This is a genomic window from Otoolea muris (assembly GCF_943193115.1).
In the GTDB taxonomy this organism is placed as follows: Bacteria; Bacillota; Clostridia; order Lachnospirales; family Lachnospiraceae; genus Otoolea; species Otoolea muris.
Genome location: NZ_CALPCY010000038.1, coordinates 1 through 48,019 on the forward strand (window position 1 = coordinate 1; position 48,019 = coordinate 48,019).

A 48,019-nucleotide genomic window follows, 5' to 3' on the forward strand; every position below is an offset into this window, starting at 1 on the left:
GGCGGATGGGAGTATATCAACGGCTACTGGTATTATTTCAACCTGGACGGCGTGATGCTCACAGGCTGGCAGCAGATTGGGGATCAGCGCTATTTCCTTCACGGGGGCGGGGCCATGGCCGTGGGATGGACGAAGCTGGATAATAAATGGTACTATTTCTATACGGCGGCGGATCAGGGCCACACGGAAGGGACGATGATGGGCCCGGGCTGGCAGGTCGTCGGCTCGTGGCATTACTATTTCAATGCGGACGGCTCCATGTATACAGGATGGCTGGAACAGAACGGAAAATGGTACTATTTAAATGAACTGGACAACAGCATGCAGGGCGCGATGTTTACGGGCTGGATGAAACGGGATAACGCGACTTATTACATGAATTCCAACGGGGAACGCCTGGAGGGCTGGTACGAGATAGACGGGAGCTGGTACTATTTCTATCCCGGCTCAGGAGAGATGGCGGTGAGTACAAATATCGACGGCTTCTATGTGGATGAGTACGGGGTGATGAGGCGGTAACCGCCACATGGGTACGTTCATGCGCCGCACACTCTGTTCTGACGCAGATCCGCAGTGAAAGACCGTATTATAAAGCAATATAGAAAGAAAGGATGAGGAAATTGAAAAGAAGAGGACTCAGGGCGTCTCTGCCCCGGCGCATCTGCGCCTGTCTTGCGCTGGCGGCCTGCCTTCTCACAGCGGGCGCTGCCAGCCGCCCGGTATATACGCACGCCGCCGAATCGAGCGTTATCGAGACGGTGAGCATTACCTTTAAAAGCGCCTACGGAGAGCCGGAGGAAATCATCGATCCGGTGATCACGGCGGGCAGCGGAAATTATTCTCTTGGGGATATCCAGTACCGCACGGAATATGAGAAATGGAAGCCCGGCAAAAAGGTCCGGGTGGAGATCACGCTCACCGCCGCGGATGGGAAATATTTTCCTGTATCGATAGGCCGCTCCAAATGCAAGATAAACGGCGCGGAGTATGTATCGGCCAAAGCGCTGGATAACACGACCCTGCAGGTCAAAGCCGACTACCGTCCGGTCACGGTGCTCGGAACCACAGAGAAGGCCGGCTGGAGCAGCCGGAGCAAGAAAAAGGCTTCCTGGAAGGCTGTAAGCGACGCGCCGGGCTATACCCTGACTCTTTATGGGGACGATAAGGTGGTAAAACGGCTGAATGTCGAGACAAACAGCGCGGATCTCTCGGAATATATGACAGATCTCGATAAAACCTGGTACTATGAGGTAAAGGCTGTGCCCCTTACGGCGGAACAGAAAAAATATTTAAAGGAAGGGGCCTATGTCACCTCCACGGATCAGGAATTTGACTGGGAGGATTATCAGAAAGAACAGGAACGCCTGGCAGGCCCCGGGGACGGGGGCGCCATAAAGGGAGACAGCTATGTGCTTCCGGACGGGAGCAGGGCCTCCAATACATGGAAAAAGATCAGCGATATCTGGTACTATTTCGATGCCGCGGGGAATAAGGCGAGAGGCTGGGTCCTGGACGGCCCGACCTGGTATTACATGGATGCAGACGGCGCTATGAAGACCGGATGGGTGAATCCGGGCAATGGCTCCTGGTTTTATCTCGGGCCGGACGGGGCTATGCAGACCGGATGGATCCAGCCCTCTCCCGGCGCCTGGTACTATATGAATCAGGACGGCTACATGCAGACCGGGCGGATCGAGGTCAACCAGAAGCACTATTATCTTCAGGCAAATGGGGCCATGGCATATAATACCTCCGTGGACGGGCGGTGGCTCGGGGCCGACGGGGCGGCTGTCAATTAGGTGACGGCCTCACAGCATAAACGGTTCCGTCAGGCCGGCGCTTGTATTTCTCCGGCCTGACGGAACCGTTTCTTGATAAAAAGTTTCCTGATAAAACACAGGATATAACTCTGCGTTTGAATTATTTCTTAATAGAACAGGCGGTTCACCGCGCTGAAAATGCCGCGGATGGATGCCCTTGTAATATTGGAACTGATACCCACGCCATAGGTAGCTTCGCCTGTTTCTACATTCATCAGATGGATATAGGAAGCGGCCTGCGCGCCGGAACCAGAGCGCAGGGCGTGCTCCGTGTAATCCAGGACGCGGATCTGGATGCCCAGCGCATCCTCGAGCCCTCTTTGAATCGCGTCAATGGGGCCGTTCCCGATCCCGTCCACCTTGCGCTCCGCGCCGTGATCCGTAAACGTAAGATGGGCCACAGTCGCAAATCCGCCGCCTTCGTACTCCGTATCCGTGATCTGGCATTTCCGGAAATGCATGGGCTCTTTTCTGTCCAGATAACTGGCGCGGAATTCGTCCATAATCTGTTCCGGGGCCACCTCGCCCTGCTGCTCCGCAATCTTCTGAATCACATCCGCAAACTCCTTGTGCATGCCCTTTGGCAGGCGGAAGCCATAGAAGCTGTCCATAACAAAGGCCACGCCGCCCTTGCCGGACTGGCTGTTGATGCGGACAACGGGCTCGTACTCGCGGCCGATATCGCCGGGATCAATGGGCAGGTACGGAACCTCCCATATCCCGTCCGTCCTCTTGGACAGGGCCTGCATGCCCTTGCTGATCGCGTCCTGATGGGAACCGGAAAAGGCGGTAAATACCAGCTTCCCGGCATACGGATGCCTTGGATCCACCTCCATCTTCGTACAGCGCTCGCACACCTCTGTGATGGCCTTGATATCTTCAATCTCCAGCTCCGGATTGATGCCCTGCGAGAACATGTTGTAGGCAATGTTCAGGATATCCACATTACCGGTGCGCTCTCCATTTCCCAGAAGCGTTCCCTCCACGCGCTCCGCGCCGGCCAGAAGCGCCAGCTCCGTAGCCGCAATCCCGGTTCCCCGGTCATTATGCGGGTGCACGCTTAAGATAATGCTCTCGCGGTTCCTGAAATGACGGTTCATCCACTCAATCTGATCCGCATACACATTCGGCGTGGTCATCTCCACCGTGGCCGGGAGATTGATGATGATCTTTTTATCCTTCGTCGCTCCCCATTCCTCCTGGACTGCCGTGCAGATATCCAGCGCAAAGTCGAGCTCCGTGCCGGTAAAGCTCTCCGGTGAATACTCTAAGATCACCTCGCCGTCGTACTCCTGCATATACTTCTTAACCAGCTTTGTCCCCTCAATGGCAATCTGCTTGATCTCCTCGCGATCCTTGTGGAACACCACCTCCCTCTGCAGGGTGGAGGTAGAGTTATAGATATGCACAATCGCCTTTTTAATTCCCCTGATAGATTCAAAGGTGCGTTTGATCAAATGCTCGCGGCACTGGGTCAGAACCTGAACCACCACGTCGTCCGGAATCAGCTTCCTCTCAACCAACTGGCGCAGAAAATCATACTCGATCTGAGATGCCGCCGGAAATCCAATCTCAATCTCTTTAAAGCCCATCCGGACCAGCATATTAAACATTTCGATTTTCTCTTCCACCACCATGGGCTCAACCAGAGCCTGGTTCCCGTCGCGCAGATCCACGCTGCACCAGATCGGCGCTTTCTCGATCTCCCGGTTCGGCCATCCGCGTTCCGGATAATCAACGACAGGTACTCTCTTATATTTCTTGTAATTCAGCATTTCTTTTCCCTCCAGATTATCATTTCATAGGTCGTAACCGTCCAAAGCCTGAATGGCTTTAACGATTGTCATGAGTCAGCTTTCCTTTTCTATGGGGCTGTATCATCAGACAGGAGGAGCGCCTGCCCCCTGCCCGCCGCGCGCGCCGCCTTTGGCAGCAGATTCCTCTGCGCGGGCCTGCGCAAAAAAAATCTCTGCAGCATTACGCTGCAGAGACGAAAACATTCGCGGTACCACCCTGCTTGCCGCATTCCCTGCGGCCTCTCGGCACAAAATCCCGGCGGATCCGTCCGGAATCTCATATCCCCTCTAACGGTGGGAAACCGTCTTCCCCTAGTTTGCATAGCCGGCCCAATGAAAAGAGCCCTGGTGCCTGTTCAGAGAAGATGCTCCAAGGTGAGATCTGACAGCCCCTCATGCCGTTTCACACCGCGCAACGGCTCTCTGAAATGAAATAAGCTGTCTGATATGTCCTCTTCCATGCATCTTACATGATTGGAATGACAGATGTTACTGTTGAGTACAGTTTTATCACGTTCCAGCTATAAAGTCAATTGTTTTTTTCTCTCATTTTCAGAGCTTTAAATCCCACGCCACAGAGCAGGGACCGTCCGGATCATTTCGCAGCCCGCGGCATAATTCCTCTCTGGCCTCTATATCCTTCTGTGCATCGCCGCCCTGCTCTGCTCTCCAGCCCCTGTAGCCCTTTACATAGCTGTCGTATAACTCCGCCCATGAATGGTAATATTTCTGCATGACACGGCCGACCTCTGCCGATTTCTGTACCATCTCCTGGCGATCGATGTAGCCGCCGACAAAGCCCATGCCCAAAATCTGGCAGGCGCGGCACAAATCCCATGCGCCGGAAGCGATATCCTCTGCTTCACAATCCGTTCCTTCGCGGTAAAGGGCGGTCAGGTAATCCACCATATCCAACAGAGCCGTCTTGTTGGAAACCTCCCAGTCACGGCGCAGCATTACACGCATGGAAGCGCCTTCCTGCTTGTTTTTCTCCGCTGATCCGGCGATATAATGCCAGTCCCCATCCGCATAGGCCGCCCACATAGCGTATGTACCTAAAATCCATTTTTCCACATCATTTTGAGGAATCGTCTCATTCCCGGTTTCCTTTTTTCCAAATAATCCAAATAATGCCATATGTATTCCTTTCTGCCGCGCCTGGTTTATAGCGCCTGCTGTTTTATTATATCATTTATTGGGGGATAAACAAGGTGTCAGCAGAATTTCTGTGATGAAATTTTCCATATGGCGAGCATGGACCGACAAGGCTATGATCAGTAACATTTCTACGGTTTCTGCTGTATAACTCCTGCAATTACACGACATGGAAACTCCGTCACATCAGCATAATTCATCGGGAATATATTGAGCGTTATTATTTCATTATCCGTTAATTCCTTTAGATGAATATGATCAACATATCTTTTACGATTTTTCCATATCTGGACTGTTGCGTTCTTATTTTATTTTTTACGTATCAATGCGTGTTTTTATTGATATACGTATTATTACGTGTTACAATAACAACATGGTAAGGGAAGGAGTAGAAAGATGCCAATGACCCCACGTGAGATGATGAAGCATCTCAAGAAAAATGGTTTTACAGAAATAAGTCAGAACGGCTCCCATGTAAAGCTGAAAAATGAATCCACCGGCCGGCAGACCATCGTTCCCTGCCACTCCAAATCCCTCAAAAAGGAGCTGGAGCAGGAAATCCTGAAACAGGCGGGGTTGGAATAATCTGCCCCCTTTCCCTGATTTTATGAGGAGGATTATTTTATGAAACAGTATTTTTATCCCGCAATTTTTCATACCGCGGAGGAAGGGGGGTTCTGGGTTTCGTTTCCGGATCTTCCCGAATGCCTGACTGAAGGCGACACGATAGATGAAGCTTATGAGATGGCTGTTGAAGCCCTAGGCCTCTCACTGACTGACCGAATCCGGAACAATGAACCGCTTCCCTCCCCGTCCCTCCCCGTCCAGATAACACCAATGAAAGAGGGCAGTGTTCCCGTTATCATCCATTTCGATATGGAAGCATATAAGAAAAAGCACAATTCCAGAGCGGTAAAAAAGACGTTATCCATCCCGGAATGGCTAAATGAGGAAGCCATAGCTATGGGCGTCAATTTCTCCCAGGTACTGCAGGAGGCGCTGCTTATGAAGATACAGTCCCGTTAAATACCGGACAAAACATTAAAAGACCTTGTAATTACAAGGTCTTTTCAAAACTGGAAGCAATGGGGCTCGAACCCATGACCTCTCGCGTGTGAGGCGAACGCTCATCCCGGCTGAGCTATGCTTCCCTGTCTTCTATTGTACCGCATTTTTCCAAAAATGCAAGATAAAATTATCGCAAATCACCAATTTTTAATTATTTATATCAGTTTCCTCTCGCCTCCCGCTCCGGATACTCCTTATCCTTCCAGTACCACCACTTCAGCTTTTCCGGATCATGCTGCTCATGCTCTGCAAAATACACGGCGCAGCGAAATACGTATAATACACAGCGGTCGTCCTGAAACCCCTTTTGCAGGCAGTCCATGCGGTACAGATCTTCCGGATCCTTTCCCCTTAAATCCTCAATACAGCGAATTCCGATGTTCTGCAGATGCTGTTCCATATTGGCCCCCACGCCCGGTATCTTTTTCAAATCGCTTTTAAAATTGCTTTCCATATCAGTCCCTTCCTGCGGATTTCCCGTAGCATGTTGTTACTTCCTCTCCCCATTTTTTCCAAAAATAAGGTTTCTGTATTCCTTTGGCGTCATCCCGGTCTGTCTTTTAAAATACTGGATAAAATGGCTGGCATCATTAAAGCCCGTCTCCTGCGCAATCTCCGTCACAGATTCCTCTGTACTGCCAAGAAGCTCAATCCCCCTGGATATACGGTACGCCACAAGATACTGGTTCGGACTTTTCCGGATCATATCACGGAAGCAGCGGCAGCACTCCCCCTCGCTGACGCTGGCTGCCGCCGCGATCTCCCTCAGCCGGATCGGATTCATATAATTATCATGAATAAACGAAAGCATAGCCTGAAGCCGCTCCTGTTTACGAATACTCCCCTTCGACGCGCCTTCTGCCCCATCCCCCAGATGTGAAATCACCTGATACCAGATCCCGGTAAGCAGCACCGCCACTCTGTACTTCGCCCGCGGGGCGCCCTGCCGCTCCTGCCCCTGACGGATTTCCCGGCAAATCTCCCCCCGGATCCCCGTCTCCGGACGCCGCTCCAAATTCCGGACGCCGTCCCCGCCGCATCCGCCAAAATCCTCTCCCCAGATCTCCTGCAAAAACAGCCCCCGCATCTCCTCCATGCTCTCCAGAATCTCCCTCTGCCAGCAAACCTCCGGCTTAAACACCATCGCCGGAAAAGCGTACTGGCTGGTATAGGGAAGCACATCCTCCCGCTCCATCCGGCTCCCCGGAAAAAAGCCCAGCAGCCTGTCCGGAAAATTATAGCTGACATACCGCCCTCCATCCGTCAGTCCGGTCGTGATATGGACAAAATTGCGGTTAATCAATATGCCCTCCCCTTTTTCCAGCCTGTATCCAGTTCCGTTGACCTGCAGCTCCAGCATACCGCTTGTCACATACGTAAGCTGCAGCTCCTCATGCCAGTGCAAATCCATATACCCCCGGCCGTGCGGGATAATCTGTTCCTTTGTGACAACATACATCCCTACCGGGAAGGCGCTGTCTTTATAACGGTTAATTTCCTGAAGGGATTTATTATGCTCTAAAACGCCATTTTCTTCCACTTTTGCTCCTTATCCGGCTCCCTGCTGTTGACTGTAGTAAGAAACATTTTCATGGCCTGCCTCTGACGTAGCCATAGCCAGCTTCTATATCCAAAAGAAACCTGTAGAAAACCGCCGCTTAGACAACCTCAAGCAAAACAGGAGCCGCCGCACATCCCCTGCCGGCAGCTCCCGCCCTGTTTTTAATTATCCTTCGTCTCTTATTCCTGCTTCATCCACTCCCGGATCTCCTTACAGATCCCCTCTGCATCCAGCCCGTACTTATGGAGAAGCTCCGCCGCCGGCCCTGACTCGCCAAAGGTATCCTTCATCCCAATCCGGTGAACCGGCGTGGGAACTGTCTCGGATAATACCTCGCAAACCGCGCTCCCCAAACCGCCGATCACCGAATGCTCTTCCACGGTAACGATCCGCTTCGTCTCCTTCGCCGCCTTCACCAGCAGCTCCGTATCGATCGGCTTGATGGTATGGATATTGATCACTCTGGCGTTCACGCCCTCTCTGGCCAGCTCCTCTGCCGCCTCCAGCGAAGCAGATACGCACAGGCCCGTGGCGACGATGGTCAGATCACCGCCTTCTCTCAAGGTAACGCCCTTCCCAATCTCAAAATGGTAATCCGGACGGTCATTGATCACCGGAACCGCCAGGCGCCCGAAGCGCAGATAGACCGGCCCCTGATGCTCGCAGGCCGCCGCGACGGCTGCCTTTGCCTCCACGTCATCGGACGGATTGAGCACGACCATCCCCGGAATGGACCGCATCAGGGCAATGTCTTCATTACACTGATGGGAAGCGCCGTCCTCTCCTACGGATATGCCGGCATGCGTCGCGCCAATCTTGACGTTCAGATGCGGATATCCGATGGCGTTGCGCACCTGCTCAAAGGCGCGTCCCGCCGCGAACATCGCAAATGAACTTGCAAAGGGGATCTTGCCTGTGGCCGCCAGTCCGGCCGCGATCCCGACCATGTTGCACTCTGCGATTCCGCAGTCGATATGGCGCTCCGGAAATGCTTTTTTAAAGGTTGACGTCTTGGTGGCCTCTGCCAGGTCGGCGTCCAGGACCACCAGATTTTCATATTTCTTTCCCAGTTCCGCCAGCGCGCTGCCGTAGCTTTCCCGGGTTGCGATCTTTTTCTTATTTTCCATCTGCGCCACCCGCCTTTTCCAGTTTTTCTCCGATTGCCTCCAGATCCTTCATGGCAATGCCGTATTCCTCTTCGTTCGGGGCCTTGCCGTGCCAGCCGGCCTTATTTTCCATAAAGGAAACGCCCTTGCCCTTTAAGGTCTTTGCAATGATGGCTGTGGGCGCGCCTTTGGTCTGGCGGGCCTCTTCAAAAGCTTTCTCAATCTGCTCCATGTCGTTTCCGTCCTCTACGCGGATCACATGGAAATTGAATGCCTCAAACTTCCTGTCAATCGGGTACGGGGAACACACCTCGTCCACCGCTCCGTCGATCTGTAAGTTGTTATTGTCAACAATGACAACCAGGTTGTCGAGCTTTCTGTGGCCCGCGAACATGGACGCCTCCCATACCTGGCCTTCCTGAATCTCTCCGTCTCCCAGAAGCGTGTATACACGATAGGAATCACCGCTCAGCTTAGCAGACAGGGCCATGCCCACGGCCGCGGAAATCCCCTGCCCCAGGGAGCCGCTCGACATGTCCACGCCCGGGATATGCTTCATATCCGGATGTCCCTGCAGATAGGAGCCGGTGTGGCGCAGCGTCAGCAGATCCTCTTTAGGGAAATAGCCGCGCTCCGCTAACACAGCGTACAGCCCCGGCGCGCTGTGTCCCTTGGAGAGCACAAAGCGATCGCGATCCGCCTTCTTCGGATCGGCCGGATCAATGTTCATCTCTTTAAAATACAGGTATGTAAAAATCTCAGCCGATGAGAGCGCGCCGCCGGGATGGCCGGCCTTCGCCGCATGTACGGCTGTAACGATATTCTTGCGAACCTCGTTGGCTTTCTTTTTAAGCTCTAAAATATCCATTTTCCGTCCCTTCCTTATTTCCCAAATACCGCCTCATAATCCGCCTTGAATTTCTCAATGCCGATATCGGTCAGGGGATGCTTTACCATCTGCATCAGCACCTTGAACGGAACCGTGGCGATATCGCCGCCGGCCTTGGCGCACTCGGTGATGTGGAGCGGATGCCTTGTGGAAGCGCAGATGATCTCTGTCGTGATCTCCGGATAGTTGTCAAAGATCTGGGCGATCTCGTAAATCAGGCCCGTCCCGTCTGTGGAGATATCATCCAGCCTGCCCAGGAACGGGGATACATAGGACGCGCCCGCCCTTGCGGCCAGCAGGGCCTGGTTGGCTGTGAAGATCAGTGTCACATTCGTCTTGATGCCCTCTGCGGCCAGAACCTTTACGGCCTTTAACCCCTCTGCCGTCATGGGGATCTTTACAACCATATTCGGATGGATCTTCGCAATCTCGCGGCCCTCTGCCACCATGTCCTCCGCCTTCTCTGTAGTGGCCTTCACCTCTCCGGAAATGGGGCCGTCCACAATACCTGTGATTTCCTTAATCACCTCATTAAAATCACGGCCTTCCTTGGCAATCAGGGACGGATTCGTCGTCACGCCGCAGATAATTCCCATGGCGTTTGCTTCTCTGATCTCATCTACATTCGCTGTGTCAATAAAAAATTTCATAATATCTCCTCCTTTATTTTCCCTGCCCATAATAGGCATTAGGCCCATGCTTTCTCATGTAATGTTTATCCTGCAGGCATTTCGGCGCTTCCCCTGCCCTGGGGTTGATCAGCTCGCACAGGGCGGCCATTTTGGCCACTTCCTCTAAAACCACGGCGTTATGCACCGCATTGTCAGCGTCCGTTCCCCATGTAAAGGGGCCGTGGTTCTTGCAGAGCACGCCCGGGACGGCCATGGGCTCAATCCCTCTGTCCTCAAACAGATCCGCGATCAGGACGCCTGTATTCTCCTCGTAATCCTGAAGCTCCTGGGCCGTTAAATTTCTGGCGCAGGGAATACTGCCGTAAATGTAATCGGCGTGCGTCGTGCCGTAGCAGGGGATATCCCGTCCGGCCTGAGCCCAGGATGTGGCCCATGTGCTGTGCGTATGCACCACGCCCCCGATCTGCGGAAATTTCCTGTACAGGATCATATGGGTTTTTGTGTCAGAGGACGGGTTTAAGCTGCCCTCCTCCTTGTTTCCCATGAGATCCATAACCACCATATCGTCCGGCGTCAGTTTGTCATACTCCACGCCGGAGGGCTTAATGACAAACAGGCCCAGCTCCCGGTCAATGCCCGAGACATTTCCCCAGGTGAAAGTGACAAGCCCGTGCTTTGGAAGCTGCATGTTGGCCTCATAAACCTGTTTTTTGAGCTCTTTTATTCTCTGATCCTTTTCCATGTCTTTACCTCTCTGCCTGCGGCGTCATGCAGGCCGTCCAAACGGGAGCCGCCTTGCGCCCGCTTAATTTGCCTCCTTCTGCCGCCCTACATCTTCAGTCCGTCCACAGCGCCTCTCTCCGCGGCCAGTCCTGATTTGTAACTCCCGATAAATGCGTCGAAGCCCTTTACGTCCTCCGGATCCGGAGCCATGATTTCGGCCTTCCCGCCTGCAAATACCTGACGGTTTAAGTAGTCGTCCAGCGTCTCTTTCTCCGCCTTATTCTTCATATAAGAAGCCAGCACGGCGATGCCCCACGCGCCGCCCTCTCCGGCCGTTTCCATCACGGAAACCGGAACCGCGGCCGCGGCCGCCATGATCCTCTGGCCCACGCCCTTTGTCTTAAACAGCCCGCCGTGGCCCATCAACTGGTCAAGCGTTACGCCCTCCTCCTTGAACAGGATGTCAAGGCCGATCTTTAAGGTCGCCAGGGAGCTGTACAAATGCGTCCTCATGAAATTGGCGAGGCTCATGCGGCTGTCCGGCATGCGGACAAAGAGCGGGCGGCCTTCCTCAAAGCCGGTGATCGGCTCGCCGGACAGATAGCAGTAGGACATAAGCCCGCCGCAGTCCGCATCGCCCTCCAGGGCTTTGTAATAAAGGGTGGCAAACAGTTCGTTCATATCAGCCTTCATGCCCATGGCCTCATAAAATTCCTTAAACAGGCCCACCCAGGCATTCAGATCCGAGGTGCAGTTATTGCAATGCACCATGCCCACCAGATGGCCGGTCGGAGTCGTCACAAGGTCGATCTCCGGGTAAACCTTAGAAAGCTTTTTCTCCAGCACCACCATGGCGAATACAGATGTCCCGGCCGATACATTTCCAGTGCGTACAGCCACGCTGTTCGTGGCCGTCATGCCGGTCCCGGCGTCCCCTTCCGGCGGACATAAAGCGATTCCCGGCTTTAAGGTCCCCGACGGATCCAGAAGCCTCGCGCCTTCCTCGGTCAGAACCCCGGCCGCCTCCCCGGCGGACAGGGATTTCGGCAGAATCTCCTTAAGCTTCCACGAATATCCTCTGGGAGCGATCAGCGCGTCGAACTTTTCCACCATCTCCTCGTCATAATCGCCGGTCTCTGTGTCGATCGGGAACATGCCGGACGCGTCGCCCACGCCCAGAACCTTCCCGCCCGTCAGCTTCCAGTGGATAAATCCGGCCAGCGTGGTCAGGAAACGGATCCTTCCCACATGCTCTTCGCCGTTTAAGATCGCCTGATACAGATGCGCAATGCTCCATCTCTGGGGGATATTATACGAAAACAGCGCGGTCAGCTCCTCGGAAGCCTTTGCCGTGATCGTATTTCTCCAGGTGCGGAAGGGAACCAAAAGCGTCCCTTCCCCGTCAAACGCCATATAACCGTGCATCATGGCGCTGATGCCCACGGAGCCGAACGTTGTAAGCTCTTCTCCGTACTTCTCCTTTACATCCTCTGCCAGGCTGCGGTAGCAGCTCTGTAAACCATTTATAATGTCGTCCATGGAATACGTCCAGATATTATTTTCCAGACGGTTCTCCCACTCATGGCTGCCCTGTGCGACGGGCGCTGTCGTCTCATCCGTCAGCACCGCCTTAATCCTCGTCGAGCCAAACTCGATCCCCAGGGCTGTGGCTCCGTTTTTAATACTTACTTTAATTTCTTCCGCGCTGCGGCTCATTTTTTCACCTCTATGAATTCTGAAGATACCGGTACGCCTCCGCATAAATCCCGGCAGGTTCAACAGCCGTCATTTACGAAACGCCGTACCGGCAATGGTTATCAGTGAAATCTGTAATACGCCTCATTCCATCTAAGCTCATTGCGGAACTGACGGATCGTGGTGTCCTTATCAATATATACCGCCTCAATTCCCATGCACGCCGCCCAGTCGCCCATCTGCTCCGCAGTCAAATCGTACGAGAACGCCGTGTGGTGCGCGCCGCCCGCGTAGATCCATGCCGCCGCGCCGACCTCCAGAGACGGCTCGGGCGTCCAGAACGCAGTTGCCACCGGAAGCTTGGGCATCGGCTTCTCAGCCTTTTTCACATCCACATCATTGATAATCAGGCGGAAACGATCGCCCAGATCGATCAGGGACGTCGCCACGCCGTGTCCCTCTTTTGCGGTAAATACAAGCCTTGCCGGATCCTCCCTGTCTCCCATGGAAAGCGGGCGCTCCTTAATGGAAATCTTCCCGTCCGCTATCGTGGGGCAGACCTCCAGCATGTGAGCCTGCAGGATCCCCTCGCGTCCCTTTACAAGGTTGTAGGTGTAATCCTCAAAGAAGGTGGTTCCCTTCGCATCCTTCGTGTTCGCGGCCATGATCTTCATCAGGCGCACCATGGCCGCCGTCTTCCAGTCTCCCTCAGCGCCAAAGCCATAGCCCTTTTCCATCAGGCGCTGGATCGCCAGTCCCGGAAGCTGCTTTAAGCCGCCCAGATCCCCGAAATGGGTAACAATCGCCTGATAATTCTTCTCCTCCAGGAAGCGCTCAAAGCCCAGCTCGATCTGCGCCTGCACCGCCGCATGAGCCCTGAACTCCTTCTCGTCCCTTCCCTCCAGAAGAATCTCATATTTATCATAATACTCCTCAACCAGAGCATTCGTGTCCGCCTCGGAAACCGCGTTCACCGCCTCCACAATCTCATTCACCGGATACGCGTCAATCTCCCAGCCAAACTTGATCTGCGCCTCAACCTTGTCCCCGTCCGTCACAGCCACATTTCTCATATTGTCCGCCACACGCATCACGCGGATATGAGAAGACTCCATCACACCCACAGCGGTGCGCATCCACGAAGCAAGCTGCCCCTGCACGCCCTCATCCGCCCAGTGGCCGACAATCACCTTTCTCTCAATTCCCATGCGGCTCACAATATGCCCATACTCCCTGCCGCCATGCGCAGACTGGTTCTCATTCATAAAATCCATGTCAATCGCGTCGTAGGGAATCTCACGGTTAAACTGCGTATGTAAATGGCACAGCGGCTTCCTGTACTCCTGAAGCCCCAGAATCCAGCTCTTGGCCGGTGAAAACGTATGCATCCATGTAATCACGCCCGCGCATTCCGGATCCTGGTTCGCCTCGTTGAACGTCCGGCGGATCACCTCGTTCGTAATCAGAGTCGGCTTCCATACTACCTCGAACGGAAAAGCGCCGCTCTTGTTCAGCTCCTCAACAATGATTCTGGAATGCTCCGCTACGTGCTCCAGGCACTCATCCCCATAGAGATCCTGAGAGCCGGTGCAGAACCAGAACTTGTAATTTTTTCCTGTCTGAAGCATAATATTTTCCTCCTTCACCTTAAAGGTATTATAGATCAAATGATAGTTGATTGCAAATGCGGGTGTGGTTGTCACGGCGTTTTTTTGTTGGCTGGGGGCTGTCGTGAAGGGGCCGCCCTGGCACAGTGTCTGTCGTGAGGGGGCCGCCCGGAACAGAGTATCTATCCAACGGAACCGCGCTTTCGCTCAGTGAAAAGCGCAGCGGACACTAAGCTCGAAAAGACCTCGCTAAGTGCCGGCGGTTTTCAATGGGTTCCTTATGGATAGATACTTTGTTCCGGGCTACGTTACTGACAGGCTGGAGGGGAGCGTGCTTTGCCATATTTTTACCAGAAAAGAGCCCCCTGTTAAACCGCCGGAAAACTCTAAGCCATTTGTCTGGCCCTCTCACGATCCCCGGCCATCACAGCCAATAACGTAAAACTATTTCTTCTTCTTGATCATAGCCAGCACCGACTGCAGCACAATAAAGAAGCAGAGCAGCGCCGCGATCGTAATCCGCGTCCACCAGGAGGACAGGGTTCCCTGGAAGGTGATAAACGCCTCAATGGTGGCCTTTATAAGCACCCCGAACAGGGTTCCTATCACATTCCCGACGCCGCCTGTCAGGAGCGTGCCGCCGATAACGGACGACGCGATGGCGTCCATCTCAAAGCCCTTGGCCTGCTCTACGAAGCCGCCCAGTGTGTTCAGGCAGAAGAGGATGCTTCCGACGCCGCACAGGAAACCGTCGAGTATGTATGCTTTGAGTTTTACTTTCCTGACGTTTAAGCCGAGCATCAGGGCGGACTGCTCGTTGCCGCCTACAGCGTAGATGCTGCGCCCGAATTTCGTGTATTTCAGCATGATGAAAACTGCGATCAGGATTAACAGGGCGATGATGACGGTTGGATAGATGTAGGGGTAAATCATCACGCCTTTTTTGTTTAAGCGGCCGCCGAAGGGAAGGTATACCTTGGCTTTGGCCCATGCCATGAAGGTTACGTTGGTGATGCTGATCATGTCCTTGGAGATGATGGCTGTCATGCCGCGGGCGAAGAACATGCCTGCCAGCGTTACGATAAAGGGCTGGATGTCCATATAGGCTACCAGGAAGCCCTGCACCAGGCCGAATATGATGCCTGTTGCGAGTACGATTAAGACTGCGGGAACTGCGCCCACGCCGCCTTTTTCCATCATCCAGGCAAGCATCATGCAGCCCATGGCCACGAAGGAGCCGACGCTGATGTCAATGCCGCCTGTGATCATGACTACCGTCATGCCTGCGCCGATCACGATGAGGCCGGCGTTGGATATGAACAGATTTAAGAAGTTCTGTGTCTTGGCAAACCCCTGATCATTAAACAGGATACAGCCGATCCCGTACATGGCGAAGAACAGCACAATGGTAATCAGGAGCAGAAAGCTGGTCTGGTTTAATTTCGTTTTACTTTTCATTTATGCCGCCTCCTTTACTTTCTTCTGTGCCAGGGATTTTCTCCATCTTGCGAATCCCGGAGACTGCAGCGCTACGATGATAACTACCACGACAGCCTTGTATACGGGCACCTGGTCAGAGGATACGTGCATCGCGTAGAGCGTGGTGGTCAGGGCCTGAATGGTGTAAGCGCCGATCACGGAGCCCGCGATGGAGAATTTGCCGCCGCCTAAGGAGTTGCCGCCGATGGCTACCGCGAGGATGGCGTCCAGCTCCATGTTGAGGCCGATGTTATTGGCATCCGCGGAGTAGATACGGCTGGATGCGATCAGGCCCGAAAGGCCGGAGCAGAAGCCGCAGTAGGCGTAGGTCAGGAAAATGATCATGATGGCCTTGATGCCCATGAGGCTCGATGACTTTTTGTTGATTCCGACGGACTGGATGTACATGCCCAGCGCCGTCTTTTTGAGCAGGAGCGCGGTCGCGGCGACCACGATCACAGCCACGATAAACGGGGTGGGAACCGGGATTCCCGGAATGGAAGCGCCCAGGGTGCGGTAGCTGTCCACGCGCACATAGGTAATCTGGCCGTCTGTAATAAGCTGTGCGATACCGCGTCCGGCGGTAAACATGATCAGTGTGGCAACCATTGGCTGGATATTCAGCTTTGCAACTAAAAATCCGTTGAAGCAGCCGATCAGGATACCGACGATGATCGCTGCGATAAAGCCCAGGATCAGCGGGCTTGCATAGACCGTGGCCGCCCGCTCGCCGCCGGTTAAGATGTTGCAGCAGACCGCGGCGCTGACCGCCATGATCGCGCCCACGGAGATGTCGGTTCCGGCCGAGGAGGAAACCACCAGCGTCATGCCGACCGCCAGGATCACCAGCTCAGAAGCGCGGTTGATAATATCAATAATGTAGCCGTAAAGCATTCCGTCTCTCACTTCAATGGCAAAGAAGTTCGGCGTCGTAACGATGTTTACTAAAAGCACCAGGGCGAGACAGAACACAGGCAGGAATAACCGCTGTGACGTTATATTTTTCAATGATTCATTCTTCATATTACTGTCCTCCTGCAATGGTTGACATGATCGTGGACTGGTTCATTTCCGCGCCGCTCAGCTCTCCGACCTTGGCCCCGTCGCGCATAACCACCATGCGGTCGCAGGTACGCAGCATTTCCTCTACCTCGGATGAAATGAACACAACCGCCATGCCCTCTTTGGCCAGCTTTACCACCAGCTTCTGGATCTCTGTCTTGGTTCCCACGTCGATACCGCGCGTCGGCTCGTCAAGAATCAGGAAATCCGGATTGGTAAGGAGCCATCTGCCGATGATCACCTTCTGCTGGTTGCCGCCGGATAAGGACTTGATGGGCGTTTCGCGGCTGGCTGTCTTAATCTGCAGCATCTCAATATATTTATCCGTAAATTCCTCCTGCTGCTTCCGGCTGAGCAGGTGGAACATGCCTCTCTTGGCCTGCAGCGCCATGATCAGGTTCTCCCTCACGGACAGGTCTGCGATGATGCCCTCATTCTTTCTGTCCTCAGGCAGGTAGGCCATGCCCTCATTCATGGAATTAATGGGGTGCTTGGGGGATAAGTGTTTTCCCTTTACATACAGCTCGCCCTCGTCGGTCTTTTCCGCGCCGTACAGCACCCGCACCGTCTCCGAACGGCCGGATCCCAGAAGGCCGGTAAAGCCGATGACCTCGCCCTTGTGAATCACCAGATCAAAGGGCTTTATATAGCCTTTCTTTCCGAGCCCCACGGCCTTGATCACGATATCCTCGTCGCTGTGGGCCGGCTGTTCCCCGCCGTCCTGCTTGATGGCGGCCAGATCGTCGAAATCCTTGCCCATCATCTTGGCCACAAGCTGTACCCGGGGAAGCTCTTCTGTGGTGAACTGTCCCACCAGCGTCCCGTTTCTGAGAACCGTGATCTTGTCGCATACTGCGTATACCTGCTCCAGGAAGTGCGTCACGAAGATGATGCCCACGCCCTGGGATTTGAGCCTTGTCATCAGCTTGAAAAGCTTCTCCACCTCGCTGTCGTCCAGGGAGGAGGTCGGTTCGTCGAGTATCAGCACCTTGGCTGACATATCAACCGCGCGGGCGATAGCAATCATCTGCTGAATCGCGATGGAGTAATTATCAATCGTCTTTGTCACATCTGCATTGATGTCAAGGTCGCCCAGCAAATCCGCGGCCCTTTTATTCATGGTCTTCCAGTCAATGAGACCTCCTTTTCTCGGCTCCCTGCCGATAAAGAGATTCTCCGCAACACTCAAGTTGGGGCAGAGGTTGATCTCCTGATACACGGTGCTGATGCCATGGTTCTGCGCATCCTGCGGGCTTCGGTTGATGATCGTCTGAGCGTATCCGTCGATGTGGATTTCTCCGGTCTCAAACTCCTCGACCCCTGTCAGGACCTTAATCAGCGTGGATTTGCCTGCGCCGTTTTCGCCCATCAGAGCGTGTATTTCCCCCTTTTTGAGAGTAAAATCAACATTCTGCAGAGCTTTTACACCCGGGAATGTTTTATAAATGTGCCTCATCTCCAGAACAGAATCCTTCTCCATAAAAGCTTTGCCTCCTTTTCATGGCACAAAAAGGAGACGCCAAGGGGGGAAACTAAAGCCTCCGGCCCTGCGCCTCCTGATTCATCAAATCACTATTGGCATTTTACCTTGCTTATGTAATATATATTAGTATGCTCTTTCTGCTAAAATGCTCTCCAGATCCATGCTTGTATCAAAGTATGCCTCGTCTACGTACTGAACCTTATCAACCGTCTCGCCAGCCTCAAGCTTCTGGATGATCTCAGCTACGCGCGGTCCGTGAAGCGGGTTGCACTCAAAGGTTGCGTTTAAGTCGCCGGCGATCATGGACTCAAATGCCGCCTTTACGGAGTCGAAGCTAACTACGATGATGTCGCCTTCCGGTCCGCAGGTCTTGCCGGCAGCCTTGATAGCGTCGATAGCGCCGAACGCCTCGTTGTCGTTCTCGCAGATAACCACGTCGATGTCGTCATAGCTCTTTAAGAAGGACTCCATAACCTCCTGGCCCTTTGCCTGTGTGAACTCACCGGACTGCATGTCAAGCATCTTCCAGTTGGGGTGCTCTGCCAGCTTGTTGGCCATGCCCTCTGTACGTCCTACCTGTGCGGAAGCGCCGATGGTTCCCTGGATGGTCACCATGTTGATCTCCTCTTCGCCGCGTCCCTGAGCCTCTAAATACTCAGCCAGCCAGTCGCCGCAGGTTTCGCCTTCCAGTACGAAGTTTCCGCCAACCCATGCCTCATATAAGCTGTCGTCGGATAACTGCATCTGACGGTCGGAAAGAATAACCGGGATACCGGCCTCCTTTGCCTCCTCCAGAACGGTCTCCCAGCCTGTCTCAACAACGGGAGCCACTACAATGTAGTCAACCTCCTGCTGGATAAAGGAACGGATTGCCTTGATCTGGTTCTCCTGCTTCTGCTGTGCATCATCAAAAATCAGCTTGTAGCCGTTTTCTTCTGTAAAGGTGGATTTGAAGGACTCTGTGTTCGCCGTTCTCCAGTCAGACTCTGCGCCAACCTGCGCATAGCCAACGGTGATAAGATCACCTGAAGCCGCATCTGCCGCTGCGGGCTCCTCTCCCTTCTCCTCTTCCTCTTCCGCTGCCGGAGCTGCTGTATCAGCCGGAGCCTCTTCCTTTGCCGCCTCTGTGGCCGGAGCCTCAGCCGGCGCGCTGGAACCGCCGCCGCATGCCGTCATGGATGCTGCCATTGCTGCTACGAGCGCTACGGATACTAATTTTTTTCTCATACTTTTCTCCTCCTTATGAAGTATGTTTGTTTTGTAAGGACATTATAACCGATCTTTGATGTTTTGGCTATGGAGCATCTTTGGAAAAAGGTATAATTTTTTTTACCCTTTTCCCCTGTTTTTGTCCTTTTTCGCCAATACAGGAGGAAAAATTTGTGATTTTTTTAGAAAAGTTTATGATTTTTTACGATCCGCATCCGGATCGCCTGCCAGGAAAACTCGGATGCAGGTTCCCACGCCTCTCTCGGACTCCGCCGTGATCTCAGAGCCGGGCCCATAATACATCCGGATCCGCTGGGCCACATTTTTTAAACCAAAGCCTCCCTTTTTCGGGGCTTCAACGCCGCCTCCCATGCCCACCAGCTTATTCTGCAGAGCCCTTAAAGCCCGGCCGTCCATCCCGATCCCGTTGTCCTGTATCTCAAATGCAACCCCTTCCCCGTCTTCATAGCCGCGGATAACAATGCGTCCTCCGCCCCGCTTATTTTTAATTCCGTGGTACAGCGCATTTTCCACAATGGGCTGGAGGATCATTTTCAGGACGATCCGTTCCCGGAGCGCGGGCTCTATGCTGATCTCGTAGTCCAGAATATCCTCATAGCGGATTTTCTGGATCTTTAAATAGCTGCGGATGTGCGTTTCTTCCTCTCCGATAGTGATAAAATCCTTGCCCCCGGACAGAACCGTGCGGAAAAAATCGCTCAGATCCGTGGTCATCTCCACCACCTGCCGGTTATTCCCTCCCTCTGCCATCCACACAATGGAATCCAGCGTATTGTACAGAAAATGAGGGTTGATCTGCTCCTGATGGAGCTTTAACTCCGCCTCGCGCAGGTTTTTCTGCTCCTGTCTTGTTTTCTCCATCAGATCCGTGATTTCATCGCTCATCTTATTAAAAGCCCTGGCCAGGTCGTTGATCTCCTCCAGGCTGCACAGGCCGGCCCTGGCCTCAAATTCCCCGCAGCCCAGACGCTGAGCCGTCCTCTGCAGGTCGTGAATCGGGTTGGTTACGGAACGGGTGATCGTGGCGGAAAGTACCGATCCCCCTAACAGCACAAATCCTAAGAGGGCCATGAACCAGCCTATCATCTGGCGGGTATGGATTTCCAGCTCCTTCTGGAGCTGTTCCATATTCATCATCTCATAATACGTATACTGTGTGATGTAATCCTGAATCATGGAGCACAGGCCCTGGATGTCATTCTCCCAGATAGACGCATTCTCCTCATATGTCCCGGGCTTGCTGGAATTCCCAATCATGCGGCTGACCGCCTTTTCCAGCGAATCGAGACAGGATAGAATACCCCTGATTTTGATGTCCCCGTCCGACCCGGGCTTGCGTTTAATAGCGCGGCCAAACGCATACCGCGCGGAATGGATCAGGCTCAAAGGGTTCTTCACCACCGTCGCATACTGTGTTTCTCCTTCCACGATATCCCCGCTGTCAAATTTCGATGCGTCAATCAGGCCGATCATTACACGGTACATAGAATATTCCATTTCTTCTTTAAAAGTAATGTTGTATTCATTGGCTGTCTTTAAGTTCTCCATAATCCCATTGTATGAAGCCGAATAATCCCGTATCATTACGATAATCATCAGTATCATGCCAATGAGGGGAATCGCCGTCGCAAAAAGGAGCAGGGACAGCCGCATCTTTAAGGTCAGGCGGCGGATCCCTTTGCGCTCCCCAAAATCCCTCTGTATCTGCGAATTCTGATTCATGTGTTCATCCATCCCTGTCTTAGCTCTCCCCGGCCTTATAATCCTTGGGCGACTGGCCCATGATTTTCTTGAAGGTGGCGCTGAAATAGTGCGGATCATTGTATCCCACGCTCTCCCCGATCTCCGCGGTCCGCAGGTTCGTGCATTTCAGAAGCTCGCAAGCCTTGTCAATCCTGACTTTTGTTAAATATTCCACAAACGACTGCCCCATCTCCTGTTTAAAAATCGAGCTGAAATAGCTGGGGCTGACTCCGATATGGGCGGAAATCATATTCAGCGAGAAATCACTCCTTGCAAAGTGCTCTGCAATATAAGCCCTGGCCTCCCGTATCAGATTGCCGTAACGGTCGTTTGAACATTTATCCCGCGCGCTCAGCGCGAAATGGAACAGCGCCTTTAAATAAGCCACCGTTGTCTCCACGCCCCCGATCACTTTGGGGATCTCCTTGATATCCCTCAGCGTCTCCGGAATCTCATCCGTCTCAACCTTCAGGGACTTGAGGAATTCCTGGACGCAGTAAAAGATATCGACGGTCATATACTGCCTGAGCAGAAGCGATTTGTAATTGTGCTCCCCCACCGCCGCGAAATATTCGTCAATGAACGGGCCGCATTCCTCCACAGATCCCAGCTTTAAAAAGTCCTCAATCAGCTTCCGGTCCACGCCGCTGTAATCCGTCTTGTCCAGAAACTCCGTATATTTTTCATAGCTGACAAAATACCGCTCCAGAAGCCTTGTCCGCTCCCGCTCCTCGCGGATCGTCTCCGCCACCCGTTTCAAGGCGTCCACCAGGCTGGCTGACGTGATGGGCTTTAGCAGATAATCACTGATCCCGATCTTGATGGCTTCCTTGGCATAATCAAATTCATTATAGCCGCTCAGAATTATAATTTTGATATTCGGAAGCGATTTCTTGACCAGCCGGCTCAGCTCCAGCCCGTCCATAAAGGGCATCTTGACGTCTGTCAGGAGAATATCCGGCTCTGTCTTTAATATCAGGGGATAAGCGTATTCACCGTCGCCGGCCTCGCCCACGAATTCCAGCCCGTTTGCCTCCCAGTCAATGCTGTCGCGTATTCCCCGCCGGATGATGGCCTCATCCTCTGCCAAAAATATTTTTATCACAGCGTATCCCTCCCCTTTTCCTCTGCGCAGATCTATGCATAAAAAACCGGAGCCTGGCCTCATCCGCCGAACTCCGGTTTTATGGTTCAATTGCTGTAACAGTTCAGGTTATCTGAACCGCTGCCAATCATTTGCGTTTCTCACAACGGCTTCCAGAACTTCTGACAGCCGCGTGATTGATTCTATCGCATCCTGATTCTCAGCCAACCGTCCCGTGCTCTCCGTTCCGGTTAGTTCATCAGCCTGCCTACATTAAGCTTTACGCCCGGCCCCATGGTGGAGGTCAGGGTCACGCTCTTTAAGTAAGCGCCCTTAACGGCGGCCGGCTTTGCTTTCAGGATTGCATCCATAAGCGTCTGGAAGTTGTCCGCTAACTGCTCCTCTGTGAAAGAAGCTTTACCCACTGGCACGTGAATAATATTTGTCTTATCAAGCCTGTACTCAATCTTACCGGCCTTGATATCGTTGATCGCCTTGGTTACATCCATGGTTACGGTGCCTGCCTTGGGGTTCGGCATTAAGCCTTTGGGTCCGAGGATACGGCCCAGACGTCCCACAACGCCCATCATGTCCGGCGTGGCTACCACAACATCGAAGTCCAGCCAGCCCTCATTCTGGATTCTCGGGATCAGCTCCTCAGCGCCTACATAGTCCGCGCCGGCAGCCTGAGCCTCGTCCGCCTTTGCCCCCTTGGCAAATACAAGGATACGAACCGTCTTACCTGTTCCGTGCGGCAGTACAACCGCGCCGCGGATCTGCTGATCCGCATGGCGTCCGTCGCATCCGGTTCTGATATGGGCCTCAACAGTCTCATCAAATTTAGCTACAGCGGCCTTCTTTACAATAGAGATGGCCTCCGCAGTGTCATAAAGATTCATGCGGTCTACTAACTTAGCAGCCTCTGCGTATCTTTTTCCTCTTTTCATTTCTAACATAACCTCCTAGTGGTATTGTCGGGAATTCCCTCCCACGTGATCGTCCTGATCCGAAGAACGTCTCTTACTCAACAGTGATACCCATACTTCTTGCCGTGCCTGCGATCATGCTCATGGCAGCCTCAAGGCTGGCGGCATTTAAGTCCGGCATCTTTAACTCAGCGATCTTCTGGAGCTCTTCTTTGGAAATAGAAGCTACCTTTGTCTTATTCGGAACCGCGGAGCCGGATTTAATCTTGCATGCCTTCTTTAACAGAACGGCGGCCGGAGGAGTCTTGGTGATAAAGCTGAAGCTTCTGTCCGCATATACGGTAATCACAACCGGGATAACCAGATCGCCCTGATCCGCTGTCCTCGCATTAAACTCCTTTGTAAACTGTACGATATTCACGCCGTGCTGGCCCAGAGCCGGGCCGACTGGCGGAGCCGGTGTTGCCTTGCCTGCAGGAATCTGTAATTTGATATAGCCTGTTACTTTCTTTGCCATCGTTTGGCACCTCCTAATAAAATGTGGTAATTGCGGGGATGTTTTGCCGCTGTCCGAACAAATCAGACTCACAGCAGCCTTTTTCCCTCCCACGGCCTTTATAAAAAGGCTGTCTTACATCTTCTTTACATCTGTGAAGTTTAATTCAACCGGCGTTTCGCGGCCGAACATTTCTACATTAATAGTCAGGGTCTGCCTGGGCTCATTGATGGAGGTAACGGCGCCGACCGTATCCTTCCACGCCCCTGCGGTAACGCTGATCATATCGCCGACCTCAAAGCTGGCTGCCGTTATGGCCGCCCTGAAACCGAGATTGTTCATCTCCTCTTCAGTCAGCGGAACCGGCTTGGAGCCCGGACCGACAAAGCCTGTTACACCTCGGGTGTTCCGCACGACATACCATGTATCGTCGTTCATGACCATGTTGATCAGCACATATCCGGGAAACATCTTTTTGGCAACCAGCTTGTTCGCCCCGTTTTTAAGCTCCTGGACATCCTGCATCGGCACAGACACCTCCAGTATCTGATCCTGAAGCTTACGGTTCTCGATGGTCTTCTCAATATCGACCTTGACCTTATTCTCATAGCCGGAATACGTATGCACTACATACCAATTTGCTTCTGACATATTCTCTCCCCTGCCCCTTTTTACATTACAAAGTGCAGCCCGAACACGATCACCGTGTCCAGCGCCGCAATGATCAGTCCCAGAGCAACGGAAACAGCGATTACGGCTCCCGTCTGCTTCATGACCGTCTCCCTGTCAGGCCAGATGATCTTTCTGTACTCAGCCTTTAAGCCTTTCCAAAAGCTCTGTTTCGGAGCTTTTTTGGTATTTTCTGTATCGCCCATTACTGTCCTCCAAAGTCTTTACGCGGATGCCCGGCTTTTCGTCCGATCCGTAACGTTACTTCGTCTCCTTGTGCAGCGTGTGTGTTCTGCAGAACTTGCAGTATTTTTTGGTTTCCATTCTGTCAGGATGAGTCTTCTTATCCTTGGTCATGTTGTAATTGCGCTGTTTGCATTCCGTACATGCCAGTGTGATTCTTGTGCGCACGACTTCCACCTCCATCTGATTCTTTGTTCATTTGCAGTCTTTTCTCATGGCTATGAAAACGGCTGTTGGGGGCTGTTTTTGAGCATAAAAAAAAGACCTTTCTTCTTCCATTCGCCCGTATACTATACCATAGATTGGGGGATTCGTCAATGTTTTTTTCGTGAGGCGGGTGGGATAATGCTGGCCGGAGAGAGTTGTGAGCGGGCCGCCAGCGTCAGGTTCCATATCCAACGGAACCCCGCTCCCGCTCGGAGAAAAGCGCAGCGGACGCTAAGCTCGAAAAGACCTCGCTAAGCGCCGGCGGTTTTCTACGGGTTCCTTATGGATATGGAACCTGACGCTGGCTACGTTACTGGAAGGCTGTGAATTATATGTATTCAGATGTGTCTTCATCAAAATTATATTGTCGAATTATGGAACATATTTTATAGTAAATTTATGGGAAACCAAAGAGCCTCAAGGCGGCTTACCCTCCAGATGAAAGAACGGAGAGATTGCGAATGTATATTACATATCAGGATCTGATCCAGACTGGAATATTCATTTGCGCCCTCATGGTTGTGCTACACAATCTTTAAGGGCGGAAAACAGCCGCCACTACCAATCGTGACGGATTGCGGATGGATATATAATCCGTAATGCAACCAATATTGAGGGTAGGCCAATAGATTTTTTATAAAAAAATATGCCGTAACAATTCAGGATTATCTGAACTGTTACTGTATATATTTTAACGAAATTTCATATGAATCAGCTAAAAAGCTAATTAATATGTTATAGAAACGTTCTCGTAATCTGATAACCATGTGCAAATTTCGGAATAATTCATTATCCGGACAATTTCACCATTTTCTATAAATACAATGCCGGGAAATGAGGCGGTTTGAAAGGTATTTACAAGTTCCCTGGCAGGCATTTCATCACTGAACATGTAGTATACTTTTGTTTGTTCGGAATATGCATAATTTCTGACAAGTGAAAAAGCATGTTCCTTCTCTTCCCATCCGCCCGCATAGATATATACAGCCGCAGACGCGCCGTCTTCTAAAAAGCGCCTGTAATCCCCCATATCGATATTTTCTGCATAACGTTTATTCAATATCCTGATTTCCTCTGAATAATAAATATAATTTTTAATCGCCGTAATTGTAACAAAACTAAGCGTCAATACAAATAGGATCAAGCTTCTTTTGAGAATTTTTTGTTTCCTGTTATAGTCAATTAGTATGAATAAAAACGCAAAAATTATTATAATAAAACAGTTAAATGTGTTCATAAACGAAAAGGGCATGTCTCTTAAAAATCTATGCGCATCCCGTATGTCAAATTCGCGGTTCCAGCCAATCATGCAAAAAATAAACATGATTACCAGACTGGCTGTTAAGGATAAAAATAAACGAAATTCTTTTTTCAATTTTGTCCCTTTCTGTATGATGTACTCCCAGAGTCTCTCCGCGCCTGCCTTTGCGGCTGATTTCACTTAACAATGGAAGACATTTTTATCTTCTCAACAGTATATATTATACAATAATTATACCATCATTTCAATCCTGATATTAAACTATATCGTTTTTTGTCAGGTATACCACTCTTTGAAACTATACATCCTTAAAATCTGCTCCTTATTCTGTTATTGGATTACTAAAGCTCCCAAAATCCCGCTCTGACTTTTTTATCAGCGCATCTTTGAATCTGTAAAAATACCCTATTACACAGACCAGACATATATTATGTGATACACTGTGCAGATTCAAAGCCTGCCAGTAACGTAGCCAGGGCCGCTACCGCGCCCTTCATGTCGCTGGTTCCCCGGCCGTAGATCTTTCCGTCGTGGATTTCGGCGGCAAAGGGCGGATACTGCCACTCCTTTTCCTCTGTCACCGGAACCGTATCGATATGTCCGTCAAACAGAAGCTTTTTTCCCGGCCTTTTTCCTTTTATGCAGCCGATGATATTTCCGTACGTATCCACTGTCACCTCGTCAAACCCCATCTTCTCCATATGGGCGGACAGCACCTTTACCACCCCGGCCTCTTCCCCGGAATAGCTCCTCTGCTGAATCATTTCCCGGCACAATGCCACTACCTGTTCCTCACGCGCTTTATTCATATTCATACCTCCTGATTATATTTTTTTCTTAAACTTAAGCCCAATCCGGAGCGCATTTGAAACATGCCCCGGCGGGCGCATCAGCCCTGCGTTAAACTGGCCTTCCGTAGATCCCGTCCCAGACGATGGAACGGTAATTTTCCCTGTCCGTGTCTCCTTCTGTGTTAAAGAAAAGCGCTCTGGATGTTTTATTAAGCTTCAGTCGTTCTTTGATTTGTGCATACCGCGGATTTCTGAGAATCTCACTCACGCAGCCAAACGCCGCCGCGCCGCTCTCCCCGGCAATCACCCGGCTGTCACCCGCCGCGGGATTGCCCAGAATCCGCATCCCCTGCGCCGCCATATAATCCGGGCAGGAGATAAAATAATCCGCATAATCCTTGAGGACATTCCAGCCGATGCTACAGGGCTCTCCGCATGCAAGCCCGGCCATGATCGTATCCATATCCCCGGTGACAAAATGGAGCCTGCCATCGGCCGCTTTAGCGGTGCGGAAGATGCAGTCCGCCTTGTCAGGCTCTACAATCGTGATGATCGGCCTGTCTTTCCCGTATACTCCGGCAAAGAAGCCCGCGACAGCGCCCGCCATGGAACCCACTCCTGCCTGAAGGAAGATGTGCGTGGGTTTCTCAGGAAGCTGGGTATATGCCTCATACCCCATGGTTCCGTATCCCTGCATGATCCACTGCGGAATGTCCTCATACCCCTCCCACGCCGTATCCTGCACCATGACCCAGCCCTTTTCCTGCGCCTGCCGATTGGCCAGGCGGACCGCCCCGTCGTAGTTTAAATCTGTGATGGAAGCTTCCGCCCCCTCTGCCCGGATATTTTCCAGTCTCTCTGCGGCGCTTCCCTTTGGCATATACACAACCGCTCTCTGCCTGAGCCGGCCGGCCGTCCAGGCGACGCCCCGCCCGTGATTTCCGTCTGTGGCTGTCACAAAGGTGATGTCTCCCAGTTCCTTCCTCACCTCTTCTGACACCAGGCGTTCATACGGCATCTCTGAGATCGTCTTTCCCAGCTTCTGCGCCAGATAATTGCCAATCGCATAGCTTCCGCCCAAAACCTTAAAGGCATTCAGGCCAAAGCGGTACGACTCATCCTTTACATAGATGTTATCTATTCCCAGAAGTCCTGCCGTTTCCCTTAAGACTGCCAGCGGAGTCTCCTTATAGACAGGAAAGCTTGCGTGGAAAGCCTGAACCTTCTTTGCATTCTCCAGACTCATAAAATCCAGGTTGTACTTCTCATCGGAATTCTCCGGATACTGAATCAACTGTAATTCATCTTTCATAGCTGTTCCTCCTTGTTGTTATACTCTTAGTATAAAGCATGATCGATGCCAAACCGCGTTTTTTTGAGCTTGAAAAAAAATATTTTGTGTAATTTATATGTTTTAAACTTTTATTTTTGTGCAATTTGTATAAAAACTAAAAGGAGAGACAGCAAAAAACGATCGCTGTCTCCTCTTTTCTTTTTGACTCAATTCTTATAACGAGAAAGGGGCATATCCCCAATCTCATCGAGAAAAATCACCCCTTTGTCGGCCAGCTCGAATTTTCCCATCCTGCCGTTCGGATCCGCCCCGGTAAACGCCTCTTTCACATAGCCGAACAGCTCCGACTCCAGGAGAGGCTCCGGGATCGCGCCGCAGTTAATAGCCACAAAACGGTTTTCCTTCCGGTCGCCGGCCGTCCAGATAGCTCTGGCCACCATTCCCTTACCCGTTCCGCTCTACGTGGTTGATCACACAGTCCGGCGTATTCAGGGGCGAGGTGCGTTTTTTCAGCTCAGCCGCTTCCGCGGCTTTCACGGATATGAAATCAGCGATCTGATCCAGAAGCTCCAGATACATTTCCTCATTGTCCAGAATCCGTTCTCTCTGCTCCCGGCCACCCGGAACAGGTTTTCATCCGCCGCCTCGACCTCAACCTGAGCTACCTTTGACATGATATCCGCATACTTTTCCACTGTCTCCTGAATTTCCAGAAGCATGCCGGGCATAACCTTCCCCTCCTGTTACATCATAACGGCCATTTAGAATCACTCCGCAGCGGGGCCGTCCGGCGAACCGGCGTCCGGCGTTTCCTCCCTGCCGCTTTCGTACTTCTCCGGATGCGCCTTTGCATCCTCAATGCGCTCTTCCATAAAGGCGTAAAACTCCTGCATCTTTTCCTGGCTCTCAAACGCTGATTTGGCGACAAACTGCCATGTCTTGTCCTTTGTCTCCAGGAGAAACAGCCGCTCTATTTCCAGAATCCCCAGAATATCCTTAAAGCTGTACTCATTCCTCACGCCCTCGGCCGCCACCTCTATCGTAATGCCCTTCTCAAAAATCGTCAGCTTCACCTCCGGAAAACGGCCCGCCTTCTCCAGGCGGCCAAGCCCGCTCCTTTTCCAGATCACCCTTTCCTGGTTCTGAGGGGATATGGTATAGTACATCGCCGCGCCTACCATCATCAGCACGAGAACCGGACCGATATTGGCTTTAAAGTTTCCCGCCAGGGCAAAGCTCCTGCCCAGAAACAAAAAAGCGAAGATCACAAAAAATATGGCTGATGCGATCTTCAGCTTTTTCGAGTCATGCCGCGCCACATTCCAGCGGATCCAGTTCTTATAGTCCTCCTTTATCAGGCGGTAATTTAATTCTTTCATCGATTATACTCCTTCTCTGCAGGCGCTCAGGCAGCCTGATATCTGAATATCTGCGACACTCCGGCGCGCCCGGATAACTGCCTCTTTTCCTATTCCCCCTGTCCGATACAAAGCGCAAAAAAATACACCCTCTCCATCCCGGCCTTTTTCAGGGCCCGGGCGCATGCCTCTATCGTGGATCCTGTCGTATAAATGTCGTCAATCAGGATCGCGCTGTGCGGAAGTTCACACTCCCCTCTCACGCAAAACGCCTTTTCAAGGTTCCGCAGGCGCTCCGAAGCGCGTAGCTCTTTCTGCGGCTCTGTGTTCCGGCTCCGCTCAAGAATCCCGGCGCAGACCGGGAGCGAGAGAGCCTCCCCGAGTTTCCGGGCCAATACCTCCGCCTGGTTAAATCCCCGGGTTCTGAGGCGTTTCGGGTGGATCGGCACAGGGATCAGCGCCCCGGCCTTCATGGAGCGCAGAAGCGGCCCGCAGCGCCTTACGCTCTCCTGTGCATAGTAATCCAGGTATTCCCTTTTGTTTTTATATTTCACAGCCGCCATGGAGCGCGACGCCGTCTCGTTATAGTTCAGGAGGGCCGCGCCGTATTCAAAGGAACGCTTCCGGCGCGCGCAGTCCGCGCAGTATTCCTGCGTGTCGCTCATGATCTCCTTGCCGCATCTCTGGCAGACAGGCCCTTTTACGAATGAGAGCCGCGGGACACACGGCGGGCAGATCAGGCTGCCCTTTGGCATCACGATATCCCCGCAGACCGGACAGCGCCTTGGAAACAGGGCGTCTATTAGCATGTATTCTCCTCTCCCTGAAGCGTGTTTGTAAATGCCGCATCAGCCAAGCCCCAGCCCGTCCGCGTCGCCGCTTTCCGCGATCTCCCGGATCCGATCCTTTAAACCGCAGTAGCGCTTCTGCTCCAGGGCGTTGTCAACCATCTGCTGAAATACGCCGGGCAGGCCGACCAGGCAGACACAGGCGCGGGCGCGGGTTACCGCCGTGTAGATCAGGTTTCTGGTCATGAGCATACGCGGGCCGCTGTAGGTTGGAATCACCACAGCCGGATACTCGCTTCCCTGCGATTTATGGATGGTGATTGCATAGGCAAGCTCCAGCTCCTCGAGCTGCTTAAAGCTGTATTCCACCCGTTTTCCCTCATCAAATTCCACGGTCAGAAGCTCTGCGAACAGATTCAGCTCACGGATCACGCCCATATCCCCGTTAAATACGCCTGCGCCCTTGTCAGCCGGGATATTATTTTTATACATCGTCCACTCGATCTGATAGTTGTTCTTGATCTGCATCACCTTGTCCCCCAGCCGGAACACGCAGCCGGCGGCTTCCTTTTCCGGTTTTTCCGGGGAAGGCGGGTTTAGGAATTCCTGCAGGATGGAGTTCAGCCGCTCCACGCCCAGCGCTCCTTTGCGCATGGGAGTCATGATCTGGATGTCAAATACGTCTGCATGTACATATCTGGGAAGCTTTTCCCGCACCAGCGTGATCATGGCGTTTATGATCGCGTTCGGCTCATCGCGCCTGATAAAAAGGAAGTCTTTACTCGGTTTCCCAAGGGGAATGCGCTCTCCGCCGTTGATCCGGTGGGCGTTGACGATGATATCGCTCTCCGCCGCCTGGCGGAAGATACGGGTCAGCTTTACCACCGGAAAGCTGCCTGATTCGATCAGGTCGCGCAGCACATTTCCGGGGCCCACGCTGGGGAGCTGATCCACATCGCCCACCAGAATCAGGCGCGTTCCCACATTGACCGCCTGCAAAAGGGCGTTCATGAGGTGGATATCCACCATAGACATCTCGTCTATAATCAGCACATCCGCATCGAGGGGATGCTCTGCGTTCCGCTCAAAATGCATATGGCCGCCCCGGGCCTTATCATTCTCCTCCGGCATTCCGCTGATCTCCAGAAGACGGTGGATCGTTTTGGCCTCATAGCCTGTGGCCTCGGTCATCCGCTTGGCCGCGCGGCCGGTGGGGGCCGCCAGAAGTATCTCCATATCCCCCAGCTCAAAATAGCGGATAATGGTATTGATCGTGGTGGTCTTTCCCGTGCCGGGGCCTCCGGTCAGCACCAGAAGGCCGCTGTTCACAGCCTTTATCACAGCCTGAACCTGCAGCTCGTCCAGCTCAATCTTCTCCTGCGCCTGGATGCGCGCCAGGTTCCTTCGGATCTCTTCCTCCGGCTCGGCGCCGGAAATATTCAGATCATACAGCATGCGGGCAATGTTGAGCTCCATGTAGTAATACTGGGCGGCATAGACATTGGCCCTCTCCCCGTCCGCGCCCGTCCGTCTGACCACCAGGCGTTTGTCAATCTGCATGTCCATCAGACAGCCGCCGATGGAGTCCGGGCTGACCTGCAAAAGCTCTGCCGCCTGCTGTGCGAGCTCCTCCTGCGGCAGGTATGTATGACCATTCGCCGAAGCCTGCAAAAGCGTATACAGGATACCGCTTTTGATGCGGAAATCAGAGTCAGGGACAATGCCGATCTTCGCGGCAATCTCGTCCGCCATCTTAAAGCCCACGCCCGGAATATCATCCGCGAGCTTGTACGGGTTCGCCTCCAGCACGGTGTAAAGGGCCGGCCCGTACTCCTGATAAATCTTTACGGCCAGATTGATCGAAACGCCGTAATTCTGCAGATACATCATGGCCTGGCGCATATCCCGCTTGGCATCGACCTGCTCGCCGATCGCCATGGCCATCTTCTCGCTGATTCCCTTAATCTCTGCCAGCCGTTCCGGTTCCTCCTCCATGATGCGGAAGGTGTCTGCCTTGAATTTCTTAACGATGCGGGCCGCCAGGGCCGCTCCCACGCCTTTTATGGCCCCGGATCCTAAGTAGCGCTCCATGGAAACCGTGTCCTCCGGCGCTTTGAGCTCGTACGCCTCAACCGTAAGCTGTTCCCCGTAAACCGGATGCTCGGTCATGCGCCCCTCTGCCTCGATCAGCTCGCCCTCGGTGATATAGGAAAACGTGCCGACCAGGATATACTCCTCCCCGTCCTCTGCCCCCGAAACGCTTAAAACCGTATAGCCATTGTCCTGGTTGCGGTATTTTATCTTTTCTACGTATCCTTTAACTGTCGCCATAAACTTTCATACGCCTAATCGAAATTCTTCATTCCCTCTCCGTGGGCAAATTCGATGAATTTTCCGGTCCCAATCGCCACGGCAGTCAGCGGATCCTCTGCTATCATCGTGGTAATGCCTGTCTTCTCCTCGATCAGCGCGTCCAGGCCGCTCAAAAGGGAGCCGCCTCCTGTGAGCACGATACCCCTGTCAAATATATCGGCGGCCAGCTCCGGCGGCGTGCGCTCCAGCACATTGTGTACGGCGTCCACTATCTGAAGCGCCGGTTCGCGCAGCGCCTCCAGCGTCTCGTCTGACGTTACCATGATGGTCTTCGGAAGACCTGTCACCAGGTTCCGTCCGCGCACCTCCATTGTAACCGGCTCCGGACGGCGGTACGCGGCCCCGATATTGATCTTCATCTCCTCAGCCGTCCGCTCCCCGATCAGGAGATTGTGTTTTTTCCTCATATACCGTACCAGCGCCTCGTCAAAATCATCTCCGGCCACCTTGATCGAAGCGCTCACCACCGTGCCCCCTAAGGAAATCACCGCAATATCCGCCGTGCCGCCCCCGATATCCACAATCATATTCCCGCATGCCTTTGCGATATCGATCCCGGCCCCGATCGCCGCCGCCACCGGCTCCTCAATGATCGTGACCTCCCTCGCGCCGGCCAGGTACGTCGCATCCTCCACGGCCTTCCGCTCCACCTCCGTGGCCCCGCTCGGAATGCAGACGCTGATCCGCGGCTTGCGCAGCGTCTTCTTGCCCACGGCTTTATTGATAAAGTATTTCAGCATCTTCTCTGTCACCGTATAATCTGAAATCACACCCTGGCGCAGAGGGCGCACGGCGACGATATTGCCCGGCGTCCTGCCGATCATCAGGCGCGCCTCCTCGCCGATCGCCTTGATCTGATTGCTGTCGCGGTCAATGGCCACTACGGACGGTTCCTTTAAAACAACGCCCTTGCCTTTGATATATACAAGAATGCTGGCTGTTCCCAGATCAATCCCAATGTCATTAGACATCATCATACTTGTTCATCCTCCTGCTTGTATTCTCTATCATTATTATCCCATTAACATATCCTGTTTAAACGAAAAAAACTGTAACAGTTTATTTATACCCGCCGCCGATGAAATCGGCAGTGAGTATCGTGCCAGCCGCAGCCGCGAAGCGGCATATTTCCTTATGCGGCTGCGTGCATCATGTTATACTGGATAGCAGATTCATCCGGTGTCCAGTATAACCTTACCGTTACAGGCAGACTATACCATTTACTATTATATACAATTTCAACCCCTTTTCAAAGGGTTTTTTGTTTTTTTATTATCTTTAGATTTTTTTAATTCCCGGTACACATTTTTGTCACAATTTTCCCCTATAATGCAGATATGTTACTCGAAAGGGTAACAGGCCTTTGTTTCAAGGAACACTTGAAATAATAAAGCTTTTTCATACTCATACCTGCTAAGGATAAAACCTTAGCAGGCCCCCCTAGATTATAACCGCTTTGGCGCTTGGCCGGAGCGGTTTTTTCGGTTGAATAGCATAAAAACTAAGCAGGGACAGAACAACCTGATCCGCAAATCATCACGAAAAGTTTATCAAATCGAAATTAACTTTAGTTTTATTTTATAGAATATCCACATTTTCAACACAATTTACTGGCATAATAAAAGCACAAACATAAATAAAGTATTTTTATACTACCTGCCAGAGAGGAAACTCCTGGCAGGCCCCCCCTAAATAAGCCAGTTTCTTTTTTATATACCTACCATTCCCAATAATAAGCAACGGACAAGCCCCCATCGGACTCTCAGCCGATGGGGGCTTGTTGTTTACTGCCCTCTTATTTACTGCCCGTTTATTTTAAAATCTGTTCCCTGACATAATCCACGCTCCCGGCGGACATGCTGAATTCGTCCAGTCCCAGATCAAGCAGGAGCTTTGCGGCGTCCGGATCGCCTGCCATCTCGCCGCACATCCCGACCTTGATTCCCTTTTTGTGGCCCGCGGCGATGATATGCCCCACGGCTTTTACGACAGCCGGGTGGAAGTAATCGTATTTTTCCGCGATCCGCTTATTCCCCCGGTCCACAGCCAGGAGATACTGGGTGAGATCATTGGTGCCAATGCTGAAGAAGTCCGCTTCCTCTGCAAATTCCTCTGCGAGAAGGACACTGGCCGGCGTTTCCATCATCATACCCATGGGAATTGCCCCGTCAAAGGCGATACCTTCCGCGGCCAGCTCTCTTTTACACTCCTCTGCCAGAGCTTTGGCCTCACGCAGCTCTTCAGGGGAAATGATCATGGGGAACATGATGCGCACATGGCCGAACGCGCTTGCGCGCAGGATTGCCCTGAGCTGTGTTTTAAACATATCCTTCATATCGAGCGAGACGCGGATGGCGCGCCAGCCAAGGAATGGGTTTTCCTCCTCGTCGAAGCTGAAGTAGGGAAGTCCCTTATCCCCGCCGATATCCAGCGTGCGGATCGTCAATTCCTGCGGGATCAGTTCCGCCGCCTCCTTATAGACCGCAAACTGTTCCTCCTCGGTGGGGAAATGGTCGTTTTCCATATAGAGAAGCTCGCTCCGGAACAGTCCCACGCCGTCGATATTCATCTCCAGGGCGCGCCGGATGTCCTCTGCGTTTCCCACATTGGCGCACAGGGCGATCCGTTTTCCGTCCTTTGTGACGGCCGGCTGCTGCCGCAGGGCCTTTAAGCGCGTGCGCTCTCCCTCATACGCCTCTTTTTTCTGCTGATACCCGGCCAGTGTCTCCCTGTCCGGATCCACCACGATCACGCCGTCCCCGGCATCCATGCAGACCAGAGAGCCATCCGTAAGTTTTCGCAGGATCCCGCTCACGCCGACCAGGGTGGGAATATTCAGGCTTTTGGCGATAATGGACACATGGCTCGTCACGCCGCCCTCTTCGGTGATGATTCCTTTTACGACCTCCGGGCGCAGCTTTACCGTGTCCGACGGGTAGAGATCCCTTGCGGCTACGATAACCTCTTCTTTTATACTCCCCAGATCAGGCCGCTGTATGCCCTTTAACACAGCCATCAGGCGCTTTCCGATGTCGCGCACATCAGCGGCGCGCTCTCTCATATACTCATCGTCCATCATTTCAAAAATCGCGGCAAACTCCTCGATGGTATTGTGTAGGGCAAGCTGGGCATTCATGAGCTCTTCCGTTATCTTTGTCTCCACGCCCTCCTGCAGGGTAAAATCTCCTGCGATTTCTAAATGGGCCGCGAAGATCGGGTTTTCTTCTGCCAGAAGCTCCAGTTCCTTCTGAACATCCTCTTTGGCCCTGATAAATTTTTCACATTCCATTCCTGCCTGATCGGCGGCGATCAGGCCGCCGTCAGGGCTGAAATCCGGTTCCAGATATTTGTATACCGGGGCGACCGCGACTCCTCTTGAGGCGGTCTTCTCAACATCGATCCGCTCCATTCCTATTCTCCCAATCCACTCTCAATCAGAGCCGCTACGGTCTGTAAATCTTCCTCTTCCGTTTCCCCGCTGCACTCCAGGACAATCTCGCTGCCGTTCTTGATGGCTGCCGCCATGATGTTTAACACGCTTTTTGCCTGGATTCTCTTTTCCCCATATACCAGTATAACGTCTGATTTACACTTTCCTGCCGCCTGGGCCAGAAGGGCTGCGGGTCTCGCATGAAGGCCGGACGGATTGGAAATCACCATGTTCTTTGATACCATACTGCTTCTCTCCTCTATAATAAATGAATGATCGTTTATGCTTTTACCCCGAATGGTCTTATGCCTCTACCCCAAAATGCTCAAACAGGATCCGTTCTGCCTCCGCGTTCCAGAGCCCGCGGTTCTTTTTACACGCCTCGTCAAGCTTTTTGAACAGAGGATCCGTCTTCCCAAGCTCCTCAAAATCCTCAATCGCAGTCAGCGGCATGTCAAACTGGGTATAGGTCAGCTTCTTTCCGCCCGGAATATTCGGAAGGTTTAAGGTCGCGTCTGCGATGCTGTCGATTCCGCCCACATGCGTTACCATAACCGCCGGCTCAATCTTTCCTTTGGCTGCCAGCTCGTTTGCCTCAATTAAGTCGTCGTTGTTTCCGCCCGTGGTTCCTAAAATGTGGGCGCTGGTGTAGTGGACATTATATAAATTGATCTCGCCCTTAAACTGATTATCCGTCGGCCCTGCAAAGAAGTTTAAACAGCCGTCGAACGCCAGGAGCTGATCGCCCATCTCCGCCACCTTGCGATTGGGGATGTAGACAAACACGTCATCATATCCCTTTCCGCCTGTGATATCCTTGAGCTCCTTAACCGGATCCGCCATTTTGGCCGTATTGACATAGAGAAGCTCAACCCCGTTCTCCGCGGCCTTTGACTCCGGTATCACCTCGCGGGCCCGGGCCAGCTTGGCGTCGTCGATGTCTGTCACCACGATGCGCTTCGGCTTGTTCTCAAACTGGATGCCGTAGCTGACCGCGCCCAGCCCCATGGGGCCGCAGCCGCCCAGAATGATGATGTCGCCGCCTTCTTTTGTGCCGCCCGCCAGATCATGATTCCTCTTATTTGTGTGGTAATTGCCGTGATAGCCGCCGATGATGCAGCTCATCGGCTCGCCTAAGGACGCCTCAAAGAAGCTCTCGCCTTCATACGGCATCAGGCAGCCCAGCTCCATTACCTCATGAGGGATAATGCAGTACGTACATGCCCCGCCGAAATACTCGTAAGAATAACCGGGGGACGCCAGGCTTCCCTTGTAGTTGAGCGCCGGCTGCTGCGCGAATTTCATGCCCGGCTTAAACTGATCCTTCCATTTCTCCCCTGCTTCAACAATCACGCCTGCAAATTCATGACCGATGATAACTGGGTTGGTGTCGATATTTTTCGGTGCTCTCTTATGGTTCTTGCCCTGCTCCGCCAGCTTATACGTTGACATGCAGATACTGTCGCTCATCACTTTGACAAGGATCTCGTCGTCCTTTATCGGCGGAAGCTCAAACTCCTCCAGGCGCAAATCTCTGGTTCCATACATTCTGACTGCCTTTGTCTTCATTTCCTCTATTCTCCTATCTCTTCCATAATAACCTGTTTCTTCAGTTCCTCAACGGTTTCGCGGGACGGCGGCTTTGTGCCGATCGTGGTCACAGCCCCTGCGGAAGCGGCCATGCACAGGCGGGCTGTCTCCACGCTGTCAAGCCCCATTTCCCAGGAATACGCCAGTGCCGCCACCATCGCATCCCCGGCCCCCACGGTCGAATGGGCCTTCACCGAAAGCGCCGGGCACCGGACCGAACGGCCCGGAAGCAGAAGCACCGCGCCGCTTCCCCCCATGGATACCGCGACCGTCCCGATCCCCTTATCCATCAGACCTTTCGCGATATCATAAAGCTCCCGGTCAGACGCGCGGTAATCAATCCCCGCATACCCCTCCAGCTCCACGCGGTTCGGCTTGATAATATCCGGCGCGGCCTCCAGGGCATATTTAAACAAATCCCCGTCCGCGTCCAGAAGCGCTTTAGCTCCCTTTTCGTGCACCAGACAGATGATATCGCGGTAAATCGTCCTCTCCACACCGCTGGGGATGCTGCCCGAAAGGACGAACAGCACGCCGGGCTTCGCATATTCCAGAAGCCGCGTCTTCAGCTCCTCCATCTTTCCTTCCCCAATCACCGGGCCGGGTTCATTTAACTCCGTCACCTCGCCGTTCTGCTCAAACACCTTCGTATTCGTCCTCGTCTCGCCCTGTACCCAGACAAAGCTGCCCTGAATTTCCTTTTCTTTTAATACATTTTCTATCGTCCTGCCCGCATTGCCCCCTAAAAAGCCCATGGCAACGCTCTCACCGCCCAGCTCCTTAATGGTCTTGGAAACATTGATTCCCTTTCCACCGGCATCATATTCCACCTTTTTAATGCGGTTTAATCCCCCCGGCTGCAGGGAATCAATCTCCACAGTCTTATCAATCGCGGGATTCATCGTCACTGTTACGATCATGGCCTTACTCCTTTTCTGTCAGTATGCTGTAAATCGTATCCGCATCGCCCTCTGTCAGCCTCTTAGCCGCTTCATCATCCAGCATCTTCTCCGCCACGGTAGAGAGGATCGCCAGATGCTCGTCGCCCACTCCCGCAATCCCGATCACCACATGAACCTCATTCCCGGCCCAGTCAATCCCCTGCGGAAATGTCATCACCGCAATCCCGGACGCCTTGATCGCCTTCTTCGCCGCCTCCACGCCATGCGGAAGCGCCAGCCCATTCCCCATAAAAGTAGAAAAAGATTTCTCCCTCTCCAGCATCGCCTCCACATACGGCTGATCCACATATCCGCTGTCCACCAGCATCTGTCCCACCTGGCGGATCACCTCCTCCTGCGGCTGCGCCTCACAGTTCACCCGGATATTCTCACGATACAAAAGCGCCTTGCCCTCCGGAGCCTTCTCTTCCTTTTTTTTCTTGAAAAACATGGATGTTTCCTCCTTTTCGTTTTCATGTACTCTCGGAATCTCGCTGCGCCTGATTTTGTGAGATGATTTTAGATGCGCACAAATTTATGAGGCGTACGTGGAGCGTACGTTGATTAAATTCGGGTGCATCTGGCGGAAAATCAGCCGCAAAGGCAGGTGCAGAGAGATTCCGAGAGTACATTTTCGTTCTGCATCTCTGTATACATTATATAATGAACCGTTTCAATATTTCAATTCAAAGAAACCGGGATTTGGCGCCATCCAATAGCGCCGTCAACGGGGCAGGCCGCCGCATCCTCTTTACGATATCCCCCCAACCAGCCTGTTAAAAAACCTCTTCAAATGAACCGCCAGCGCATCCCGTATCTCTTCCCTGTCCCCGCGCCTCACAATATCCATAAACCCATATTCCTCCACCAGCATACTGCTGATCGACCCCAATATCTCCGTATTCAGCGCCGCATTCTCATCCTCCGGGGCCAGCATTATAAACGCCGCTGAAATCCCCTTAAAATATTCGTCCCGGAACGCCCCCAAATCCTTCGTCATACACACCGAAAACCCAGGCCGGATCACCCCTCTGGTCCTTGTATGAAACAATGCAAAGCCAAATTCCGCAAACACCTGGCTGGAAATCTGTTCCCGCCTTAAAATATCCCGCCGTATAAGCTCCCTGCGGTCCGAATACGGAGACAGCTTCTCCCCAATCGCTATCAAAAGCTCGTCAAAGGTAATATGATTATCCACCTTAAAAAATTCCATGTATTTGATAATTCCCCTGATCTGGGCAGCCGCCAGGTTGACTCTCTCAAGCTGGCCGGAAAATGCGTCCGATTCCTTTTGCTTTCTCGGCAGCCGCTCAAACTGGTAAATCATCTGCCGGATCTCTCCCATATCCGTTTCACTTAAAAGCGGGCTCACATAAATCACAGGCGGGCCCGCCACCTCCAGCGGCACGCTTGACACAAAAAAATCTGCCTGCGCCGCCACATAGGGCGTGATATCGCGCGCCCCGTACGCGGAAAGAACAGCCCGGTCCTTAAAGACTTTTTCAAGCTTTGACACCATCAGCCTGGAAATACCGATGCCGCTGGAGCACACTACGCCGATTGCGACCTTGCGTATCTCCTCCCTGCGGCCTGCCAGGCGCACCATCGCGGCGCCAAAATGGACGGTGAGAAAGCCTACCTCCTCATCCGGAACGCTTTTTCCCGTAAATTCCTCCAAAAGCAGCGCCGCCTGCCCGCATCTGTCATAGATATCCGGATAATTTTCCCGGATCTCCTTTAATACCGGATTGTGGATCTGCATTCCGTGGTTCAGCCGGATCAGAGTTGGCTGCAGATGGGCCAGCAGACCCTGCAAAAATTCATCGTCCTGCTTTAGGAGGTATGACTGCTCCCCGTCGAAGGCGTCAATCATGCGGTTGACAAGCTGCTGGAGCTTCCGGCTTTTCAGATCCAGGCATGTCTTTTTATCCCACTGGATCTTTTCATGCTTGGAGCCTTTGATGTGAAGGCAGATATACGAAACCTCCACCTCCGGTATCTGAATCTCAAACTCCTCCTCAAGCTCCGCCACGATCGCCTTTGCAAGGCCGTAGTCCTCATCCTCCCGGATGTTCTCCTTCCACCTCTCGTCCGCCTCAATGACCTCGTTTTTCAAAATCCGGTTGACGGCGATGGAAATATGGATGATCAGCCCCATGTAAGAATTCTCCGTCAGTGTCAGGAAACGCGCGCTGTCTACTGCCAGAATACAGTCCACAACACGTTCCATAATCTCATCGTTGAGAATCCTCCCGATATTGCTCTTTTTGAGAAACTGCCAGGGCGGGCCTTTTTCATCCGCTTCCTCATAAGCCTCCCGGAACGCATGCGTATCCATATTTTCGCTTATAAAGGCGCGGATGGCCCTTCTGTAATCTTCTTCGCTGCCCTCTACCGCCACGCCGCTGCCGGGCCTGCGGCTGACGGTAAGTCCGTACCGGCCAAGCCAGCCTTCAACCGACGCCAGGTCAGAGCTGATAGTCGCCTCGCTGACGCCGAACTGATTGCTGTAATAAAACAGCTTTTTAATGCCCTTTTCCTTCAGCATTTCAAGGAGCAGCCGCTTTCGCCGTTCTTCCCGGTTTCTGACATCGTAGTCGTCATCCGCGCTCTCCAGCTCCTTAAGAAACCGGGCTCTGTCACGTTCATCCCCTTCCAGCCAGACGCCGACGCCTGTCCTGGACAGAAAACGGATCCCGCTGCCTTTTAACGCGCTGTCCACGGATTCCATCTCCCTTTGGACCGTCCGCTTGCTGACTCCCACCCGCTCCGCCAGATAGCGGACGGAGACAGGCGAATTTTCTCTGAAAAGCACGCGGAGAATCTGTTTCATACGCGGTGTAATTTTCATTCTGATATGATTCCTCTTAAGAATTCTGTTTTTTCACATCCTCAACCAGTCCCTCATACTCCGGGGCCGCGAGGAAATTCGTGATCAGCACCAGACGCGCATTCGGATTGCTGTGCGACGCCCGCTCTCCCAGCTCCTGATGCGTGACCACAATCTGCACATCCGCCGGAATCGAGGATACCGGGGTGTGGATGACCTCAATCCCTGCGAGTCCGGCTGCGGTCAGCTTTTTCTTTAAGACCGTAGCTCCCATGGCACTCGATCCCATACCGGCATCGCACGCAAAGGCAATCTTTTTGATTCTGCCGGCCGCCGCGCTTCCTGAAGCCGGCGCCTGCGCCTGCGTTTCTCTTTCATCTTTTATGCCCTTTGCCTGGCGCTTCATGGCGTCCTTCTTCTGCTGCGCCTCCTCCAGCGACGTATCTCTGCCCATGAATTTTAAGAGCGGCAGGGCAATCACAAACGAAACAGCCGCCGCGACCGCCACGCCGATGATAATTCCCAGATAGCTGTGGCGCTCCGCCATCATCATAATCGCCAGAAAGCTTCCCGGAGACGCTGCGGAGGTGAGTCCCACCTGAAACAGCGTAAAGCAGAATACGCCGCTCGCCCCGCCTGCAATCACAGCCAGGAGCAGGAACGGGTTCATCAGGATATAGGGGAAATAAATCTCATGAATCCCGCCGAAAAAGTGGATGATCGCCGCGCCCGGAGCAGAGCTCTTCGCGCTGCCCTTTCCCACAAGGCAGTACGCCAGAAGGATCCCCAGTCCCGGCCCCGGATTGGCCTCCAAAAGGAAGAAAATCGACTTGCCCGTCTGCTCCACCTGCTGGATTCCCATCGGGGATAAAATTCCATGGTTAATGGCATTATTTAAAAACAACACCTTCGCCGGCTCGATAAACAGGCTGGTAAGCGGAAGGATGCCGTGATCCACAAAGAAACCTACGCCGGCGCTCATCGCCTGGTTTAACATACTCACCAGCGGAGTAACGGCTGCCATGGACACCAGCGCCAGAAGCGCTCCGATGATTCCCAGTGAAAAGTTATTGACAAGCATCTCAAATCCGGCCTTAATGCGCCCCTCTACAGCCTTATCAAACTTCTTAATAATCCAGGCGGACAGCGGCCCCACTACCATCGCGCCGATAAACATCGGCACATCGGAGCCTGCGATCACCCCCATGGCCGCGATGGTCCCAATCACGCCGCCGCGCTTTCCGGCCACTACCTCGCCCCCTGTATACGCGATCAGGAGCGGAAGGAGAACCGACGACATAGGACTCACCATTTTGGCAAAATTTTCATTGGGCAGCCAGCCCGTTTCAATGAACAGGGCCGTAATCAGCCCCCATGCAATAAATGCCCCGATATTCGGCATTACCATTCCGCTTAAAAAGCGGCCAAAAACCTGTACCTTCTCTTTCATGAATTCCACACCTCATTCAGTTTACTTAAAAACAGCATTCCCTGTTTTTGCCTGAAATAGACTGGCCAACCTATTTTAGCACTTGCTTTATGCCTATTATAGCGGCAGAGGGCTTCCTTTTTCAAGAAATAGAAAAACAAATTTGACGCCAATCCTTAGCGCCAAATCTGTCTGTTATCTGTTAGTGTTATTCTCCTCTATGATGAATCCTTCTGGAAAAAAATATTTAAAAATTCAGCCGGCTGATATATCCCAACCGGCGGCTTCCCGTAGTCTTTTATATTTCTGGTAACAATACAATCCATTCCGCAGCGAAGCGCAGTTTCAGCCATAACCGCATCCTCGAAATCAGACATTCCTGAAGAAATTGCTTTCCGGCAGTCAATCCCTGCCGTATCCAGCAGATCAAATAACATATACAGTCCGCTTAATACCTTCCGCGTCTCCCTGTCGCTGTGGAGATATTTAAAGGTTACATAATAAATATCCGCAGATGCTTTCGCTGTGATAAATCCCTCAAACTGTCTGTTAGCGGCAAGAAGAAAAATTTCCTGCGCATTGTCTTTGAATGGAATTCGTGACTGCAGGGCGTCTATAATAATACAAGTATTAATCAAAGCCCTCATATTCTCCCCAGCCTTTCCTCACGGGCTTCTTTCAGTGTCATTTCATCAGGAATAATCCCAAACAGGGATTTTGCCGCATCGACACGATCCTGGTAAGGATTAGAAAGCTTCGCCACTATTTTTCCATTCCGTGTAATATAGATGTCCTCTTTTTCTGCCATAAGAAGATATTTCCCCAAATTCATTTTCAATTCGGTTGCTGTAATAGACACAAAATCACCCCCAATCTTTCTTCCTGTTATAAGTATACACATATCGAACGGTAATATCAATAAAATCGTGCGATTTTTTTACTGCATTCCCATAGCCTCCCCTTGCGATCCCCGCCATAATCAGCTATGATTAGTTCACCACAAATGAAACGCATAAAATCTACAGGGAGAACCGATACATGTACACATACAACACATGGCAATGGCTTGCCTTCTTCTACCTTTACTGCTTCTTTGGCTGGATATTTGAGTCAGCCTATGTCTCGTTTAAGGAACGCCGTCCCGTAAACCGGGGCTTCCTGCGCCTTCCCCTGCTGCCGCTTTACGGCTTTGGGGCTGTAATGATGCTCTGGGTATCGCTTCCTGTAAAGGACAATCTTTTACTTGTATACTTCTCCGGCGTGATCGCGGCAACGGCTCTGGAATATATAACCGGCTATGTCATGGAACGCCTGTTTAGGGTGCGGTACTGGGATTACAGTAACAAGCGCTTCCAGATACACGGCTATATCTGCCTGACCTCGTCCCTTGCCTGGGGGGGTCTTACGATTTTGATGACAGAAGTGATCCACCAGCCCGTCTCCCGGGCCGTGCTGGACGCTGATCCGCTTGTTTTAAAGCTGGCCCTGAGCGCAGTGAGCGTTCTCTTTGCAGCGGATTCCTATGAATCTACGAAGGAAGCCCTCGCCCTTGGGCAGGCTCTTGAAGCTATGACAAAGATGAGGGGAGAGATGGAAGAGATCCAGATGCGCATGATGGCATTTAAGGAGGAAGCGGCAGACAAGGCCCGCTACGTGCGCGCAGAAGCGGTAAAACACCTCTCAGCCATGGGACTGGAGGCAGAAGAGAAATCTGCCGCTCTGCTTGCGGAGCAGAGCAAAAAGCTGTCCGCCGCAAGAGCGGAGACAAAGGAGCTGGCTGCTTCCTTTTGCCGTGAGGCGGCCGAACGGCTGGACGCCATTCACGAAAGCAGCCGGGAACATCTCATGCTTCTTGCCGGACAGCTTGAAGATATAAAACAGAAGCGGCTGGCCCTGCACCCCAAAAAGGGACTGCGCCATTTTTACCGCAAAGGGCTTCTTCGCGGGAACCCGGGGGCCGTATCCCCGCGCTTTTCAGAAGCTCTTAAGGAGCTGCTCAGACTTCACTTATAAAAGCTTATTTACCTCTGCCATCACCGCTTCCCCGAGCTTTTCGGATTTCTTGGCGGCATCCTCCAGGGAAGCGCCTTTGATGCCGTAGTAGAACTTGATCTTCGGCTCCGTGCCGGACGGCCTTACGCAGAGCCATGCGTTGTCCTCCAGATCATAGTACAGAACATTGGAGGACGGGAGGCCCGTCGGCTTCACCTCTCCGCTCTCGATGTCTTTAATGGTATCCGCTTTATAGTCGCGCGCGGAAACGACCTTGAAGCCGCCGAACTCTGCCGGGGCGTCAGTGCGGAAATGCTCCATGATCTCCTGGATCTTTGCCAGCCCTTCGATGCCCTTTAAGCCGATGGATTTTACCTCATCCTTATAGTAGCCGTACTTCTCATACATCCCGACCATCGCATCCCAGAGCGTCATATTCTTTTCTTTATAATAGGCCGCTGCCTCGCAAAGGGCGGCTGTGGCGGAAATGGCGTCCTTGTCGCGGGCGTACGTTCCGATCAGGCAGCCATAGCTCTCCTCCATGCCGAACAGATACGTTCCCTTTCCTTCCTGCTCATTCTTAAGCACCTGCTTTCCGATCCACTTGAACCCGGTGAGAACCTCAACCAGCTCAGCGCCGTAGGCTTTGGCCACCGCATCCACCAGATTGGTGCTGACAATGGATTTGACCACCTGTCCGTCGGCCGGAATCGCGCCGTTTGCCTTCTTCTGGCTGAGCACATATTCGCACAGAAGGGAGCCGGACATATTTCCGGTCAAAGGAATGTAGTCCCCTGATTTGGCGTCCTTTACGTAAACGCCGAGACGGTCCGCATCCGGATCCGTGGCCAGAACCAGATCCGCATCCTTTTCCTTTGCCAGGGCAAGGCCCAGCTCAAAGGCTTCCGCGGCCTCCGGGTTCGGATAGCTGACGGTCGGGAAGTTCCCGTCCGGGAGCTCCTGCTCGGGAACTACGTATACATGGGTAAAGCCCAGCTCCTTCATCACGCGGCGGGCCGGGATATTGCCTGTGCCGTGAAGAGGCGTGTATACAATCGTAATCTGATCCTGCATCTTGTCAATGGCCGCCTGGTTTACCACCTGCGCCTTAACCTGAGCGATATACTTATCGTCGATCTCCTGGCCGATAATCTGGTACAGGCCCGCGGATACAGCTTCCTGTGCGCTCATGGTTTTCACAGAGGACAGATCCGTGATGGCCATAACCTCCTCTGTCACGCCCTTGTCATGCGGGGGCGTAAACTGCGCGCCGTCCTCCCAGTAAACCTTATAGCCATTGTACTCCGGAGGGTTGTGGCTGGCTGTGATATTGATTCCGGCGATACATCCTAACTCCCTTACGGCAAAGGAAAGCTCCGGCGTCGGGCGAAGCGTCTCAAAGCGGTATGCCTTTATACCGTTCGCCGCCAGCGTGCGGGCCGCCTCATCGGCAAATTCGGGGGACATACGGCGCGAATCAAACGCAATCGCGACGCCCTTATCCGCCCCGCCCTGCTTTATAATATAATTCGCAAGCCCCTGTGTGGCCCTGCGCACCGTATAAATATTCATCCGGTTGATACCTGCGCCGATGATCCCGCGAAGGCCGGCTGTGCCAAACTCCAAATCCATATAGAAGCGCTCTTTGATCTCGTTCTCATCGCCTGCGATCCCGCGAAGCTCTTCTTTCGTCGCCTCGTCAAAGTATGGATTATCCAGCCATTCCTTATAAATCGTCATGTAATCCTTCATTGTCTGATACCCCTCCTGTAGCTTGATAAATTTTTCTGTTATAACAGCCCGGACGCCGGCTGTGAACTGCTAAACCGGAAATCCATGCCGTTACTTCCTGTTCCTTTAATTATAGTATATTTTGCCGGAAAAGGGAAGGAATTTTAATTACTGTACACGAGTATGAATTTTACGAGTTACTGTTCACACACCAGCCAATCCGGGGTGTTTTTTGTGAGTGCGGCGCAGCGAAAGTCACAGACAGCGGGCCCCCTTGGGTCAAACCCGCGAGCAGCAGCGCCAAACCGCATTTTTTGCGGTTTGTGTGCATTGCGAAGCGTGTTACTGGGCACAGCCCGGCAGATGTGTGAACAGTAACTTTTATGACCGAATCTGCTTAAGAAACGCCTCCCGCTCCTTCTGCTGCGCCTCCAGGTTTCTCAGTTTCTCCACATTCCGGGCCGGTATCCACGCTTTATTTGCATTATGGTAAAAATTAAGCTGCTTCCAGTATTTCTCCGGGTAAAGGAACAGGTAATACAGGTATTCCCGCTCCTTTTTTCCCATGGGCAGAACCCGGTCATAGCTGTCCAGCATTTTCATCCCCAGCCGCAGATTCCAGCCGTGCTTTTCAAGCGCCTTCCTGATAAAATGATACAGATCCGCGGTCTGCACACCCAGGTGCATCCGGTTAAACTCAATGACTGCCGTATAGCCCGGCCCCATCAGAAGATGATGCTGGTTTAACTCTCCATGGCACAGAAAATGCTCCGGCAGGCCCTGCTGCGCGGCCATCCGGCTCAGCCCGTCCTGCGCCTCTTTTGCCTGCTCGAAAAACAGGTTAAAATTCCCCATGACGCACAGCTCAAAATCCGATTTTTTCCGCTTTCCGCTGATAAAATTCCGCGTCCGCTTCAGCTCCCGGTTGTGGCGCTCCATCTCTGTTTCCATTGGCTCTGCGAGGATAGAGCCCAGATTCCACTCCTCCTTCACCTCCACCCTGCGGAGCTGCTTATGTAAGCCTGCGATCTGTACAACCGCCTGCGCCATCTCCTCCTCATCCCGCACATTGTACTCACGATCCATGTACCAGTCCTTTAAAATATAGCGGCTGCCGTCCCCGGCGGCTGACAGAAGCCCTCCCTCGCGGTTTCTGACATACTGATCCACCCTTAAGCCCCCGCTTTCTTTCAGTAAGCCAAGCACCTCCTCCTCGAACTCCAGACGTTTCATTGTTCCCTTATATTCTCTCAGAAGCTTAATCCCCTGATCGGTTTCACAAACCCACGCCCCTCTGCCTCTGCGGAGCGATACTGCTTCCAGGTCATATTGTTCCAGCACTTCCGTATTTCTATCGTTCACACTTCACCCCTCCAGACAACTTTATTAAGCTACTTCTAGGGTATGTGTCCCGGACTTTAATTATGTACAAATCTGGCGTAACCGTTCTGACAACTTAAGCGGTTGCGGCGGGTTGGACCCAAGGGGGCCCGCTGTCTGTGACTTCCGCCGCTCTGCGCTCACAAAAAACACCTCG

Annotated in this window: 44 protein-coding genes, 1 tRNA gene, 2 pseudogenes and 1 other annotated feature; of the genes and pseudogenes, 5 read left to right on the plus strand and 42 right to left on the minus strand. The window is 52.6% G+C overall.

What is annotated here, in order from left to right; all coding sequences use genetic code 11:
* Both NFS31_RS18540 and NFS31_RS18545 read left to right on the plus strand, forming a co-directional pair.
* A pseudogene (locus NFS31_RS18540) lies at window positions 1-519 on the plus strand (N-acetylmuramoyl-L-alanine amidase family protein); the annotation flags it as partial.
* 92 nt (window positions 520-611) lie between these two features.
* On the plus strand, window positions 612-1,799 hold the full coding sequence (locus NFS31_RS18545; protein ID WP_416389484.1) for an N-acetylmuramoyl-L-alanine amidase family protein: 1,188 nt from the start codon (window positions 612-614) through the stop codon (window positions 1,797-1,799).
* Between the two features lie 128 nt (window positions 1,800-1,927).
* Here the strand turns inward: NFS31_RS18545 and leuA are convergent, their stop codons facing one another.
* Both leuA and NFS31_RS18555 read right to left on the minus strand, forming a co-directional pair.
* Window positions 1,928-3,595 (minus strand): 2-isopropylmalate synthase, encoded by a 1,668-nt coding sequence (gene leuA, locus NFS31_RS18550; protein WP_251498438.1) that lies wholly within the window; start codon window positions 3,593-3,595, stop codon window positions 1,928-1,930.
* Between the two features lie 208 nt (window positions 3,596-3,803).
* Window positions 3,804-4,085, minus strand: a binding site (T-box leader).
* A gap of 83 nt (window positions 4,086-4,168) precedes the next feature.
* The gene (locus NFS31_RS18555) at window positions 4,169-4,753 is read right to left on the minus strand and encodes a DUF1266 domain-containing protein (protein WP_251498441.1); all 585 of its coding nucleotides are present in this window, start codon (window positions 4,751-4,753) and stop codon (window positions 4,169-4,171) included.
* A gap of 414 nt (window positions 4,754-5,167) precedes the next feature.
* Here NFS31_RS18555 and NFS31_RS18560 point away from each other — a divergent pair, with 414 nt between their 5' ends.
* Complete coding sequence (locus NFS31_RS18560) at window positions 5,168-5,356, plus strand: type II toxin-antitoxin system HicA family toxin (RefSeq protein WP_251498444.1); 189 nt, start codon at window positions 5,168-5,170, stop codon at window positions 5,354-5,356.
* Window positions 5,357-5,395: 39 nt separating this feature from the next.
* Window positions 5,396-5,797: a type II toxin-antitoxin system HicB family antitoxin gene (locus tag NFS31_RS18565; protein ID WP_251498447.1), complete on the plus strand. Its 402-nt coding sequence runs from the start codon at window positions 5,396-5,398 to the stop codon at window positions 5,795-5,797.
* Between the two features lie 51 nt (window positions 5,798-5,848).
* On the opposite strand, the gene NFS31_RS18570 is transcribed toward NFS31_RS18565, so the two are convergent.
* The 38 genes and pseudogenes from NFS31_RS18570 to NFS31_RS18755 form a co-directional block, all read right to left on the minus strand.
* Window positions 5,849-5,922, minus strand: a tRNA-Val gene (locus tag NFS31_RS18570).
* 77 nt (window positions 5,923-5,999) lie between these two features.
* The gene (locus tag NFS31_RS18575; protein ID WP_251498450.1) at window positions 6,000-6,293 is read right to left on the minus strand and encodes a helix-hairpin-helix domain-containing protein; all 294 of its coding nucleotides are present in this window, start codon (window positions 6,291-6,293) and stop codon (window positions 6,000-6,002) included.
* A gap of 36 nt (window positions 6,294-6,329) precedes the next feature.
* A complete protein-coding gene (locus tag NFS31_RS18580) occupies window positions 6,330-7,379 on the minus strand; it encodes an AraC family transcriptional regulator (protein WP_251498454.1) in 1,050 nt (349 codons plus the stop codon).
* 200 nt (window positions 7,380-7,579) lie between these two features.
* Window positions 7,580-8,527 carry a transketolase family protein gene (locus tag NFS31_RS18585; RefSeq protein ID WP_251498457.1) on the minus strand — a complete coding sequence of 316 codons (948 nt, stop codon included), beginning with the start codon at window positions 8,525-8,527 and terminating at the stop codon, window positions 7,580-7,582.
* Window positions 8,517-9,374 carry a transketolase gene (locus tag NFS31_RS18590; RefSeq protein ID WP_251498460.1) on the minus strand — a complete coding sequence of 286 codons (858 nt, stop codon included), beginning with the start codon at window positions 9,372-9,374 and terminating at the stop codon, window positions 8,517-8,519. The genes NFS31_RS18585 and NFS31_RS18590 overlap by 11 nt, the downstream gene beginning before the upstream one ends.
* A 14-nt stretch (window positions 9,375-9,388) precedes the next feature.
* Window positions 9,389-10,045 (minus strand): fructose-6-phosphate aldolase, encoded by a 657-nt coding sequence (gene fsa, locus NFS31_RS18595; protein WP_251498464.1) that lies wholly within the window; start codon window positions 10,043-10,045, stop codon window positions 9,389-9,391.
* A gap of 13 nt (window positions 10,046-10,058) precedes the next feature.
* Window positions 10,059-10,769: an L-ribulose-5-phosphate 4-epimerase gene (locus NFS31_RS18600; RefSeq protein ID WP_275563908.1), complete on the minus strand. Its 711-nt coding sequence runs from the start codon at window positions 10,767-10,769 to the stop codon at window positions 10,059-10,061.
* Window positions 10,770-10,855: 86 nt separating this feature from the next.
* Window positions 10,856-12,466, minus strand: coding sequence for a xylulokinase (locus NFS31_RS18605; RefSeq protein ID WP_251498466.1), 1,611 nt, complete (start codon window positions 12,464-12,466; stop codon window positions 10,856-10,858).
* Between the two features lie 101 nt (window positions 12,467-12,567).
* Window positions 12,568-14,073, minus strand: coding sequence for an L-arabinose isomerase (araA, locus tag NFS31_RS18610; protein ID WP_251498469.1), 1,506 nt, complete (start codon window positions 14,071-14,073; stop codon window positions 12,568-12,570).
* Window positions 14,074-14,496: 423 nt separating this feature from the next.
* On the minus strand, window positions 14,497-15,510 hold the full coding sequence (locus NFS31_RS18615) for an ABC transporter permease subunit (protein ID WP_251498472.1): 1,014 nt from the start codon (window positions 15,508-15,510) through the stop codon (window positions 14,497-14,499).
* The gene (locus NFS31_RS18620) at window positions 15,511-16,554 is read right to left on the minus strand and encodes an ABC transporter permease (RefSeq protein WP_160225859.1); all 1,044 of its coding nucleotides are present in this window, start codon (window positions 16,552-16,554) and stop codon (window positions 15,511-15,513) included.
* A 1-nt stretch (window position 16,555) separates the two neighbouring features.
* Window positions 16,556-18,073, minus strand: coding sequence for a sugar ABC transporter ATP-binding protein (locus tag NFS31_RS18625; RefSeq protein WP_251498475.1), 1,518 nt, complete (start codon window positions 18,071-18,073; stop codon window positions 16,556-16,558).
* 126 nt (window positions 18,074-18,199) lie between these two features.
* Window positions 18,200-19,303, minus strand: a complete 1,104-nt coding sequence (locus tag NFS31_RS18630) for an ABC transporter substrate-binding protein (RefSeq protein WP_251498478.1) — start codon at window positions 19,301-19,303, stop codon at window positions 18,200-18,202.
* A 174-nt stretch (window positions 19,304-19,477) separates the two neighbouring features.
* Window positions 19,478-21,040 carry a sensor histidine kinase gene (locus tag NFS31_RS18635; protein WP_251498481.1) on the minus strand — a complete coding sequence of 521 codons (1,563 nt, stop codon included), beginning with the start codon at window positions 21,038-21,040 and terminating at the stop codon, window positions 19,478-19,480.
* A 7-nt stretch (window positions 21,041-21,047) separates the two neighbouring features.
* Entirely contained in the window at window positions 21,048-22,154 is a 1,107-nt protein-coding gene (locus NFS31_RS18640) for a response regulator transcription factor (RefSeq protein ID WP_251498484.1), read from the minus strand.
* 230 nt (window positions 22,155-22,384) lie between these two features.
* Complete coding sequence (gene rplA, locus NFS31_RS18645; protein ID WP_251498487.1) at window positions 22,385-23,080, minus strand: 50S ribosomal protein L1; 696 nt, start codon at window positions 23,078-23,080, stop codon at window positions 22,385-22,387.
* 73 nt (window positions 23,081-23,153) lie between these two features.
* Entirely contained in the window at window positions 23,154-23,576 is a 423-nt protein-coding gene (gene rplK, locus NFS31_RS18650; RefSeq protein WP_160225865.1) for a 50S ribosomal protein L11, read from the minus strand.
* A 114-nt stretch (window positions 23,577-23,690) separates the two neighbouring features.
* Window positions 23,691-24,206, minus strand: coding sequence for a transcription termination/antitermination protein NusG (gene nusG, locus NFS31_RS18655; protein WP_251498490.1), 516 nt, complete (start codon window positions 24,204-24,206; stop codon window positions 23,691-23,693).
* Window positions 24,207-24,226: 20 nt separating this feature from the next.
* Entirely contained in the window at window positions 24,227-24,430 is a 204-nt protein-coding gene (secE, locus tag NFS31_RS18660; protein WP_160225867.1) for a preprotein translocase subunit SecE, read from the minus strand.
* 55 nt (window positions 24,431-24,485) lie between these two features.
* Window positions 24,486-24,650, minus strand: a complete 165-nt coding sequence (rpmG, locus tag NFS31_RS18665; RefSeq protein WP_275563909.1) for a 50S ribosomal protein L33 — start codon at window positions 24,648-24,650, stop codon at window positions 24,486-24,488.
* A 751-nt stretch (window positions 24,651-25,401) separates the two neighbouring features.
* Entirely contained in the window at window positions 25,402-25,734 is a 333-nt protein-coding gene (locus tag NFS31_RS18670) for a hypothetical protein (RefSeq protein WP_251498495.1), read from the minus strand.
* Between the two features lie 629 nt (window positions 25,735-26,363).
* Window positions 26,364-26,744: a M20/M25/M40 family metallo-hydrolase gene (locus tag NFS31_RS18675; protein WP_251498499.1), complete on the minus strand. Its 381-nt coding sequence runs from the start codon at window positions 26,742-26,744 to the stop codon at window positions 26,364-26,366.
* A 91-nt stretch (window positions 26,745-26,835) separates the two neighbouring features.
* Window positions 26,836-28,038 (minus strand): diaminopropionate ammonia-lyase, encoded by a 1,203-nt coding sequence (gene dpaL, locus NFS31_RS18680; protein ID WP_251498503.1) that lies wholly within the window; start codon window positions 28,036-28,038, stop codon window positions 26,836-26,838.
* 206 nt (window positions 28,039-28,244) lie between these two features.
* A pseudogene (locus NFS31_RS18685) lies at window positions 28,245-28,478 on the minus strand (sigma 54-interacting transcriptional regulator); the annotation flags it as partial.
* 75 nt (window positions 28,479-28,553) lie between these two features.
* Complete coding sequence (locus NFS31_RS18690; RefSeq protein ID WP_251498506.1) at window positions 28,554-28,748, minus strand: hypothetical protein; 195 nt, start codon at window positions 28,746-28,748, stop codon at window positions 28,554-28,556.
* 39 nt (window positions 28,749-28,787) lie between these two features.
* Window positions 28,788-29,399, minus strand: coding sequence for a YcxB family protein (locus NFS31_RS18695; protein ID WP_251498535.1), 612 nt, complete (start codon window positions 29,397-29,399; stop codon window positions 28,788-28,790).
* A gap of 89 nt (window positions 29,400-29,488) precedes the next feature.
* Entirely contained in the window at window positions 29,489-30,187 is a 699-nt protein-coding gene (locus tag NFS31_RS18700; protein WP_251498537.1) for a ComF family protein, read from the minus strand.
* 39 nt (window positions 30,188-30,226) lie between these two features.
* Window positions 30,227-32,497 carry an SF1B family DNA helicase RecD2 gene (recD2, locus tag NFS31_RS18705; protein ID WP_251498540.1) on the minus strand — a complete coding sequence of 757 codons (2,271 nt, stop codon included), beginning with the start codon at window positions 32,495-32,497 and terminating at the stop codon, window positions 30,227-30,229.
* 14 nt (window positions 32,498-32,511) lie between these two features.
* Window positions 32,512-33,516 carry a rod shape-determining protein gene (mreB, locus tag NFS31_RS18710; RefSeq protein WP_160225875.1) on the minus strand — a complete coding sequence of 335 codons (1,005 nt, stop codon included), beginning with the start codon at window positions 33,514-33,516 and terminating at the stop codon, window positions 32,512-32,514.
* Window positions 33,517-34,349: 833 nt separating this feature from the next.
* The gene (gene ptsP, locus NFS31_RS18715) at window positions 34,350-35,948 is read right to left on the minus strand and encodes a phosphoenolpyruvate--protein phosphotransferase (RefSeq protein ID WP_251498543.1); all 1,599 of its coding nucleotides are present in this window, start codon (window positions 35,946-35,948) and stop codon (window positions 34,350-34,352) included.
* Window positions 35,949-35,950: 2 nt separating this feature from the next.
* Window positions 35,951-36,214 carry an HPr family phosphocarrier protein gene (locus NFS31_RS18720; protein WP_251498546.1) on the minus strand — a complete coding sequence of 88 codons (264 nt, stop codon included), beginning with the start codon at window positions 36,212-36,214 and terminating at the stop codon, window positions 35,951-35,953.
* 58 nt (window positions 36,215-36,272) lie between these two features.
* Window positions 36,273-37,538: a zinc-binding dehydrogenase gene (locus NFS31_RS18725; protein WP_251498549.1), complete on the minus strand. Its 1,266-nt coding sequence runs from the start codon at window positions 37,536-37,538 to the stop codon at window positions 36,273-36,275.
* A gap of 5 nt (window positions 37,539-37,543) precedes the next feature.
* A complete protein-coding gene (gene pfkB / locus NFS31_RS18730) occupies window positions 37,544-38,479 on the minus strand; it encodes a 1-phosphofructokinase (protein ID WP_251498554.1) in 936 nt (311 codons plus the stop codon).
* Window positions 38,480-38,483: 4 nt separating this feature from the next.
* On the minus strand, window positions 38,484-38,951 hold the full coding sequence (locus tag NFS31_RS18735) for a PTS mannitol transporter subunit IIA (RefSeq protein ID WP_251498557.1): 468 nt from the start codon (window positions 38,949-38,951) through the stop codon (window positions 38,484-38,486).
* A gap of 300 nt (window positions 38,952-39,251) precedes the next feature.
* Complete coding sequence (locus NFS31_RS18740) at window positions 39,252-41,351, minus strand: BglG family transcription antiterminator (protein ID WP_251498560.1); 2,100 nt, start codon at window positions 41,349-41,351, stop codon at window positions 39,252-39,254.
* Window positions 41,352-41,367: 16 nt separating this feature from the next.
* Entirely contained in the window at window positions 41,368-42,780 is a 1,413-nt protein-coding gene (locus NFS31_RS18745; RefSeq protein ID WP_251498562.1) for a PTS mannitol transporter subunit IIBC, read from the minus strand.
* A 197-nt stretch (window positions 42,781-42,977) separates the two neighbouring features.
* Window positions 42,978-43,406 carry a PIN domain-containing protein gene (locus NFS31_RS18750; protein WP_251498566.1) on the minus strand — a complete coding sequence of 143 codons (429 nt, stop codon included), beginning with the start codon at window positions 43,404-43,406 and terminating at the stop codon, window positions 42,978-42,980.
* Window positions 43,403-43,618 carry a type II toxin-antitoxin system Phd/YefM family antitoxin gene (locus tag NFS31_RS18755; protein ID WP_251498569.1) on the minus strand — a complete coding sequence of 72 codons (216 nt, stop codon included), beginning with the start codon at window positions 43,616-43,618 and terminating at the stop codon, window positions 43,403-43,405. The genes NFS31_RS18750 and NFS31_RS18755 overlap by 4 nt, the downstream gene beginning before the upstream one ends.
* A gap of 179 nt (window positions 43,619-43,797) precedes the next feature.
* Between NFS31_RS18755 and NFS31_RS18760 the strand changes: the two genes are divergently transcribed.
* Complete coding sequence (locus NFS31_RS18760) at window positions 43,798-44,772, plus strand: putative ABC transporter permease (RefSeq protein WP_251498572.1); 975 nt, start codon at window positions 43,798-43,800, stop codon at window positions 44,770-44,772.
* Here NFS31_RS18760 and NFS31_RS18765 read toward each other — a convergent pair.
* Both NFS31_RS18765 and NFS31_RS18770 read right to left on the minus strand, forming a co-directional pair.
* The gene (locus NFS31_RS18765; RefSeq protein ID WP_251498575.1) at window positions 44,767-46,503 is read right to left on the minus strand and encodes a phospho-sugar mutase; all 1,737 of its coding nucleotides are present in this window, start codon (window positions 46,501-46,503) and stop codon (window positions 44,767-44,769) included. The two genes, NFS31_RS18760 and NFS31_RS18765, sit on opposite strands and share 6 nt — an antisense overlap.
* Before the next feature lie 360 nt (window positions 46,504-46,863).
* The gene (locus NFS31_RS18770; protein ID WP_251498577.1) at window positions 46,864-47,844 is read right to left on the minus strand and encodes a protein kinase family protein; all 981 of its coding nucleotides are present in this window, start codon (window positions 47,842-47,844) and stop codon (window positions 46,864-46,866) included.
* Window positions 47,845-48,019 lie beyond the last annotated feature (175 nt).

Bases quoted from the DNA above. Each gene is read 5' to 3' on its own strand.
- NFS31_RS18545 (WP_416389484.1), top strand. From the start codon at position 612: ATGAGGAAATTGAAAAGAAGAGGACTCAGGGCGTCTCTGCCCCGGCGC.
- leuA (WP_251498438.1), bottom strand. From the start codon at position 3,595: ATGCTGAATTACAAGAAATATAAGAGAGTACCTGTCGTTGATTATCCG.
- NFS31_RS18555 (WP_251498441.1), bottom strand. From the start codon at position 4,753: ATGGCATTATTTGGATTATTTGGAAAAAAGGAAACCGGGAATGAGACG.
- NFS31_RS18560 (WP_251498444.1), top strand. From the start codon at position 5,168: ATGCCAATGACCCCACGTGAGATGATGAAGCATCTCAAGAAAAATGGT.
- NFS31_RS18565 (WP_251498447.1), top strand. From the start codon at position 5,396: ATGAAACAGTATTTTTATCCCGCAATTTTTCATACCGCGGAGGAAGGG.
- NFS31_RS18575 (WP_251498450.1), bottom strand. From the start codon at position 6,293: ATGGAAAGCAATTTTAAAAGCGATTTGAAAAAGATACCGGGCGTGGGG.
- NFS31_RS18585 (WP_251498457.1), bottom strand. From the start codon at position 8,527: ATGGAAAATAAGAAAAAGATCGCAACCCGGGAAAGCTACGGCAGCGCG.
- NFS31_RS18590 (WP_251498460.1), bottom strand. From the start codon at position 9,374: ATGGATATTTTAGAGCTTAAAAAGAAAGCCAACGAGGTTCGCAAGAAT.
- fsa (WP_251498464.1), bottom strand. From the start codon at position 10,045: ATGAAATTTTTTATTGACACAGCGAATGTAGATGAGATCAGAGAAGCA.
- NFS31_RS18600 (WP_275563908.1), bottom strand. From the start codon at position 10,769: ATGGAAAAGGATCAGAGAATAAAAGAGCTCAAAAAACAGGTTTATGAG.
- NFS31_RS18605 (WP_251498466.1), bottom strand. From the start codon at position 12,466: ATGAGCCGCAGCGCGGAAGAAATTAAAGTAAGTATTAAAAACGGAGCC.
- araA (WP_251498469.1), bottom strand. From the start codon at position 14,073: ATGCTTCAGACAGGAAAAAATTACAAGTTCTGGTTCTGCACCGGCTCT.
- NFS31_RS18615 (WP_251498472.1), bottom strand. From the start codon at position 15,510: ATGAAAAGTAAAACGAAATTAAACCAGACCAGCTTTCTGCTCCTGATT.
- NFS31_RS18620 (WP_160225859.1), bottom strand. From the start codon at position 16,554: ATGAAGAATGAATCATTGAAAAATATAACGTCACAGCGGTTATTCCTG.
- NFS31_RS18625 (WP_251498475.1), bottom strand. From the start codon at position 18,073: ATGGAGAAGGATTCTGTTCTGGAGATGAGGCACATTTATAAAACATTC.
- NFS31_RS18630 (WP_251498478.1), bottom strand. From the start codon at position 19,303: ATGAGAAAAAAATTAGTATCCGTAGCGCTCGTAGCAGCAATGGCAGCA.
- NFS31_RS18635 (WP_251498481.1), bottom strand. From the start codon at position 21,040: ATGGATGAACACATGAATCAGAATTCGCAGATACAGAGGGATTTTGGG.
- rplA (WP_251498487.1), bottom strand. From the start codon at position 23,080: ATGAAAAGAGGAAAAAGATACGCAGAGGCTGCTAAGTTAGTAGACCGC.
- rplK (WP_160225865.1), bottom strand. From the start codon at position 23,576: ATGGCAAAGAAAGTAACAGGCTATATCAAATTACAGATTCCTGCAGGC.
- nusG (WP_251498490.1), bottom strand. From the start codon at position 24,206: ATGTCAGAAGCAAATTGGTATGTAGTGCATACGTATTCCGGCTATGAG.
- secE (WP_160225867.1), bottom strand. From the start codon at position 24,430: ATGGGCGATACAGAAAATACCAAAAAAGCTCCGAAACAGAGCTTTTGG.
- rpmG (WP_275563909.1), bottom strand. From the start codon at position 24,650: ATGGAGGTGGAAGTCGTGCGCACAAGAATCACACTGGCATGTACGGAA.
- NFS31_RS18675 (WP_251498499.1), bottom strand. From the start codon at position 26,744: ATGAATAAAGCGCGTGAGGAACAGGTAGTGGCATTGTGCCGGGAAATG.
- dpaL (WP_251498503.1), bottom strand. From the start codon at position 28,038: ATGAAAGATGAATTACAGTTGATTCAGTATCCGGAGAATTCCGATGAG.
- NFS31_RS18690 (WP_251498506.1), bottom strand. From the start codon at position 28,748: ATGCCCGGCATGCTTCTGGAAATTCAGGAGACAGTGGAAAAGTATGCG.
- NFS31_RS18695 (WP_251498535.1), bottom strand. From the start codon at position 29,399: ATGAAAGAATTAAATTACCGCCTGATAAAGGAGGACTATAAGAACTGG.
- NFS31_RS18700 (WP_251498537.1), bottom strand. From the start codon at position 30,187: ATGCTAATAGACGCCCTGTTTCCAAGGCGCTGTCCGGTCTGCGGGGAT.
- recD2 (WP_251498540.1), bottom strand. From the start codon at position 32,497: ATGGCGACAGTTAAAGGATACGTAGAAAAGATAAAATACCGCAACCAG.
- mreB (WP_160225875.1), bottom strand. From the start codon at position 33,516: ATGATGATGTCTAATGACATTGGGATTGATCTGGGAACAGCCAGCATT.
- ptsP (WP_251498543.1), bottom strand. From the start codon at position 35,948: ATGGAGCGGATCGATGTTGAGAAGACCGCCTCAAGAGGAGTCGCGGTC.
- NFS31_RS18720 (WP_251498546.1), bottom strand. From the start codon at position 36,214: ATGGTATCAAAGAACATGGTGATTTCCAATCCGTCCGGCCTTCATGCG.
- NFS31_RS18725 (WP_251498549.1), bottom strand. From the start codon at position 37,538: ATGAAGACAAAGGCAGTCAGAATGTATGGAACCAGAGATTTGCGCCTG.
- pfkB (WP_251498554.1), bottom strand. From the start codon at position 38,479: ATGATCGTAACAGTGACGATGAATCCCGCGATTGATAAGACTGTGGAG.
- NFS31_RS18735 (WP_251498557.1), bottom strand. From the start codon at position 38,951: ATGTTTTTCAAGAAAAAAAAGGAAGAGAAGGCTCCGGAGGGCAAGGCG.
- NFS31_RS18740 (WP_251498560.1), bottom strand. From the start codon at position 41,351: ATGAAAATTACACCGCGTATGAAACAGATTCTCCGCGTGCTTTTCAGA.
- NFS31_RS18745 (WP_251498562.1), bottom strand. From the start codon at position 42,780: ATGAAAGAGAAGGTACAGGTTTTTGGCCGCTTTTTAAGCGGAATGGTA.
- NFS31_RS18750 (WP_251498566.1), bottom strand. From the start codon at position 43,406: ATGAGGGCTTTGATTAATACTTGTATTATTATAGACGCCCTGCAGTCA.
- NFS31_RS18760 (WP_251498572.1), top strand. From the start codon at position 43,798: ATGTACACATACAACACATGGCAATGGCTTGCCTTCTTCTACCTTTAC.
- NFS31_RS18765 (WP_251498575.1), bottom strand. From the start codon at position 46,503: ATGAAGGATTACATGACGATTTATAAGGAATGGCTGGATAATCCATAC.